Below are 57,671 nucleotides of genomic sequence, written 5' to 3'. Positions count from 1 at the left end.
AACCGAGAACACGAAATTTTAATGTTGATCGCAAAAGGGCGTAGTAATCAAGAAATTGCTGATGAGCTATTTATTACACTTAAAACAGTTAAGACCCATGTATCAAATATTTTAGCTAAGCTAGATGTAGAAGATCGTACACAAGCGGCTATTTATGCCTTTCAGCATGGTTTAGCAAAATAACTTAAGGAAGTTGAAACGAAAATGGATCGTTTCGAGAAATGAAAAAATTCACTAAACTCCATTTTCCGACTTCTGAAAGTATGATTCGATAGGGATATTCCCTAGCAATTTTTGGCGAAAAAAGCATAAAGATATACATATAAAGTAAAACGAACTTGTTGATTCTGTTCAATTATACTAGTGTTTGATATACTGGAATTAAATATAAATCTAGGAGAAATAAAAATGAAGCAAAATTTTGCAATTATCGGTCTCGGAAGATTTGGTGGAAGTATTTGCCAAACATTGATTGAATCAGGTCAAGAAGTTTTAGCAATAGATAGTAATGAAGATCGTGTAAATGAATACATGAATATAGCGACACATGCTGTCGTAGCGAATGCTCAGGATGAAACAACATTACGTTCTTTAGGCATCCGTAATTTTGATCACGTAGTTGTCGCTATTGGTGAGGATATTCAAGCAAGCATCCTAGTAACTTTAATGGTAAAAGAAATGGGTGTGCCAAATGTCTTAGCTAAAGCTGTTAATGAATATCATGCAAGAGTTTTGGATAAAATAGGCGCAGATTTGGTCGTCCACCCAGAACGAGATATGGGAATTAGAGTCGCACATAAATTAGTTTCTAGAAATATTTTAGATTATATTGAGTTGTCGAATGAGGTTTCTCTGGCAGAGGTACGGGTTACTAATCCAAAGTTTTATGGGAAAACATTGGGTGAGCTGAATTTTCGTCAACGTTTTGGTCTAACGGTTGTCGCAATCCGACGGTCAAAGTCAGAAGTTATTGCCTCACCAGCAGCGGAAGAAATTGTTAGAGAAAATGACAATTTATTAGTAGTCGGTGAGACAGACGATGTGGACTTATTAGACGAAAAGATGAATGATTAAAGGCACTTTATTCTCTGAAAATCAGACTTTGTGCTACAATGACAAGTGTGAATAGGGAGGGATTTTGACAATGAAATTAACGATTACGCCTCGTGCGCAGCAATGGTTTAAAGAAGAAGTGGGAGTTACATCAAAGAGCGGTATTCGTTTTTATGGGAAAATTTATGGCAAGACAGATGTCCATGAGGGATTTTCCATCGCCATGTCTGTAGAAACACCAGATCAACCATTAATTACAGAAGTAATAGATGGTATTACTTATTTTATTGAGGAAACCGACGATTGGTTTTTTAAAGGGTATGATCTACTAGTGGATTATGATGAAGAAAAAGATGAGCCAAAATACGTATTTGATGGAAATAAAGAAGATTTAAAACAATAATGTTATAGATTGATTGTCAGGATCTAAAATGAAGTACAGTGAAACGACTGTGTTTAATACCAATAAATAAACTAAGATTCATGAAAATTGTTCTTCACATTTTCGCGAATCTTAGTTTATTTTTTTAGATATTCAAATGTTAATTGCTCTGAGCGATTAACATTTGGTTACAGTGTTTTTTAGCTTCTGTTCATTTAAACAGCAAAAGAAGATAATTTTTCAGTATACCTTTTATGTAGCGTATCGATAAGATGGACTTGATAGTCTAGAGCAGGCGACAAAGGAATGATCTGAAAATTGTTATCTTGTTTAATTTTATTGGATAATAAAAGTTTAGATGTTGCTATGTAAAAGTCGCATGTTTCATCCGAGGTTGAAGCAACAAAAGAGACAGAAATAAAAGAAATTTGTTCTAGAAAATCAAAAAGAGACTGTAAAAAAATGGCATTGGGAGACAAAATAATCCCCACACGTAACTGATATTTTTTGTTACTTCTTTCATAATAGGGAAGAAGTAACAACGTACAAATATGAACAAGATCCTCTAAACATTTTTTTATCCAAACAAACTCTTGAATAGTCGTTACTTCATTTAAAAATGTTCTAACTTTACAAGATAAGGGTTCGTACAAAGGTTTTTGTTCTTTCATGTAAGATTCCATAAAGTTGATGGCTAAAGGCAAAGAGTTTTCCACAACAGAATGATTCAAACAGGTCGTAAAAATATTAATATTCAGCAATTTTCTTTCATCAGAAGTTAGTTTTTTTTCTGAAAATAATGGTGTATAAAACTGTTCGAAATGCTTAATCAGTTCTCCCAAGGGTTGGTATTGGCTGTCCATATACTCTTTTACATAAGGGATTCTAGGATCATTGGCATAAAAGTAAAGACTCCAATAAAACATCATATACGATAAAAAGGTAGATTCTCGTTCGACGATTGGTTTAGGTAATCTTAGTTGTTTCAACTGTTCAACGAAAGAACTATTTGTTTTAGGAAAAATTAGCTGTTTAAATGGCGGTTCGATCATAAAATGTTTTTTTCTAATTCTTAAGTGAGAAATTGTTTTTAGAAGATACCATTCTCGAGGTTCGGTGTAGGTCATCCATTGACGATCTTCTTGGTCAAATAAGTCAAAGCCTCTTTTGGTTTCGTCTAAAGCTATAAAAATATCTTCTCCATAGGATGCAAGCCAAAAAAAATTCAAATAGGCAATTCGGATGATATTTTCATCTCCATTAAGCTGAAGTTTTGAGCAATTCAATTGAATACCAAAATTTTTCAAGTAGTTGATTAAAGGTTGAAGTCTTCGGATAATAGATGCTCTACTGATAAAATGATCTCTGCAAAAATCTTCTATTGTATAGTTTTTTTCTAAAATTGTCGCAAGTAGAAATTTGTAAGGCAAACTTTTTCGAAATAAAAAATGTGAATAAGGAATATCACGTAATATGGACGTGTTAATCTGTACTTTTCCCTGAGAATTTAGAAGCTCAAGCCCTTGTTTTTCCAAAAGATCTTCATGTATATCAGAGAACAATGAATTTAATCTTGCATATGAAAAATCTGTAAACTGTTCAAAATAATGAATGCTATACGTACCATCAGCAGTCATTAGTAAATGCTTAAAAACACTGATTTTGCGTTGCGCAACATCATCTAGTAAAAGGTCTTCCAGCATATTTAGTCTCCCAACTATAATTAATCAATTTTTTTATATAAGTTATCTTTATCACAAAAAAGCGTAATATAAACAAAATATTTATTCCTTAAACTTATAATAACGATAAAATTAATGGAATTCAATTATAATTTAAAATAAAATATAAAATGTAATTATTATTTAAAGTTTTGGTAATAAAGATTAAAGGTTGATTAATCATGGGTGTATCTATCTGTTGTTGGACTTTTATTGAAAACAAATGTTATTTTTACTAGAGAGATTTTTTTGTTGAGAGATCTATTTTTTGTAGAAAATAAAAAAAATAGTGTATGATTTATGCACTATTTTTTTATTATTCTGTAACGGAAGTATGCTATAATCAAATAAGACTATTTTTGGAGGAAGTTTTTATGTTGTCGATTATTGTCCCTTGTTATAATGAGGAAGAATCAATTCCATTATTTTTTGAAGCGGTTGAAAAAGTAAGTGCTCAGTTTCAACATCCTGTTGAATACATTTTTATTAATGATGGATCAAAAGATTTTACGCTAGGCGCGTTACGAAAACTCTACAAAGAACATCCTGACAAAGTTCGCTACCTTTCATTTTCAAGAAATTTTGGAAAAGAAGCAGGCTTGTATGCAGGTCTCAAAGAAGCAAGAGGAGATTTAATTACGGTAATGGATGTTGATTTACAAGATCCACCTGAATTATTACCCCAAATGATTCAAATGCTTGAAGAAAATAAAGAACTAGATTGTATCGGTACAAGACGTGGTGATCGTGAAGGAGAACCTGCAATCCGTAGCTTTTTTGCACGAATGTTTTATCGACTAGTGAACAAAATAGGTGAAACAGAAATGGTTGATGGGGCGAGAGATTTTCGCTTAATGACTCGTCAAATGGTCGATGGCATTTTAGAATTAACAGAGTACAACCGTTTTTCAAAGGGAATTTTTAGCTGGGTTGGTTTTAATACTGAATACATTTCCTATGAGAATCGTGAACGTGTTGCAGGTGCAACATCATGGTCTTTTTGGAGTCTATTGAGTTATTCTATTGATGGTATTGTCAATTTTTCTGAAGTACCATTAAACCTTGCTTCTTATGTAGGAGCATTTTCATGTTTTGGTTCGGTAATAGCGATGATGATTATTTTCTTTAGAACAATCATTATAGGTGATCCAACAAGCGGTTGGCCATCAATGGTTTGTATTGTCTTATTTGTTGGCGGCTTACAGTTGCTTTGTCTAGGAATTATTGGGAAATACATAGGAAAAATTTTCCTAGAAACCAAAAAGAGACCAATTTATCTTGTAAAAGAAACTGAAAAAGATCATAAAGACTAGTGTGTATTTAATAAGATAGAAGCTAAGATTGGGGTTTGGAAAAAATGTTTACTCGTTTTCCAAACCCTAATCTTTTTAATATCCTTTTTTTAATGTGATTTCATTTTTTATTAAAGTACTATCTTTGATAAACTGTTGGAGATTTTGTAAGAATATAGTCAGTAATTTTGTTTTGAAATCTGATGTTAACCCAGAAATATGAGGTGTTATCAAGACGTTGTCCATTGTCCATAATGGACTATTATCAGGCAACGGTTCCTCTTCAAAAACATCTAAAGCAGCAAAGCTGATTTGTCCATTAGACAATGCTCCAATTAAGTCTTCTGTATTGACAGAAGAGCCACGTCCGACATTGATAAACACTGTTCCTGGTTTCATGGATAAAAACATTTGTGTATTATAAAGATGATAGGTTTTGTCTGTCAATGGCAAAATATTCACAACGATATCCATTTCTTTGACGATTCTGCTCATATTTTGTTGCGAATAGCATTCAATGAATCCGTTAGTAACATGTCCGCTTGTGTTCACACCATAAGCTTGAATCCCTAACCCGTGAGCAAAACTAGCTAATTGCTGGCCAATTTGTCCAGTTCCTACAATCAGCATTTTTTTAGTAGCTAATTGCTGATAGGAAATGTTTTCCCTTGTCCAGTGTTTGTTTGTCTGATTAGTGATACTTGTCCGAATTCCTCGAAACTCGGCGAATAACACACCTAGAACATGTTCTGAGATTGATATGCTATGGATACCGCTAGCATTCGATAATAAAATCTTTTTTTCGGCAAAACCCTTTAAATCAAATGTGTCCACACCTGCAGAAATTGATTGAACCCACTTTAAACGACTAGTATTAGAGCTTAGTAATTGTTGACCTAAAGTCGAATCCCAACCTAACATAATTTCGATAGCATCTTTTTCAATAGGTGAGTGATCTCTTGTAGAATCAAAAACAGTGTAACCTGATGCTGTTTGCTTGATAATTTCGATCTGTTCTTTTTTCATGTGTTCTTGAAGATAGATAATCGGTTTGTTCATGTTGATTCCTCCTTCGCCTGTTCATTGTAACAAAAAAACACTGCAAACTAAAAAAGATTGAACTTGTTGTTCGTTCAATCTTTTTTATGATTACAGTTATTTTTAAAGATAGTGACTATATTTCTTCTCCGCGCGCATAAGCTGCAGCAAGTAAGTCAACTTCTTTTTTCAATTCTTCGACCATAATTTCTTCTGGAACAGTTCGAATGATTTTTCCTTTTTTGAAAAGCATTCCTTTTCCGTTACCACCTGCGATACCGATGTCAGCTTCTCTTGCTTCACCAGGACCGTTTACTGCACACCCCAAAACAGCTACTTTGATGGGTGCTTTGATTTTTTCGATATATTCTTCGATTTCATTTGCGATAGGGATTAAATCAATTTCAATTCGTCCGCAAGTTGGGCAAGAAATCAAGGTTGCCGCATTACTGGCAAGACCAAAGGCTTTTAACACTTCTTTTGCTACCTTGATTTCTTCTACTGGATCAGCTGAAAGTGAGACACGACAAGTGTTTCCGATTCCGCGGGAAAGTAACGCACCAAGGCCTGCAGCAGATTTCATCCCACCAGAAAATTTAGTTCCCGCTTCTGTGATTCCTAAGTGTAGAGGATAATCAAATGTTTGTGCGGCTAAAGTATAAGCCTCAATCGCTAAATTGACATCACTAGCCTTTAAAGAAACAATGATATCGTAAAATTCTAAATCTTCGAGAATTTTGATATGCTCAACAGCACTTGCAACCATTGCTTCAGCTGTTGGGTAGCCGTATTGTTGTAGGAATTTTTTCTCCAATGAACCAGCATTCACGCCGATTCTAATAGGGATACCTTTCGCCTTGCAAGCTGTAACAACTTTTTCAACACGATCTTTGCGTCCGATGTTTCCAGGATTGATTCGAATTTTATCAACGCCTTGTTCAATGGCTTTAAGTGCTAATCGATAATCAAAATGAATATCAGCAACTAAAGGAATTGAAATTTGACGTTTAATATCACTTAATGCATTAGCAGCCGCTTCATCTGGGACTGCAACACGAACGATTTGACAACCTGCTTCTTCTAAACGTTTGATTTGAGCAACTGTTTCTTCAACATCATGTGTTTTGGTTGTACACATACTTTGTATAAACAATTCGTCGCTTCCGCCAATGGTTAAATCACCAATCTTAACTTGGCGTGTATTTTTACGATGGGTCAATTCTCCCATAATGAATTCTCTCCTTATTGCTGTGCTAGTTATTTTGTTGATAGTTACTCAACAAGTATAATTCATGCTCTATCTTAACACATAATTATAAAACTGAGAATGTAAGAAACTCTTAAGATTCTACCAAATATCTAAAGAAATCATTCTCACGTCTTGGGTTATACTAAGGGTGGTTCGTGACGTTCTTCTTTACTAGTTGTGAAGAAAAAGATCAATAAAGAAATGAAAACAATCAAAAAGCTGTCATCGAAAGACCAGTTGAAAAAATGGAGTAGGCTACTTAGGATAACGGGTAACGTTGCGCAATAGGTCACAACTTTCAAACAATCAATGAAGCGTAAGTTATATAAGCGAATCTTGCTATAAAGATTTGCTCCGACCGCAATTAAAAGTAAGTTAATAATCAAATTAATCAATGTTGGGTACAACGTAAAAATAAAAATAAGCAGTTTTATCCAAAAGGGAATACTCGCTGTATCTAAGCTCTTTTTGATAGTTTGACTACTTAATCCATCTAAAGAACCTTTGGTGTATGGAACTTCAAATTGATTGGCACCAAATAATGATTCTGCCATCCCAGAGTCTGGCAATCCGATGACGAATGAATCTTTCAATAACCCCAAACTTACTGCATTTCCAATCGAATCAGTAGAAATATCACTAACTGTTCGTTTTCCTTCAGGATCAAAAGTAAAGATAATTGAATTTGTCTGATAAATAAATCCTTCTGCATCTTTGCTTGTGTGTAAGTTCCCCTTATCAATTTTGAAATCTGGCAGTTTTTCGGCTATTTTTTGCCCATCATTCTTAATTTCCCTCATAACAGAAAACATTTGTTTGGTAATCGGAAGGGCTAAAATAACACTCAAAAAAACAAGATAAAAAATAACTTTCCAAAAAGGCATGTTTTTAGCTGCACGAAGATCAGAAAATCGAAAAAGAGACGATTTAAAAAGCGTAAATGAATTCATAGATGTTCTCCTAACTCGAAATAAGTATACAGGTCATTTTAAATGAGTTAACGAGTAAAAACAAGTTTTACTGAACTTTTGTAAGCAATTACTTTGAAGCTTGCCATAAAATCTGTTATGCTATGAACGTATGAAAATTTATACTTAATTAATGGAGGGATTTTTTATGACTTACACTTTACCAGATTTACCTTATGCTTATGACGCATTAGCACCTTATATTGATGTAGAAACTATGCACTTACACCATGATAAACACCACAACACATATGTGACGAACTTAAATGCAGCGATTGAAAAACATCCTGAACTAGGAACAAAATCAGTAGAAGAATTAATTTCTGATATGGACGCAATTCCTGAAGATATTCGTACAGCTGTGCGCAACAATGGTGGCGGACATGCAAACCATGCTTTCTTCTGGGAAATTATGGCGCCTAATGCTGGCGGCGCACCAACTGGTGAAATCAAAGAGGCAATTGATGCAACTTTTGGTAGCTTTGATAAACTAAAAGAAGAATTTAAAACAGCTGCTACTGGACGCTTTGGTTCAGGTTGGGCATGGTTAGTTTTAAATAATGGCAAATTGGAAGTTACTTCAACTGCCAACCAAGATTCACCTCTAATGGAAGGCAAAACACCTGTTTTAGGTTTAGACGTTTGGGAACATGCGTATTACTTAAACTACAAAAATGTACGTCCTGAATATATTGATGCATTTTGGAATGTTGTTAACTGGAATGAAGTAAATAAGCGTTTTTCAGCAGCTAAATAACCCGTAAAATAAAATTTTTATAAATTTTTTTGAGGAAAACAGTAAAATACACTGTTTTCCTCTTTTTGTTTGTGGCATACTAATAGTGAGGGAAGAAAAACAAGTGATATGGTAAAGGAGTTGTTACAATGAATATACACATGCAAAAAGTTCATGGCTCAGAAAATGATTTCTTTTTGATTGACGAGATGAATTTAGAACACACCTTTACGGAGCAAGAGATTGACCGTTTACGTATGTCATTGTGTAATCGTGAGACTGGTTTACTTGGTGGTGCTGACGGATTGTTACTTGTTGAAGGATCAGCAAAGAGTGATTCATTGGCTAAGATGCGTGTGATAAACAGTGATGGAAGCGAAGCGAGTATGTGCGGCAATGGTTTACGGACAGTTGCTCGTTACCTTGCTGAAAAATATAGTAAAGAATCTTTTTCAGTGGAGACGATGTTTGCGGATTTAAAAGTACGAAAAGCACCTAATCTGGCTGAAGGTGTAACGACCTATCAGGTAGAAATTTCACCAGTCCGCTTTGAAACAAAAGCAATTCCGATGAAGACGAAAAGAGAAACAATTATTGACGAAGTGATTCCTGAATTGTCTTCTACATTGAGGTTTTCAGTAGTGGCTGTTCCAAATCCCCATCTGATTACATTTGTTGATCATCAAACAATGTTTGGCAGTGAATTTGAACGCATTGCAAGGTATGTCAATGGTGAAAATCCAATTTTTCCAGATGGAATCAACGTAAGTTTTGTTGAAGTTTTAGAAAAAAACGAACTATTTGTACGTACATTTGAACGTGGCGTTGGTTTTACGAATGCTTGTGGTACAGCAATGTGTGCAAGTAGCTTAATGCATGTCTTGTTACATGACGGTGATTTTGGAGAACCTATCATTGTGAAAAATACTGGAGGTATGGTCAAAACGTTGGTACATGAAGAGGATGCAGAGGGGTATTGGATGGAATTAATCGGCAATGCGGCGATTACCTACATAATTTCAGGGGACTTATCTGATTTATCTGAAGGTCGATTTGATCAATTGAATATTAAAGAGACAACTGAACAAGAAGACTATCTTGCTTTTTTAAAGTTGATTTAAATAAATGGAAATCTAAAAAAAATCTGTGAAAAATGATAGAACGCAATAAATTGTTTGGAAAATGTTGGTATGTTCAAAAGGAGTGTAGTAGTGATAAAAAGTGGTTTGGTAGATCGTGGAAGTCTAAAAATAGTCATTTATTTGATTGTGATTATTTGTTCAATTACTGTATGTTTTTTAGGAATCAAAATAAATGCAAAACAAAAACACCAAAGAAAAATAGAGTATGCTGAAGCAACAATAAAAAACGAAACGGGTAAAATCAAGCAGCTAAACGAACAAGTACGTAATTTATATCAAGATCAGCAGGAAGAGTTTTTAATACAACCATTGGAAGACTCTTTAATCATAGAAATTGAAAGAAGTGTAATAGCATTAAAATCTAAGGCAGAAGATTTTGGTTTAAAAAAGAAAGAATTTTCTGTTGATACCTCTGAAACGGCTCAGAATAAAGATAAGCTCATTCTTAAGCTGAAAGATGTGAAGGTGAAAAAGAAGATTCAAAATCAAGTGACTGATTTACTTGTTCAAGAACCAGCAGACTGGAAAGTGAACGCAGATGCTGTTGTGATGAATGAACATGCAACGGATGAAAAAGTTCTAAAGATACGTAACAAAATTTCTGGACACACCAGTGTGTGGCATGATGCAATTATAGCTTTTTTGAATGAAATTGATGCTCAAATCAAGCAATATAGTGAGTCAAAACAATCCATTGATGCGATGATTGATGGAGAAAAATTAACAAGTAACGCCAATGCCGAAAACTTTATACTTACGTTTAATCAAGTTGCTCTGATTAAAAATGAAGGGTTGAGAAAAAGTTTGGTTGATAAGTTGGATTTTATTGATAAACAGCTAGAAAATCCAGCAAACATTGCAGTGCCAACGGATGGAGACGGCGGAACCCTACCTCCACCAAGTGAATAATGAGAGGCATTACAATAGATAGTTTTTACAATGTTTTATATCAGTTTGTCATTATAAACTTAAATTGCACTTGCGATTTTATAAAAAGACTTACGTTGATTTATCATAAATTCATACTTATTTACATGTAATTAATTGGAGGAAAAAATGGAAGAGACAATCAGTTTACAAGAATTAGTCGGAGTATTAAAAAAACGCATTGGGTTGATTATTGTTAGCATGTTTCTAGGCTTAGGAATAGCAGGAATATTGACTTACTTTGTGATCACACCTAAATATAGTTCACAAGCACAATTAATTGTCCGATTACCGCAAAACGAAACAACCAACGTAAATGACATCAATGGGAATTTACAAATGATTAATACGTACAAAGATTTAATCAAAAGTGACACTGTAATGGCAGAAGTGCAACAAAGAATGAAGACAGAGCATCAAAATGATTTATCTATAGAAGAGCTAGGAGCAAGCGTCTCTGTCAATCAATCGCAAAACTCACAGATGTTTTCAATTGTGTCTAAGGTTACAGATCCAGTTGTTGCTCAAAATATAGCAAACCAAACGGCTTTAGTCTTTCAAGAACAAGCAAAAGATATGTTGAACGTGGATAAAATTACAATTATTTCATCGGCGACAGCTAATGTTAATCCAGTTTCTCCGAATGATAAATTGAATTTGTTGATTGGTCTGGCCTTGGGAATAATGGCTGGAATTGCTTTGGCATTCATCTTAGAGTTATTCGATAAAACAATTAAAGATGATCGCTTTGTAGAAGAAGAACTTGGCTTTACCATCTTGGGAGTTGTTCCTAACATGACAGCGAAAGAACTTAGTGCAAAAGTTATTCGAACACCTTCTGCACCAAACGTTTCTGAGCCAAGACCGCAAATGACAGAGGCACCTAAGCCTCTACCAAAAGAAAATGTTAAATCTGATGAATCTATGCCGGCGCGTAGAAGTCGTCCACGAGTTTAAAGGAGTAAAAAATGACAAATAAAATAAGACAACAAAAGAAACAAAAAACAAGAGCGGTCAGTTTAATCACGCTGGCCGATAAATCATCACCGATTTCAGAGCAATATCGAACCATCCGAACAAATATTCAATATGCCATGGTTGATAGAGATTTAAAAACCTTAGTGATTACTTCCTCTGGTCCTAGTGAGGGGAAATCGACCACTTCGGCAAATCTAGCTGTTGTCTTTGCTAATTCAGGTAAACGTGTATTGTTGGTAGATGCAGATATGCGAAAACCGACTGTAGCAAAAACCTTTTCGTTGGATAATAGTCGTGGTCTTAGTACATTGTTGGGGAGTAGAGAGACTGTGCTTCATCAAGTGGTTCAGCCTTCAGGAATTGATAATTTATCTTTAATGACAAGTGGACCAAAACCGCCAAACCCGTCAGAATTACTTGATTCTAGACGAATGGGAGAACTTTTACGTGAATTAAAGCAGCAATATGATTTAGTTATTTTTGATATGCCGCCTGTTGTAGCGGTAACTGATGCCCAAATCGTGTCTTCAAAAACAGATGGAACGATTATGGTTGTTCGTGAAAATGTGTCTAAAAGAGACTCTCTTTTAAAGGCAAAAAATTTATTAGAAATGGTGGATGCTAATATTCTTGGTGTTGTGTACAATGGATCAAAAAACATAACAGATCAAGGATATTACTATGGTTCATAAAATTAGAAAGGAAAATACTAATGATTGATTTACATTGTCATATTTTGCCTGGGATTGATGATGGCGCACAATCAATCGAGCATTCACTTGAGTTGGCTAGGATGGCTGTTAAACAAGGAATCACTCATATCTTATGTACGCCGCATCATAATAATGGAAAGTACGATAATCCGGCTGCCAAAGTGATTTCTTGTGTTGCTGCTCTTCAAAGAGAGTTAGATTCTAGGCAGATTCCACTTACGTTATTTGAAGGGCAAGAAGTACGTATTGGAGGTGATCTGCTAACACAAATTCAAAATAATGACATCTTGTTTGCAGATCTTAATAATCGTTATATCTTGATAGAATTTCCTACTAATGAAATTCCATCATACGCAGAAACGATGTTTTTTGAATTATTGAAGACGAATCATATTCCGATTATTGTTCATCCGGAAAGAAATACGAAATTTATTGAAGACCCCAATATTCTATTGCCGTTTTTGGAAATGGGCGTCTTAACTCAATTAACGGCTCCAAGCTATGTTGGTGTGTTTGGAAATAAAATTGAGAAAACTGCAAAGCAAATGGTGGCTCATAACATGGTATATATGATGGCATCAGATGCTCACAATGTGGAAAAACGTGGTTTTTTTATGAAAAAAGCATATGATGCTATTGCTAAAGACCTGGGATCTGACCATGTTGAGGCGATGCAACAAATGGCTAAGGATATCTTAAATGGCGATGATGTCCGAAGACCAGAATTTGAGGAGATTAAAAAGAAAAAATTCGGCTTGTTTTAGAAAGAGTGGGTTAAAGGGATGACAAGAAGAACAAAGGTGTTGGTGTTACTGTTGGTAGATTCGTTAATTATACTATTAGCGAACATATTTTCATATTTTTACTTATTGCCATATGTGAAAATTACATACAGTTTTTTAATTAAGGCGACGATTGCACAGTTTTGCTTATATATAGTTTTTGGTTTTATTTTGAATGTTTTTACACGGATTAATCGATACACAAATGTTAGTGAAATGAGTGCTATTTTTGGTGCTACTAGTATGACGACTCTGATTAGCTATCTATTTTTAACGATCACAGACGATGTCTATAGTCGACGTTTTATCTTATTGACTTATTTAGTTGTTACTTTTTTCATCATTTCAAGTCGCTTGGCTTGGCGCTTGCTTATTGAACATCAAAATAAAAAATGTTCACCAAACAGTAATACAAAAAAAACGTTAATTATTGGTGCTGGTGAAGCTGGTAGAATATTATTGAATAGTTTGGTTAATTCAACAACGAATGGAGACATTGATGTTGTTGGTTTTATTGATGATGCAAAAGATAAATTGAATACATATCTTTCTGGCGTTCGAGTTCTTGGAACCACAAATCAAATTCCTGATATTGTGGAAAAATATAAAATACAAATGATTACTATAGCTATTCCTTCTTTGAAGCCAGAGGAGTTACAAAAAATTTTAGAAGTAATTACACCGTTGGGACTACCAATAAATTCTATGCCTGCTTTAGAAGAAGTTGCATCTGGAAATATTACCATTTCCAGATTGAAAAAAATTGATGTTGTTGATTTATTAGGTCGGGAAGAAGTTAAGTTAGATATGATTCAGTTGGCGGATCAGTTAACAGATAAAGTTATACTTGTTACAGGTGCTGGTGGGTCTATAGGATCTGAAATCTGTCGTCAATTAATGAAGTTTGCTCCCAAAAGATTGTTACTCTTAGGACATGGAGAAAATTCTATTTATCTTATTGAAAAAGAATTAAAACGTCTTTTTTGTGCGCAAAATACCGAAATTGTTCCTATTATTGCAGATATTCAAGATAGAAAAAGAATTTTTAAAATTATTGAACAATATCAACCGGATAATGTTTATCATGCAGCAGCGCATAAGCATGTTCCCTTAATGGAAACAAATCCGACAGAAGCTGTTAAAAATAATATTTTTGGGACAAAAAATGTTGCTGAAGCAGCCAAAAAATACGGTGTGGAAAATTTTGTGATGATTTCTACGGATAAGGCTGTGAATCCACCAAATGTTATGGGGGCAACCAAACGTATAGCCGAAATGATTGTTACTGGATTAAATGAAGTTGGAAAAACAAAGTTTTGTGCTGTTCGATTTGGTAATGTATTAGGCAGTCGTGGCAGCGTGATTCCTGTCTTTGAAGAACAAATCGAAGCAGGGGGTCCCCTTACCGTAACTGATTTTCGGATGACCCGCTATTTTATGACGATTCCTGAAGCGAGCCGTTTGGTTATACAAGCTGGTGCATTGGCAAATGGTGGAGAAATTTTTATTTTAGATATGGGTGAACCAGTAAAAATTTATGATTTGGCTAGGAATATGATTCGGTTAAGTGGATATCAAGATGGTCAGATTGACATTGTAGAAACTGGCATTAGGCCTGGTGAGAAGTTGTATGAAGAGTTGTTGGTGACTAAAGAAAAAAGTTCTGAACAGGTATTTGATAAGATATTTATAGGCAGTGTGAATGGTTTTAGTTTTTCTGAAGTGTTAAACTTTGTTTCTAATTTACCTGATGATAAAGAGAAACTTGTTGGAAATCTTATCGCATTTGCAAATAACTCAAGCAAATGAGGAGTTAAGAATGGAAAATATTGTAATTATAGGTGCCGGAGGACATGGGAAAGAGATTGCTTTTTTAATTAAAAGACTCTCTCAATATAACCTAGTTGGTTTTTATGATGATAGTAAAATTGGTCAAGTTGTTTGCAATGTTCCTGTTATTTCGAATATTGATCAACTTGAATTGGCTAACTCCCCAGTAAATGCTGTTTTAGGGATTGCAGAACCTAAAATTAAAGAGCAAATTATAAAAAGGTTAAGTCGAAATAGTAATATTCGTTTCCCAAATTTAATAGATCCAAAAGCAGAATTAGGAATAAATATAGAGCTTGGTATCGGCAATGTGGTAATGACTAATGCAACGTTTACGGCCGATATCAAAGTGGGAAATTTCAATATGTTCAATATTGGAAGCACTGTCGGTCACGATGTTGAAATAGGGTCGTATAATTCTATCTACCCATCCGTTAATTTATCTGGTGGCACTATTCTTTCTAATAAAGCAGAACTAGGGGTGGGGACTAAAGTTATTCAAGGAATTACTATAGGAGAAGGAGCGATAATTGGAGCAGGCAGCGTGGTTATAAATAATATTGACAAACATGAAAAAGTTGTTGGAGTGCCTGCTAAAAGAATAGGAGAAGTAAAAAATGAATCATAGGATTTTGTTGTCTTCCCCTCATATGAGTGAGGAAGGGTATGAAGAAAAATATGTAAAAGAAGCTTTTGATACTAACTGGATTGCTCCGTTGGGGAAGAATGTGGATAAATTTGAACAAGAATTGGCTGAGTATGTTAGCATCAAAAATGCTGCTGCTCTTTCTTCTGGAACTGCAGCAATACATTTAGCTTTAAAAGCCGCTGGTGTTGGTGAAGGTGATATTGTTATATGTCAATCATTAACATTTTCTGCAAGTGCTAACCCAATTATTTATCAAGGGGCTATTCCAGTATTTGTAGATAGTGATTATGATAGCTGGAATATGAACCCAGAAAATTTAAGAAGTGCTTTGGAAAAATATCCTCATGCAAAAGCTGTTATACTAGTTCATTTGTATGGTTTAGCTGCTCGCCTTGATGAAATAATTTCAATTTGTGAAGAATATAATGTTATTTTAATAGAAGATGCGGCAGAGTCTTTGGGAACAACATACAAAGGGAAAGCTACAGGAACTTTTGGGAAATATGGTATTTATTCATTTAATGGTAATAAAATCATAACTACTTCAAGTGGTGGGATGTTAGTGTCTAATGATGAGGAACGAATAAGAAAGGCTAGATTTTGGGCCACTCAATCTAGAGACGAAGCTATACATTATCAACATAGTGAACTAGGATTTAATTATCGCATGAGTAATGTTCTGGCTGGAATTGGTAGAGGTCAGCTGAAAGTATTGGATGACAGGATTCAGAAAAAGAGATATATCAATGCTTTCTATCGGAAAGAATTGTCGGAGTGTAGCGAAATTTCTTTTATGCCAGAAAATAATTGGAATCAGCCTAATTTTTGGTTGAGTGTAATTACATTAAAAGACTTTAGCTCTGGATATTTAATAAAAGAACTAGAAAAAAACAATATTGAGACCAGACCTATTTGGAAACCTATGCACTTACAACCATTTTTCAAAAAATATGATTACATCGGTGGAAAAGTTTCGGAAGAGCTTTTTAATACAGGGGTATGTTTACCTTCTGATTCAAAAATGACTGATGAAGATCTTTTTAAAGTAGTTAGAATCATAAAAAAGGTGATGACAGGTTGTGAGTAGGAAAATAAAATTATATGAGCGTTTTTTTAAAAGATTATTAGACATAGTTCTTTCTTTATTAAGTTTGATTGCGCTAGCACCTGTAATAGTTGTAGTAGCAATTTTAATCAAAATTAAAATTGGTGGTCCAGTTATATTTGCGCAAGCGCGTCCTGGATTGAATGAAAAGATTTTTTTAATGTATAAGTTTAAAACAATGACTAATGAAAAAGATGAATATGGAAATTTATTATCAGATGAATTAAGAGTAACAAAATTTGGAAATTTACTAAGATCTACAAGTTTGGACGAATTACCTGAGTTATGGAATGTTTTAAAAGGTGATATGTCCATAATTGGTCCACGACCACTACTTTGTGAGTATTTACCATTGTATAGTTTAGAACAAAGAAAGAGACACGATGTTCGCCCAGGTATATCTGGCTTAGCTCAAGTTAGCGGTAGAAATGCAATTAGTTGGGAAAAAAAGTTTCAATTAGATTGCTTATATATTGAAAAAATCACCTTTTGGAATGATTTAAAAATACTATTGTTTACAGTGAAAAAAGTTTTTCAACGTGAGGATATTTCTTCAAAATCTCATGTCACTATGGAAAAATTTGAAGGTAGTAAGAATCTATGAGCAGAAAGTCAGGTAATTAATGTGAATATTTTATTTCTTTCACTGTTAGATTTTAACGATTTAAATCAGAGTAGTATTTATACAGATTTGTTAAGAAAATTTGTTGACAATGGGCATAATGTTTCAATAATATCTCCGACTGAGCGAAGGAACAACCAACAAACGCATATGATTGAATTAAATAGTTGTAGTAGGATTTTAAAAGTAAGGATTGGCAATATTCAGAAAACAAATTTTATAGAAAAAGGCTTGTCTACAATTTTAATTGAACAACAATATATAAATGCAGTAAAAAAATATTTTTCATCAATGAAATTCGATTTAGTAATTTATGCTACCCCACCAGTTACTTTTGAAAAAGTGATTTCTTTTATAAAAAAAAGAGATGGAGCTGCTAGCTATTTGCTTTTAAAAGATATATTTCCTCAAAATGCTATCGATTTAGGGAAGTTATCTATTAAAAGTCCAGTATATAAGTTTTTCCGAAGTAAAGAAATCAAATTGTATAAGATTTCAGATTATATAGGGACTATGTCTAAAGGAAATTTGGAATATTTATTGGCACATAATCCATTTTTAAATGCTGAGAACATTGAAATTAATCCCAACTCAATTGAAGTAAAAAAAGAAGATAATCTGATACTTAGTTTAAAAGAAGTTTCAGATTTAAAGAGTGAATTGTCTATACCTCAAAATAAAATTCTTTTTCTGTATGGTGGTAATTTAGGACTTCCTCAAGGATTAGATTTTTTATTGGATATTTTAGTTCAAGTTGATCTAATGGATAATGTGTTTTTTTTAATTGTAGGTTCGGGTACAGAATTTAAAAAGATAGATAGGTTTATAAAACAGAAAAAACTATCTAATGTTAAAATTTTAAAAACATTGCCTAAAAAACAATATGAAAAGATAGAAAAAATTGCGGATGTTGGTTTAATATTTCTTGATTCACGTTTTACAATTCCAAACATACCATCGCGAATGTTAGGATATATGCATGAAAAAAAAGCAATATTAGCTGCTACAGATACTCATACTGATTTAAAAGAAATTATTAATGATGGTCATTTTGGACTTTGGTGTAAGAATGGTGATTTAGAAATGTTTTTAGAGCATATTCTTTCTCTAGAAAATGAAGATTTTAGAAATATATTAGGAGAGAATGGTTTTACGTATTTAGAAAAAAATTATGATGTTTTGTCTACATATGAAAAAATTATTTCTCATTTTTAATTAAGGAGTGAAAAAATGTTTAAAGAAAAGGTGTTATTGATAACTGGTGGTACAGGATCATTTGGAAATGCCGTTATGAAGAGATTTCTAGATTCTGATATTAAGGAAATTAGAATATTTTCACGTGATGAAAAGAAACAAGACGACATGCGTAAAAAATATAATAATGACAAAATTAAATTCTATATTGGAGATGTTCGTGATATCAATAGCGTGAAGCCGGCAATGTACGGTGTTGATTATGTTTTTCATGCGGCTGCATTAAAACAAGTACCTTCATGTGAATTTTTCCCAATTGAAGCTGTAAAAACAAATATTATTGGAACAGATAATGTTTTAACTGCTGCAATAGAAGTTGGTGTAGAAAAAGTAATTTGTTTATCCACAGACAAAGCTGCGTATCCAATAAATGCTATGGGCATATCTAAAGCAATGATGGAGAAAGTATTTGTTGCTAAATCTAGAAATATACCGTCAGAAAAAACACTGATTTGCGGAACACGTTATGGGAATGTCATGGCATCAAGGGGGTCGGTAATTCCTTTATTTATAGAGCAAATAAAGTCAGGGAAACCTTTGACAATAACTGATCCTACAATGACTAGATTTTTGATGAGCCTTGAGGAAGCTGTTGAGTTAGTTGTTTTTGCCTTTCAAAATGCAAAGGCAGGAGATATTATGGTACAGAAATCGCCAGCTTCTACTGTCGGGGATTTAGCACAGGCTATTAATGAACTATTTAATAGTCAAAATGAAATTAAGATTATTGGCACAAGACATGGGGAAAAGAAGTATGAAACATTGTTAACGAAAGAAGAATATTTAGTAGCAGAAGATATGGGAGACTTTTATAAAGTACCTGCAGATACTAGAGATTTGAACTATGATAAATATTTTGATGAAGGAAATAAAGAACTTTCTAATCAAAATGAGTATAATTCTGATAATACGCAGCGGCTAACTGTAGCAGAAATCAAGGAAAAACTTTTAGAATTAGAATATGTACGTAAAGAATTGGAAGCGTGGATTTAAGTATGAAAATTTTAGTTACAGGTTCAGGGGGATTTGTAGGAAAAAATCTAATTTCAGAACTCAAAAATCAAGGATACAGTGAAATTATGTCTTTTGATCGTGAAACAGAAATATCCTTATTAGATGAATATTGTAAGCAAGCTGAATTTGTTTTTCATTTGGCTGGAATCAATCGACCTAAAAATGACGAAGAATTTATGGAAGGAAATTTTGGGTTTACAACGCTTTTATTAAATAAATTAAAAGAGAATAACAATATGTGCCCAATCGTGATATCGTCTTCTATTCAAGCTAGCTTGGACAATAGCTATGGAAAAAGTAAAAAAGCTGGTGAGGATGCTTTGTTGCAATATAGTGAGGAAACAGGTGCCAAAGTTTATATCTATCGTTTTCCAAACTTATATGGTAAATGGTCTAAACCAAACTACAATACGGTTGTAGCTACTTTTTGTTATAAAATAGCTCGCAAACTACCAATACAGATAAATGATCCAAAAAGAATATTGGAATTAGTTTATATTGATGACGTTGTTGAGGAATTAATTAAATGTCTAGATAGAAAAGTTACAGGCGAAGATAATTTTTATTATGTACCTAAAGTGGATACAATTACATTAGGAAGTTTAGCAGAATTAATTACGTCATTTAGAGAAAGTCGTGACACCTTGGCAATTGCTAATATGGGTAGTAACCTTGAAAAAAACTTATATAGTACATATTTGAGTTTTTTACCTGAAGAAGATTTTTCTTACGAATTGAAAATGAATATAGATAATCGTGGTTCATTCACGGAAATATTGCGTACAAAAGAACGCGGACAAGTATCAGTTAATATTTCCAAACCTGGGATTATTAAAGGCAATCATTGGCACCATACAAAAAATGAAAAATTTCTTGTTGTTAGTGGTGAAGGTGTCATTCGTTTTAGAGATATTTATTCAACTGAAATCATCGAATATTTTGTTAAAGGTGAAAAATTAGAAGTTGTAGATATTCCTGTGGGTTATACACATAATATTGAAAATCTTGGAACAACGGACATGGTCACGTTAATGTGGGTTAATGAACCATTTGATCCTGAAAATCCAGATACGTATTTTATGGAGGTTTAAGATGAAAAAATTAAAAGTTATGACAGTTGTAGGAACACGACCTGAAATAATTCGACTTTCTGCTGTGATTAACAAATTAGACGATTCAGAAGCTATTGATCATGTTTTAGTTCATACTGGACAAAATTATGATTACGAATTAAATGAGGTTTTTTTCGAAGATTTCAAGTTAAAAAAGCCAGATTATTTTCTTAATGCAGCTGTTGGTACAGCTATTGAAACAGTGGGGAATATTTTAATAAAAATTGATCCAATTTTGGAAGAAGTAAAACCAGATGCATTTCTGGTACTAGGGGATACAAACAGTTGCTTGTGCGCAATTGCAGCTAAACGACGCCATATTCCAATTTTTCACATGGAAGCTGGGAATAGATGCTTTGATCAGCGTGTTCCAGAAGAAACCAACCGTAAAATTGTGGATCATACAGCAGATATTAATTTGACATATAGTGATATTGCTAGGGAATATTTGCTTAGAGAAGGTCTGCCGGCTGATCGAATTATTAAAACGGGAAGCCCTATGTTTGAAGTCTTGAATTCAAGAAAAACCGATATTGAGAAGTCTTCTATCTTGAAAAAACTGAACTTAAAAACGAATGGATTTTTTGTGGTTTCAGCTCATAGAGAAGAGAATGTTAACTCAGATAAAAATTTTACGAATTTAGTGGAAAGTTTAAATGCAATTGCTGAGATATATCAACTCCCTATCATTGTCAGCACTCATCCTAGAACGATGAAAAAAATTGAAGAAAAAGGTATAAAATTCCATAAGTTAGTGCAAACGATGAAACCAATGGGATTCAATGATTATAATAAGCTGCAAATTGAAGCTAAAGCTGTATTAAGCGATAGCGGTACAATCAGTGAAGAATCATCAATTTTAGGTTTTAAAGCATTAAATATACGGCAAGCACATGAAAGACCAGAAGCGATGGAGGAAGCATCAGTTATGATGGTTGGTTTAAAGAAAGAGCGCATTTTACAAGGATTATCAATTTTAGAAACACAAGAAACTAATACACTACATTGTGTGTCTGACTACAGTATGCCAAACGTTTCAGAAAAGGTGGTACGAATTATTTTATCGTATACAGACTATGTAAATTTTAAAATTTGGAATAAATAGAGGTATAAATAAATGTTTGTACTATTTGCTTGTTTATTAATTTCTTTTATGTCAGCTGTATCTGTAAAAACTGGAACTATTAGAAACTTAATAACTATATTTGGTGTTTTTTGGTTAATAATGATTGTGATTTCTAAATATTTGTCACCAATGTTATTTGATGTAACTAAAGAAACTTATATGTTAATTTATACATTTGTAACTATGGTAAGTGTTGGATTTTTATTAGTATCAAAAAGTAGCTTCAAGTATAAAATGAATGTGATGAAAGCCAAGAATATTTTAGAAATTTTAGATTTAGTAAAATTGTTTTAGTATTTCAAATACTTATATTGATTGTATTATTGTTTTACTTATTCAAATATAATCAAATTAAAAGTCAGATTCCAATATATCAATTAAGAATAGTGCGATACCAAGTTGGTTATTTGTTTAATTCTGGTTCTGAATTATTGTTTTATAATTATTTTATATCATCATTTGTTGAATTGATGGGATTATTGGCTATAGTAAAGGGTGTTATGACCTATAAAATAGATAAATACATTGTAATCTCGATAATATCATTACTCGTATTTTCACTTATTGGCTTAGGAAGATTTGGTTTATTCAATGCTGTATTTTTTGTGTTTAGTACATTTTTCTTTCTACCTTTAATCATCAAAAAGAGTTCCAAAAATAAAAAATCTAGAAAAAAAATTATATTTTCTTTAGTTTTGGTACTGATATTGTTATTGTTTATGGTATTAATAGGTTTTTCTCGAACATCATCGGAATTAAATAATGTAGATGATTTATTTTCTATTATCAATGAATCTTTTACTCAAGCAATGCTTTATTTTACAGCACCTTTTAGGGCATTAGATTATTTTATAAATAATAGATCTATATTTGTTAACAATTTTTTTGGACGTGCTTTCTTTTCTGGCATAGATGAATTCTTTAATTTTATCTTATCTTTTTTAGGTTTTTCAAGTGGTTCTTCTAATACAATTATTAGTGAACTCACGAAAGAACCTATTCTTGTGGGAAATGGCATTTACTTTAATGCATTTTACACAGGAGTATTTAATGGATATTTAGACGGCGGCGTATTAGGAGTAGTTATATGCGGTATACTACTGGGAGTTATTGCAGGAATTATATGGAATTTTCACATGAAAAATAGAAACTATTTTTCATTTTCTTTAATTGTTTATTTTGCGTTGATGCTTATATCAACAGAATATCGGTTTGAATTTCAGCAGTTTAAAAGTTTTGTTATAATAGGAGTTTTAATTATTTTAGCAAAAAAAATAAAAAATAAAAGGTGATTTTTTGAAGTTAACTATAGTAGTAATTGCTTATAATAGAGGGGAGTCTTTAGAGCGACTACTTTTTTCTTTATCTCAAGCTTATTATGATAGAGAAGCTAATTTAGTAATAAGTATTGATAAGAGTAATGATTCAAATGTAATAGACATAGCCAAAAAATTTAATTGGGGGTTTGGCAATAAAGAGATCATAGTTCATAAGAAAAACTTGGGTTTACGTGAACATGTTCTATTCTGCGGGCAATTGACAAGTAAATATGGAAATATTTGTGTTTTTGAGGATGATTTATTTGTATCAAAGAATTATTTTGAATATGCTATTCAAGTTATTGAAAAATATGGCGATAATGAGTTGATTGCTGGTTTTTCTTTATACTCTCATAAAAAAAACATAGAAAATAACTTACCGTTCATTCCGTTGAAAAATAATTCAGATGTTTATTTATTACAGTATGCTATGTCATGGGGGCAAATTTGGACGGAAAGACAGTGGAAAAATTTTTTTGAATGGTACTCTAAAAACAAGGATATTTCTTTTGAGAACAAAGTAATTCCTAAGCATTTATCAAAATGGCCCGACAGTTCATGGTTAAAATATCATATCTATTTTTGTATAATGGAAAAAAAATATTTTGTATATCCATATACATCTTTATCAACAAATTTTGGTGATTTAGGAACACATGCAAAGTTTAAGGATAGCAGCTTTCAAGTAGAACTAGAATTTTCAGATACTCCCAAAGTGTTTAAATTAAATGAAATTGGAATTTTACAAAGATATGATGCTTTTTTTGAGTCAGTAAATTTAAAATCGTATTTTAAACAAACAGAATATAGTGATATTGAGGTAGATTTGTATGGTGAAAAAAGAGAACATAGGTCAAGCTATCTTTTAAGTTCGAAAAAGTTGGATTATAAAATAATTAAATGTTATGGACTAGAGTTAAAACCGCATGAGTTAAATATCGAGTATGATGTAACAGGAAAATATTTAAAATTATATGATCTTAAAAATATACAAAAAAATAAAGAGAAAGAATATATGTTAACTTATCAAAAAGCAACTTATTATTTTGGGAAATTGAAATTTTCAATATTAAGAAATATGGTAATCCAAAAAGTCATAGATAAAATAAGACGGTGAAATGATGAAAATATCGAAAAAAATTATTCTATTTATTCAAAAAAGGAAATTGAAGAAAACTAAAAATATTTTAATCAAGAAAAATGTTGATTTTTGGACTGCAGCATTTGAAGGGTATAATTCTATTGGAATGAATACTTCTATTAGTTACTCAGAAATTGGAATTGCTAGTTATTGTGGTAATAATTGCATTCTTAACAGAGTAAAAGTTCAAAAATTCTGTTCTTTAGGAAATAATGTAGAAGTAATTTATGGCACACATCCAGTTAATACTTTTTTTTCGACGCATCCAGCTTTTTTTTCAGTAAAAAAACAATCTGGTATTACATTTGTGGATGAAAATCTTTTTTCAGAAAACAAACTTATTGAAAAAAAGTATAGTGTGGTTATTGAGAATGATGTTTGGATCGGTAGCCATGCAAAACTATTGGAAGGTGTGACAATAGGGACAGGAGCAATAATTGCTGCTGGAGCTCTAGTAACGAAAGATGTGTCCCCTTACTCAATAGTTGGAGGTGTTCCAGCAAGAGTAATCGGTTATCGATTTGATGATTCTACAATAAAGAAAATATTGGAAAGTAACTGGTGGGATAATAATTTGTCATGGTTCTACGAGCCAAAAAATTTAGCACAACTAAACAGAATAATTGAAAGGGATAGAAGTTCATGAGAAAGGCCCTAAGTAACTTATTTTATCAATTGATTTTTCAACTTGCCAAAATTGCTATTCCTGTAGTTACAGTTCCAATTGTTTCGAAAGCTTTAGGTCCTTCTGGAGTGGGCGTGTACAATTATACCAACTCTATTGCGCAATATGTAATAATAGCTTCTGGTCTTGGAATTACTTTATATGGAAATCGAGAAATTGCGCAAGCTAGAGATTCAATGATAGATAAGTCAAAGGTTTTTTGGGATTTGGTGTTATTAAAAGCAATTGTAACTATTTCATTACTTACAGCATATTTATATTTTTCGTCTTTTTCAAATGATAGATTACTTTATTATGCACAAGGTTTATCCATTTTATCTGTGTTATTCGATATATCTTGGTTTTTTATGGGGATAGAGGATTTTAAAAGGGTTACATTAATTAGTGTATTTTTTCAGATACTTACATTAGTGGCCATAGTAAAATTTATTAACTCGTCAGGTGATGTTTTGATTTATATCTTAATTCAAGCATCTGGATTGTTAATGTCTCAATATGCTGTTTGGTTTTTTATAATAAAGAAAGTTGTTTTTATCAAACCTAGCTTTTCAAGTATGTTATTTCATTTAAGAAGGTCGTTGGGATACTTTATACCTCAAGTAGCAGTATTGTTGTACACTAATCTTAACAAAACAATTCTAGGAATATTTACAGATAATGATAATGTGGCATTTTATTCTAATGCTCAAACAATAAATACTATGATTATTTTATTAATCACAACTCTTGATACAGTATTATTACCTAAAATGAGTTATCTTTCTGCGAAAGAGAATAAAAAACATATGCTAATTATAATAAAAAAAGCAATTCATATACAGTTATTTTTTTCAATTGCTGCGATGTTTGGTTTGATTTCTATTTGCCAAACATTGGTTCCTTGGTTTTTCGGTACTGATTTTATTTTTTTAAATAAATTAATACCCATTTTTTCTCCTTTAATTGTTGTAGTACCGTTAGGAATGGCTATATCACGACAGTATTTACTTCCAACAGGAAACATAAAAGAATATAATACCTCAGTTATAATAGGAGCTATGATAAGTGTATTGCTTAATGTTATCACAATTCATTCTTTGGGAATTTATTCAGCAGTGTTGGCTACAATATTATCTGAATTTTTTGTTACAGTTTCTAGATTATATTCGTTTGTAAAAAAAGAGTCTTTTACTTTTGAGTATTTGTTAATTTTTAAATATTTTTTTTGTGGCATGCTTATGATGCTCGGGATTGTTTTTTTGACTAGTTATTTGAATTTATCTAATTCAATGATGTCTAATATTATCCAAATTGGATTTGGTTTAAGCTTGTATTTTATTTTTACAGGTGTATTAAAAGTTAATCCAATAATAGAACTTGGGAAAGGTGTAGTTTATGAAAGAAAAAAATAGGGTTAAAGTTTCAGTTGTTATTCCATACTATGATCATCCAGAGTGGCTAGTAGAAGCGCTCTATAGTGTGAACCGTCAAACATTTAATGACTTTGAAGTGATTGTAGTGAATGATGGATCACAGGATGATATTGAAAAAATTTTGGCTGAAGAGGTATTTAAGTTTCCTTTGAAAATTATAAATAAAGAAAATGGAGGCCCTGCGTCAGCAAGGAACTATGGGATTAAGGCTTCTATTGGAGATTATATAGCATTTTTAGATTCAGATGATTTATGGACGGATGAAAAACTTACTATTCAATATTCGCACATGATTGAATCTGGTTTTAAATGGTCGCAACATTCTTATGTATATTTTTATGAAAACGGGGCAGAAAAACTTATTGATACATCAAACTATGCTTTGGATACATATATAGATACATTTATTTCATTTAAAGTTCAAACCTCTTGTGTCATGGTTAAAAGAGATGTTTTAATTGATGAAAAAAATAAACACATAATTTCTTTTCCAGAAAATCAACGATATGGTCAAGATAATTTTTTCTATAGAGAACTATCTAAAGAAAATCAGATGATGTCTATTCCTTTGGTTTTAACAAAATTTAGAATTAGAGGAAATAATGCTGGATTGAGACCGAGCGTTCAATTAATGAGCAAATCAAGAATTTTGGCTGCCCAAAAAAATGATGAAATGAAAAAGCATCCAGATTTACCCAAGATTGTTTATTTTGCATATAAATTATGTTCATTTAATTATGCTATTTGGCAAAAATTACCAAAGAAGATGGCAAACGAGTTTAGTGCGGGAATATTCTATGTTATGCCTTATCTGTTGCTAAAAATATCTTATCAGGTTAGGAAAATGAGATGAAAAAGCATATGGTATTTATAGTTAATGATTATCTTCCAAAGCCGACTGCTAATGGTGTGTGTGTTTCTAATGTAGTAGAAGTGTTAAAAAATAAGTATAATATTACAATTTTATGTCAAATGACTGACTGTAATCAAATTCAAATAGAGACAATACAAGAAGTTACAATCTTTAGATGCTTGACTGCAGAGAGACAGGAACGAATAAATTCAAAAAATAAAGTAAGGTTAAAGTATATCCAAACAAAAAAATATTTAAGAGACATTTTTTCTGTAGATTCTATTGATAAGAGGTTGACAAATGAATTTTTCAATAGCTTAAAGAAAATAAATGAGTTAAATAGAATTGATTATATTATACCTGTGTGTTTTCCATTTGAAAGTATTATTGCAGCAATTGAATTTTCAAAATTAGCAAATATTCAGGTTATTCCATTTTTATTTGATAAGTTTGCAGCTAGCAATACACGACATCGAAATAAAGTTAACAAGAAGTTTAAGTATAAAATTAATCAAAGATTAGAGCTGAGTTCTTTTAAATATTGTAACAGCGTCATATCATCGCTGGATTGGAAAAACTATTTTGATTCCATTGATAGTAGCTTATTTTCAAAGAATTATGTACAAGTCCCGACTTTAGTCCCTGTATTTGTTAAAATTAAAAGGAAAATACCTAAAAATGAACTGATATCTGTTATTTTTGCTGGAAATGTTAGTAGTAATATGAGGCCTATAGATGGGGTAGCACGAGTGTTAATGGCGTATAATAGTCAGTATTCTAATATAAAATTTAACTTTTATGGTAATGGCGATATGATATCTGCTTTAAAAAATATAAAAAAGAAATTTAGTGATAATATTCATGTATCAACTTCCATTCCATTAGAGGAGCTCAGACAACGATATGTGGATGCTGATATTTTGTGTTCAATAGGGAATATGGATATTAGCCAAACGCCAAGTAAAGTATTTGAATACATTAGTACAGGTAAGCCTATAGTCCATTTTTATAGAAAAAAAGAAGATCCTGTTATTGAAATATTATCTAAATATAAACAATCTATATGCATTAATCAAAATGCTGATTTGAAAGTACAAGTAAGACAACTTCATGAGTTTAGTATACGAAATTTCGATAGATTGAATTTTGATGAAATTAAGAAAATATACTACAATGCTACACCTCAATATACAGCAAAAGTGATTGAACAAATTATTTCAAAAGGAGAAAAAAAGGTATGAGAATTTCAGTTGTTGGTTTAGGTTATGTTGGTTTAGCAAATGCTTTATTGTTATCACAAAAAGAAGATGTCTTAGCATACGATATTGTTACTGAAAAAATTGATATGCTTAATAATCAAGTTTCACCTTTGGAAGATCAAGAAATTCATGATTTTCTAAAACGATCTGATCTAAGTCTTAAATTTACAAAAGATTTTAAAGATACTGTACTATTCGGTGACTACTTAATCATTGCAACACCAACAGATTACGATGTAAAGAAAAATTATTTTGACACGACAACTGTTGAATCAGTCATAGAAAAAGCATTAGCAATAAAGCCAGATGCTTGCTTTATAATCAAGTCAACGGTTCCTGTCGGGTATACAGAATCATTAAAGAAAAAATATAGCACGGAAAATATTATTTTTTCACCAGAGTTTCTTCGCGAAGGAAAAGCACTCTATGACAATCTTTATCCTTCTAGAATTGTTGTAGGAGAGTGTTCTGAAAGAGCGCAAGAAATTGCAAATATGTTTCTAGAAAATTCTGCTGAAAAAAATAGTCCTATTCTTTTGACTCATTCTACTGAAGCAGAGGCTATAAAACTATTTTCTAATACCTATTTAGCTTTAAGAGTCGCATATTTTAACGAATTAGATACATATGCTGAAGTACGAGGGTTGGACACTAAGCAGATTATTGAAGGAGTAGGTTTAGATCCACGAATTGGAGCGCATTATAATAATCCTTCATTTGGCTATGGAGGTTATTGTCTTCCAAAAGACACTAAACAACTAAGAGCAAATTATGATAAGGTCCCTAATAATATTATAGAGGCAATCGTAGATGCAAACACTACACGAAAAGATTTTATTGCAGAACAAATTTTAGCAAAAAGTCCTAAGGTTGTAGGTATTTTTAGGCTGACTATGAAAGCTAATTCTGATAATTTTAGATATTCATCTATTCAGGGAATAATGAAACGATTAAAAGCAAAAGGAATAGAGGTTATTGTATTTGAACCAACATTAGATGATGATACTTTTTATCATTCAAAAGTTATTAAGAGTCTTGCAGAGTTCAAGGAGATGTCTAATCTAATCATTTCAAATCGTTTTGAAGATGAATTGAGTGATGTTAAAGAAAAAGTTTATACAAGAGATTTATTTGGAAGAGATTAATATCACTTTTACTTCTACTATTTTACAAATACATTAAGATATCATGCCAATTCCTCAAAAATGTTGCGGCATGTTTCAAATTGTGAGAAAATAGACATCATGAATTATTCTTGCAAAAAATGAGGAAGTGTCTTATGAATCTATGGAAAAAAACAATATTAACCGTTTTAGGATTAGTTCTTGTTTCGGTTGCAGGGTTTTGTGCATACGGAATTAAAATGTATTCCGATGCAAGTTATACAGTAAAAGGTGTTTATGAGTCCATTGATCGGACATCTAAAAGAAGAGATAAAGTCGTAAATATCGATGCACAAGAGCCGTTCTCTGTTTTACTGATGGGGATTGATACAGGAGACTTAGGTCGTACAGAGCAAGGGCGTTCTGACACGACAATGGTTGTTACGATTAATCCGAAAGAAAAAAAATCGACTATGATTAGTTTAGATCGGGATATTTTAACGGAAATTGTCGATAATAATACAGAAGATAAACTGAATCACGCTTATGCATTCGGTGGAGCCAAAATGGCTATTGATACCGTTTCGGAATTATTGGATATTCCAATTGATAACTACGTATCGATCAATATGAAAGGTATGAAAGATTTGATTGATGCTGTTGGCGGTATTGAAGTGGATAATACGATTGGTGAGTTTACTTTAGATGGTATCGTTGTTCCAGCGGGTAAAATCAAGTTAGACGGCACAACTGGATTGGCCTACGCTCGTATGCGTAAAGAAGATCCAGAAGGTGATATTGGTCGTCAACGACGTCAAAGAGAAGTTGTTGAAAAAATTGTAAATAAAGTCATCAGTTTAGATGGCGTATCAAAATATAGAAAAATTCTAGATGCTGTAAAAGATAATGTGAAAACTGACTTAACTTGGGATAATATGGTCGACATTCAGAAGAAATATATGCCAGCTTTTAAAGATATTGATTCATTACAATTAGAAGGTGAAGGTACTGAAATCGGTGGTATCTACTATCAAATATTAGACCCAACGAAATTATACGATGTGCAGACCAAATTGCGTGCACAATTAGGCCTAGCCAAAAATGAAGAGATGCAAGCAAAAGATACAACAAACTATAACAATTATGTTGGTGCTAGTGATAATTATGGCTATGGTGAGACTTCTACAAGTTACGGGTATGATCAAAGTGTAGAGACGAATGGTGGTTACACTGATCCAAACGCTGTGACAAACGAAAATCAATATGCAAGTGATGGTTATTAAATTCAAAACTTCTATTCTTAATCAAGAATAGAAGTTTTTTTGATTTTCTGTCTATTTAGACTAGAAATCTTTTTTTTCTGGTGTTATAATTGGACTATACCAAATATGGACGTAAAGGAGCAATTTTCTAATGAAAATTATTAAAGTAGCTAACGCTGAAGAGGGCGGAAAAAAAGCATTTGAATTGATTAAAGAAGGTATGGACAATGGTGCCAAAGTTTTAGGTCTTGCTACAGGAAGTACACCAGAAACTTTATATAAAGAAATGACTGAAAGTGATTTAGATTTTACAGATATGACTTCTGTAAACTTGGATGAGTATGTTGGCTTAGGTGGAGATGATGATCAAAGTTACCGCTACTTTATGAATGACCAACTTTTCAATAAAAAACCATTTAAAGATACGTATGTACCTAATGGAAAAGCAGAAGATTTAGAAGCAGAATGCAAACACTATGAAAGTATTATCGATAGTCATCCAATTGATATTCAAATTTTAGGTATTGGTCAAAATGGACATATTGGTTTTAATGAACCAGGAACACCTTTAGATAGTTTAACCCATGTAGTTGAATTAACTGAATCTACAATCAATGCCAATAAACGTAATTTTGAAAAAGTAGAAGATGTTCCAACAAGAGCTGTTTCAATGGGAATTGGATCAATCATGAAAGGTAAAAAAATGATTTTATTGGCTTATGGTGAAGCGAAAGCAGATGCGATTAAAGGCATGATCGACGGACCTGTTTCAGTTGATTTACCAGCAAGTGCTCTACAAAATCATCCAGATGTTGTTGTCATTCTAGATGCAGCAGCTGCAAGTAAATTATAAAAAATATGATGGTTGTGATCGAAGTATTATACTTCGATCACACTTTTTTTATAGGAACCACTTGTGCAGTTTAGTGCTATAATAAAATAGAAAAGCGGGGGGAGGTAAGAGTATAATGGATTTAAATTTAACCATTCCTGAAATTATTATTCGATTGTGTTTGGCCATGTTGATTGGTGGAGTCATTGGTTTTGAACGGCAATACAAAAATCGTCCGGCAGGAATGCGGACGCATATTCTTGTTTGTATGGGGGCAACGATAATTGCGTTGATTCAAGTTGAAATTGCTGCAAATGCTTTGCAAGATGCAACAAATCATCCTGAGTTAGCTGGAGTCATTCGGTCGGATCAAGCTCGTTTAATCGCTCAAGTCGTTAGCGGCATTGGTTTTTTAGGAGCAGGAACGATTATTGTAACGAAACAGTCAGTTACAGGACTAACGACTGCAGCTTCACTTTGGGCTGTGGCAGGCTTAGGAATTGCTATTGGCATGGGGTATTATGCTATTGCGATTACTAGTTTTATTGGTGTATTTATTGCGTTGACATTAGTGCGAAAAGTTATTCATGTACCAACAACGAAAAAATTAGAAATTCGCTATATACACAAACAAGAGACGAAGGAATTTATTAATCGGTATTTTGAAGAGCATAAAATTGAAATTGACGATGTTAATTTTAATGTGATTGTGGTTGATGATGCACAAATCTATACAAATATCTATACAATTGATCTACCAAAAGGAATGACTTACGCTGAGGTAATTGAAGATTTATCGATATACAAAAATATCACTAAACTACGTTTGGTTAATGTGTAGATGTAAGATAAAAACAAGGACAAAAAGAAATCATTTGTTATTCAGAAAGTCTCACTATAATACTTAAAAATATAAGAAAGTTTATTGATATGAAGTTGGTAAAAAAATATTTATTTTGATTTTATGTGGCTTATAGAGTTACGCACCAGTCCTACTCTTTTATAAAATGTTATTAAAAATGAAAAAAGTGTTTTTTTATAAGAGTATAGAATGATAGAATAGAAGTATCATATCTGGGAGGTTTTTCATGGGTTCTCTTTTTAAGCAATCAAAGTTACTATTTTGGACAGTGGAAATTGTCCTTACAATTATTGGTGTATTCTTTTTATTGAAAATGCCTAATATCTTTAGTCCAGTTTTGGGAATGATCTCCGCGGTATTTATGCCGTTATTAATTGCTGGATTTTTGTATTATATGTTTGAACCGATTGTCGCTTTTATGGAAAAGCGTGGTGTACCAAGAATTGGTGGATTTCTGTTAACCTTTATTATTTTAGTGATTTTGATAACCTTAGTGATCATGAATGTTGTTCCACAACTAGTCAATCAATCGTTGGAACTCAGTCAGTCGATTCCCACGTATGCGGAAAAAATGAATAAATGGCTGAAAGAATTAGGGAACCTGGAAGAATTCAAGAGCTTCAATGTACAAGAGCAGCTTGATAAGGCGAATATTACTATTAGTAATATCTTGAATTTTGCAATTGTTGGTGTGACGAGTAGTCTTTCCAAAATTGTTGGTATTTTAATGAAATTTTTCATTTTACTTTTTACAGTACCGTTTATATTGTTCTTTATGTTTAAAGATGGACATAAGTTTTTAGATGCAGCATCCCATTTTTTCCCTAAAAGCGTACGTAGTGAACTGCGTGAGACGGTGAAAGAAATGAATCAAACATTATCCGCATACATTAGCAGTACGGTTTTAGATGCATTAATCATTGGTATTTTAAGTTTTATTGCGATGACGATTTTTAAACAACCTTATAGTTTATTGTTAGCTGTTTTTTGTGGCTTAACGAATATCATTCCTTATGCAGGGCCATTCATTGGTGCTGTTCCTGCGATTTTGGTTGGGTTGTTTATTTCACCTTGGCAAGCACTTTATATGGCGATTTCTATTTTAGTGATTCAACAATTAGATGGAAACTTGGTTAAGCCATTATTAATGGGGAAATCTATGAATATTCATCCGTTGACGATTATTTTAGTGTTGATTGCATCCGGTAGCGTCGCTGGGATTATTGGGATGTTGATTTGTATCCCTGTGTATGCAGTGGTTAAGATATTAGTCATTAATATCTCTAAAATCTTTGTCATGCGTAAAGAGCAAGATCAAAGTTCTGAGGTCTAAACGAGTATAAAAAAGAAAGAACAAGTCAGAAGTGAATCTGCATTGTTCTTTCTTTTTTTGATTAAAGGAGTATGTTAGTCCATCCCGATCAAATAATCATCATCTTTCATTGCTTCTACAGTTCCTAATAGATAACCATTACCAACTTGTGAGAAGAAATCATGATTACTTGTGCCAGTGGAAATACCATTCATAACGATTGGGTTTACATCGTTAGCTGTATCTGCAAATAATGGATCCATTCCCAAATTCATCAAAGCTTTATTTGCATTGTAACGTAAGAAGGTTTTCACTTCTTCTGTCCAGCCTAATTCATCATATAATTCCTCTGTGTAACGTTCTTCATTTTCATATAATTCATAAAGAAGGTTATACATCCAATCTTTCATTTCATTTTGCTCTGCTTCAGGCAATTCATTGTACCCTAATTGGAACTTGTAACCAATGTATGTTCCATGAACAGACTCATCACGAATAATTAATTTAATGATTTCCGCTACATTGGCTAGTTTGTTATTGCCTAAATAGTAAAGAGGGGTATAAAAACCTGAGTAGAATAAAAATGTTTCTAAGAACACACTGGCAACTTTCTTTTCTAAAGGAGAGCCATTTTTGTAAATTTCATTGATCTTTTCTGCTTTTGTTTGTAGATAGACATTGGTATTTGTCCATTCGAAAATATCATCAATTTCTTTTTTTGTATTTAATGTACTGAAAATAGATGAATAGCTCTTTGCGTGAACGGATTCCATAAATTGGATATTATTTAAAACAGCTTCTTCATGTGGCGTTCTAACGTCATTTCTTAGTTGTTCCATACCGCTTTCGGATTGAACGGTGTCCAGTAATGTCAAACCACCAAAAACGTAACCTACAGTTGTTTTTTCTAGGTCTGAAAGAGTTCTCCAGTCATCTAAATCATTAGATAAAGGAATACGAGTATCTAGCCAAAATTGCTCTGTTAGCTTTTCCCACGTTGATTTATCAATCACATCTTCAATGGCGTTCCAGTTGATTGCCTCATAATATGTTGCCATGTATTTTCCTCCTTGGTACCTTCGCATTAGAATACAGTAAATAATAGAGAAGTTGTTTTTTCTTGTTGTTCAACTATTCTAGATTACACAACTTTCACATTGGTTACTACCAATTTCTTCTGCATCATCTGTAAATGTTCTTACATAGTAAATTGATTTAACACCTTTATGGAAAGCGTAGTGACGTAAAATGTTTAAATCACGTGTTGTTTGTTTTGGTGAATCTTTCCATTCATATAAACCTTCTGGAATTTCAGAACGCATAAACAATGTTAAACTCATGCCTTGATCGATATGTTGTTGTGCAGTTGCGTAAACATCGATGACTTTACGCATATCCATATCATACGCAGAAGTGTAGTATGGAATCGTATCATTTGCTAGATAAGGAGCAGGGTAATAAATTTTACCGATTTTTTTCTCTTGGCGTTCTTCAATCATACGAGTAATTGGATGAATGCTGGCACTTGTATCATTGATATAAGAAATTGAACCATTAGGAGCTACAGCTAAACGATTTTGATGATATAAGCCATCTTTTTTCACAGCATCACGCAAGTTAGCCCAGTCTTCAGCAGTCGGCACAAAGATATCTTTAAAGATTTCTTTGACCTTATCGGATTTTGGAGAGAAATCCCCATCAATATATTTATCAAAATATGAACCATTCGCATAATCTGATTTTTCAAAATTATGGAAGGATTTATTGTATTCTCTAGCAATGTTGTTGCTTTCTACTAATGTCCAGTAGTTCAATAATGTAAAGTAGACATTTGTAAAGTCTAAGGAATCTTTAGAGCCGTATTCCATGTGATTTTTAGCAAAGAAGGTGTGTAATCCCATCGCACCAAGTCCAATGGTATGACTTAATCTATTTCCGTTTTGAATAGAAGGAACTACATCAATATCTGAAGCGTCAGTTACAAAAGTCAACGCACGTGTCATTGCACGAACAGATTTACCAAAATCAGGGCTGTCCATCAAATTAACAATATTTGTTGAACCTAAGTTACAACTGATATCTGTACCAAGTGTTTCATATTCTTGTTTGCCATTTAAAACAGACGGAGTCTGAACTTGTAAGATTTCTGAACATAAATTACTCATGATAATTTTGCCATAAGCAGGATTGCTTCTATTTGCGGTGTCGATATTAATGATATATGGGTAACCAGATTCTTGTTGTAATTTAGAAATTTCATTTTCTAAATCGCGGGCTTTGATTTTACGTTTGCGAATTTTTGGATTCGCAACTAGATTATCATACTCTTTTGTGATATCAACGTAAGAGAATGGCACACCATATTCACGTTCTACACTATAAGGACTGAATAAGTACATATCTTCATTTTTACGAGCTAATTCATAAAATTTATCAGGAACAACGATACCTAAAGAAAGAGTCTTCACACGAACTTTTTCATCCGCATTTTCCTTTTTTGTTGAAAGGAACATTTCGATATCTGGATGGAAAACGTTTAGGTAAACAACTCCAGCACCCTGACGTTGACCCAATTGATTAGAATAGCTAAAGCTATCTTCGAATAATTTCATAACAGGAACCACGCCACTAGCAGCGCCTTCGTATCCTTTGATAGGTGCGCCTGCCTCACGTAAGTTTGCTAATGTGATACCCACACCGCCGCCAATACGTGATAATTGTAAAGCCGAGTTGATCGAACGACCAATGCTGTTCATATCGTCTGTTACTTGGATCAAGAAACAAGAAACAAGTTCACCACGGCGTTTACGTCCTGCATTTAAGAAAGAAGGAGTGGCTGGTTGATAGCGTTGATGAATCATTTCGTCTGCTAAAATCATTGCAAGTTCTTCATTACCATCAGCAAAATATAATGCGTTAAATGCAACACGATCTTCATAGCTTTCTAAGTATTCAGTTCCTGCATTATTTTTAAGTGCATATTGTGAATAAAACTTGTAAGCTGCCATAAATGATTTAAATTCAAAATGCTGTTCATCAAGAAATGTATATAATTGTTCAATAAAAGCCATAGAATATTTTTCAATAAATGCTGTTTCTAAATAATCATTGTCGATCAAGTAATTGATTTTTTCTTCTATAGTATTAAACGTGCGCGTATTTGGAAGAACATTTTCTTTGAAAAATGCTTCTAGCGCTTCTTTGTCTTTATGCAAAGGGATTTGTCCATCCACAGGACGATTGATCTCATTATTCAGTTTAAAATAGCTAACATCTTTAATTTCTTTTAGACTCAAGTTCATTCACTACTTTCTTAAAGGATTCTACATCTTCATCCGTACCGCTAAACTCAAAAGCAAAAAGCATAGGGACACTGTAATCACGTGCAATATCTTTGGCTGTATATACAAATAATTCCGCAAAGTTGCGATTGCCACCGCCTGCAACACCTTGAAGGTGCTCACGATTGCTTTTATAATCAAGAAAATCGTTCACTACTTCAGTTATTTCCTGGTCGTAAGTAGGAACGATGAGGACAAAGGGCTCATTTATCTCAAAAAAAGGATTCGCAGGCTCAATTTCGTAAGCTGCCAAATCCAATTTTTTAATGAAGCGTCTGGTTTGTCCAGTGACTGTAAAATAGACAAGTTTCATCTTAGCTAGCCAATTGTTTTAATTGATCAGGACGGAAGCCTACAACTGTTGTAGCATCAGAAGTGATAACCGGAACACTTTGGAATCCTTGTTCTTTTAACCAATCGATTGCGTCTGGTTGGATATCGATATTTACTTCTTCAAATGCTATATTATTCTCGCTTAAAAAGCGTTTTGCCATTTTACATTGGATACAATTATTTTTAGAAAAGATTTTTACGTTCATTTTTTATTCCCCCTCAATTAGTTTACTTCACTAGTATAAATCTATCAGAGAAAAAGTCAACACTTAGGCACTATATATTGTGGTTGTTTTTTGTTCGAATACCATGTTTTGTGTTTTTGAAAGAAATATGAAAGCACGTATTCTCTAGATTTGAGCGACTTTTATTGCCATTTTTGTGTTTAAAAAAGAAATTTATTAAATTTTAGGTTGGAATTTTTAATCCATAAAACACAAGATATAGTGTTCGATTATAAAAGAACACACTAGAAAAAGTTCCTAATTATAAGTCAAATTATTTTCTTACTATAGGTAGAAAGAACGTTGATTTAAGTAGCATAAAAGGGTATACTAAATGAGAACGATTATCAATATCATTTCTGGGATGAATGAAACTTTTTCACAAAATATATATTATTTATAATTATCAAAAAAAGAATAAAAAGTAGGAGGATAACATATGTTGACATTGGCACAAGCAAAGTTAAACAAGGTTTATACGATTGAAGAGATCCAGGCAGAAGGTTTTGCGAAGAAACATTTAAATAATCTTGGTCTTGTGCCAGGAGGAAACGTTGTGTTGCTCAATTATTCCAGTGAGAACGGTATTGTACTTTTACATAATAGTAGAATCGCAATTAATCGATCTGTACTGAATCAAATTACAATAGTAGAAAAAAGTATAAATGAAGAAAATTGGTTGTCTTTAGATCAATTAACAGTAGGCGAAAAAGCGCGTGTTGTTGGCATTCATGGACAAGGAGCGGTCAAAAGACGTTTGATGGATATGGGCTTAACAAAAGGGGTGGATCTTTTTGTTAGGAAAATGGCGCCTTTAGGTGATCCAATTGAGATTAATCTCCGTGGGTATGAATTGACGTTGAGAAAGAATGAAGCGGAACTAGTTTTGGTACAGAAAGAAGGATAAGGATGAAAGAACAGCATATTGCTCTGACAGGAAATCCAAATAGTGGGAAAACAACGGCATTCAATGCACTGACGGGTGCAAATCAATATGTAGGAAATTGGCCGGGAGTCACTGTTGAACGAAAAGAAGGAAAGCTGAAAACAAACAAACAATTGACGATTCAAGATTTACCAGGCATTTATTCTCTTTCACCATACACACCAGAAGAAGTTGTTGCGAGAGATTATCTGCTTAGCGGTAGCCCAGATGTCATCGTAAATATTGTTGATGCGACAAATTTAGAACGAAATCTGTATTTAACTACTCAATTAATGGAAACAGGGATTCCTGTTGTCATTGGCTTGAACATGATGGATATTTTAGATAAAACGGGCAAGAAAATCAATATTGATAAACTTTCTTATGGCTTAGGTGTGGATGTATTAGGCATAAGTGCTTTGAAAAATCGAGGGTTGGATGAATTGGTCAAAAAAGCTGTGAATGCACCAGAAGTGTTTCCGCCAGAGTTTAACTATCCAACCTATGATAATCGATTAGAAGCGGCACTGAATGAAATCATCGATGTTCTAGGGAATAGTGTACTTGAAAAGCAAGCGCGCTGGTATAGTATCAAATTATTTGAACGGGATACTAGAGTTCAAGAAGAACTGAAACTAAGCACATTACAAGAAAAAGAGATTGAAGAAATTATTAATATCACGGAGAAAATTTTTGACGATGATAGTGAAGCGATTGTAATTAATGAACGGTATGAGTTTATTACGCGCTTAACAGCTCTTTGTGCTATTGAAAAAAATGAAATCACCTTTAGTACGAGTGATAAAATCGATCGAGTTGTTACAAATCGTTGGCTGGCTCTGCCGATTTTTGCGATGATTATGTGGTTTGTTTATTATTTAGCGATTCAAACTGTCGGTACGATGGGGACAGACTGGATTAATGATGAACTATTCGGTGATATTGTACCGACGACAGTTGCAAGTTTGCTTGAGAGTTGGTGGGTGGCACCTTGGATGCAAAGTTTAATCTTAGATGGCATCATTGCGGGTGTTGGAGCTGTATTAGGTTTTTTACCTCAATTGGCCGTGTTGTTCTTGTGTTTAGGATTTCTAGAGGATTGCGGTTATATGGCAAGAATTGCTTTTGTGATGGACCGCTTATTTAGAAAATTCGGCTTATCAGGAAAATCCTTTATTCCAATGTTGATTGCAACAGGTTGTGAAGTACCTGGCGTGATGGCCAGTCGTACGATTGAAAATGAAAAAGACCGTAAGATGACAATTATGGTTACCACATTTATGCCTTGTTCGGCTAAATTACCGATTATTGCTTTAATTGCAGGAGCCTTCTTTCCGCAAAGTAGTTGGGTTTCACCTTCCGCTTATTTTATCGGGATTGCAGCGATTGTGCTATCAGGGATTGCATTAAAGAAGACACGTTCATTTTCAGGAGATCCAGCCCCCTTTATTATGGAGTTGCCAGCTTATCATATGCCGCAATTACGTGGTGTTGTCCGTCATGCGTATGATCGTAGTAAGTCCTTTGTAAAAAAAGCAGGAACAATTATTTTTGTGATGAGCATTATTATTTGGTTTACATCCACGTATACCTTTACCTTGCAAGAAGCAGAAGCAGATCAGAGTATACTTGCCTTTTTAGGAAAAGGAATCGCTCCCTTATTTGCTCCACTTGGTTGGGGAACATGGCAAGGCGCGGTTGCAACAATCACTGGGCTAGTTGCGAAAGAAAATGTGATTGGTACATTTGGCATTTTATTTGGGCATCTAGGCGAGGTATCTGAAGATGGCGTAGAAGTTTGGTCAGCTTTACAAGGTGCGTTTACACCTGTTGCTGCGTATTCATTTTTAGTTTTTAATTTATTATGTGCTCCATGCTTTGCAGCGATTGGTGCGATTCGTAGAGAGATGGGGGATTGGAAATGGACATGGGGAGCAATTGGCTATCAGTGCGGCTTAGCGTATGTGGTTAGTTTTATTATCTACCAATTTGGACATGTTATTTTTGAGAATGGTCAAGTCGGTGTAGGGGTATTTATTGCAGCGTTCTTCGTCATTTTCTTGGGTTATTACTTAGTTAGGAAACCAAAAGTACCAGAAGAACCCGTTGTTACGATGGCAACGCTAGAAAGAGGGTAAGTACATGATGACAATCATTTTAGCAGTGTTGATTTTTGGAAGTGCTGGGTATGTTGTGTATTCTCAAGTTAAAAAGGGGAAAAGTTGTGACGATTGTCATACTACATGCCCTGTCAAAAAGGAATCTGGGAATAAATAATAGAAGAGTTGTAACGAGATAAATGATTGCTTGATTTATTTCGTTGCAACTTTTCTTAGCTCTTGAATAATCAACTTTCTAGTGCTACAATATTTATGTAGTAAGTATTTGGGTCGTTAGCTCAGTTGGTAGAGCAGCTGACTCTTAATCAGCGGGTCATGGGTTCGAGCCCCTTACGACCCATTGGGTGCCAAACCCACGAGAATGGTATTACATCGGCGTTTTAGGACGTTTCGAAGATGTGGTGCGCATTCTCTTTTTTTTGTATTCTAAAAATGTCTACTTACTAAAAACTGGTAAATATGGAAATTTAAAAAAAATGTTATTTAACATATTACTCATAGCTTTTTGTTTGATCGCGTGTAAGTGTCTCTAAGTATCTATATTATAATGGCGAGAAAAAATTTCGTATAGATACCTTTGGTGGGTTGATAGATAATTATTCCAACTAAGATATAAAAATTTGTGAAAAATGATAAAAAAATAGAACGTAAAAACATATAAATTGTTATAATTAGATAGTAAGTAAGACAATAAGTCTATTTATAAAACTAAGGAGGAATAAAAGAATGGGTGTTAAAAGTAGTACAACTGTTGCTGGTAGTATATCTGCTTCATTCAGCAAATCAGCCAGTGCATTAAATAGTATCAATGCCTCTACGAGTGTGGCATCAAGAACCAATGTTGCTGGAAATGAAATAGCAAAAACGTCCACAGTTAATTATGGAAAAGGATTAAAACAGCTATCTACAAGTATTGTTTCAGCTGGTAACGCTATTCATTCTGTTGCAAAGGACTTTGACACGATTGACCAACAAGCTTCTCAACAGTTTCAATCTAATTCATTAGGAAGTTGGTTTAAATAATGGAGATAGATTATCAATCTAAAATTCGTCAAGTACAAGCTGAACAAGATATGCTGAGGCAAGAGATTTGTTCTGTTGAACAGCAACAACAAGAGTTTTTCTACCTACAACAAGAAGAAAAAAGACTTTATGAAGAAATAGTGGAAACAAGCCCACCAGAAGAACGTCAATATTTTAAAAGTAGAGGAGAAGAAAGTTTCTCTTTAGCAAAGAAAGCACAACGGCAATTGGAAGAACAAGAAGATGAACTGAAAAATACTAGAAAACAACTGATTGATAAAGAGGAAGAATTATATATTCAACAAAGAAAAGAGCGAATGGAAAAAAAGGAGAAATAGGATGGGGTTAAAATTTTATGTAGGAGAGATACAGCAACAAGGAAATGAAGCTTCCAGAATGAATAGTCAAGCAAAACAAGCTATTTCTTCTTTGCAAAGCAGTACTTCACAATTTTTATCTGCGCCACTTTCTGGAAAAGCCTATGATTCAGCTAAACTTTATTTTAGTACAGTGTACACGCCGCTTTGCCAATCTGCGATTTTAACAGGGGAAGCTCTCGAGCGGGCGCACAAACGTTTGTTAAGCGAATATCAAGGCATGGTCAGCAGCATAGACACAGATGAAGACCAAATTCAAAGCCAGATAGAGCGATTTGAGCAGTTAAAACGAGAGTTAGAAAGACAAATGCACACAGCTAAAACAATGCGACCGGATTTAGAACGTCGATATATGAATGCCTGTGATGTTATTTCCAAAAAAAGGGAGCAGCTTGAGAAATTCCATGCGTATAATGCTCGTTCAGCCAATATTTTCGCAGAATATGAAGCCTGTCAGCAAGAGTTTAATAATGGATTAGCTCAAGTTAAAGATTGTAAGGCATGGAATGCCGCTTCAGGAACCTTTGACATTGGTCGATTAAATATGACATGGGCAAGTCCTATTAATGCACGCTGGCAACAACGAGAAAAAATGCAACAAGAAAAGAAAAATCGATTAGCGAAACAAGCTATTTCAAGCTTAGATGGCTATACGATTATTTGTAGTGCTCTGGGAACCAAAAAAATATGGTATCTGATGAAAGATGGTAAAATTATTTCGCCAAAAGCTCATCCTAATCTCTATAATCAACTAGAAAAATGCAAAGATTATCTAGGCAAAGACCAATATAAAGTTGAAGAAGTAAAAGTAATGAGAAATGAAATGCCCTTTTCACCTGCTTTGGGAGGGATATTAGGAAACATTGGCAAAGTAGGTAAAGGTATTGATATAATTAGAAAAGGAATTGGAACAGTAAAAGTCGGTAAATCTGCTGTAGAAGCAATAAATTCTGCTAGAAATGTTCAGGCAAGTAAACGTGTAAGAGCGGTTAATCCGGAAGATTTATTACCACAACAAGGATTAGTTACAGGTGAAGTCGAAGGTGCTCCTCCAGTTGATGCTGGTAAACAAGGGAAACATCAAGAAGGCCATAGAAATAATGAACAGTCAACAGAAGATAAATCAACATGGATTGATGGAGAAAATGGTGTAGCGGATACTCAAGAAGCTTGGGAAAAAGGAGATTGGGTAAGGGGGAGAGAGGGAACTGTTAAAGAATATGAGTCAGATAAAGTAGTTGGTAGTGATGGAGTCACAACTGAAATTGTAGTCCATATAGACGGAAAAGGTAATATACATGGCTATCCTAAAATACCTAAAGAAGTAAGGAGGAAACTTAATGGAGGCGAATGAAAGAGCGATTAATTTTGTAAATAGAAGTTTGAAAGAAGGGGACTATGGATATGTCCTAAGAAAATATATGTATAGTGATGAATGGGATGAACACTTATTAAATAATATGGAGGGAATTATATTCAAATCTATGACAAGTTTTGAATATAGCCGGTGCTTTTCTTACTATTTTATGGAAGATATCCAATTATCAAAACCATTTTTTACATTAGAGGCAAAGAATGAAGTTATGAAACGTGGTTATATAGAGTTCATAAATTTACAAATCTCAGCAATAAGTCCATTTTTTATAATTGAAAAAGCACAGTATCAAAACCCTAAAGAAGGTATAACGCTAGATATAATCGATTTAACAGAATTTAAAAATAAGAAGTTAGAAAAAAAGTATACAGAACTAATAGAGGTTTTAACAGAACAAAAATTAATTTTAGTTGACAGAGAAGAATTAAAAAAGATACCTTTAGATATTCCTTTGGAAAACTATGAACCAGAAGAAGTAAATTATGCGAGTTACCTGTTTGAATAATAACAAATTGAAGTAGGAATTGTAGAAAATTCCTACTTCTTTTTTTATGTTTCACATTTAAAGTCGGACAATCTATTTTGGATAAAATAAACAATGCACCTACCATCAATGCGATAGATGAGACAGCTGAATTAGATAAAAGTTGTGAAAAATGAGAACCTGCTAAAAAACATAAAATCTTTGGCTCGGAGAAAAGAAATTTGGATAAAGAGGGCGAACCAAACTCATCCGCGGACTTATTAAATGATGATGGTTCAGTAAAACAAAGAAGGTACTATGGACCAGATGGTTTACCGATTGAAGATATAGACTACAATCACCCTGACGATGGAACGCATGAATTCCCCCATAGACATAAATGGGATTGGAATAAAAAAATACCAAGACAAAAAGGAGAATGGTAATAATGAATATGGTACATGACTATGAAATAAAAAGCTATTTTGTGAATTTTGAAAATAAGGATATAGTTATTAATATATCTGATGATGAGAAAGAAAAACAAATTATATTCCATAACTTTATATGTTACAAATTTTATGATGAAATGCCTTATAGTATTATTTTAGACCTAGAAGAAAGAGCTTTAGATAAATTTTTTATTGAAAATAAAGAATTATTGATTCAAGGGAAAAAAAATGTATGGCCAATGAGATATAATTCATTAGAAGAGTTAGAAAAAGAAATAAGAAAAAAACACATGACCTATCAAGTATTATCTTCTTCTTATGGATTGAATGGATGGGTGTTAGCGGAAAGAGTAGAGATTAAAGAAATGAATTGATTAAGCTTTCTGTTTGAATAATGGTAGTTTTATGATTAAGAAGTAAATATTAATAGTATATGTTTTGAAAAAGAGCAGATAACAATTAATAAAATCCACCCTAAATGTATAACAAATTAAATAATTTGAGAACTTATAAAATTATAAACTATTAGCTAAGAGGGACAATTGTAGTGATTGTTCTCTTTTTTTATACTCTTTTTATGAACAACTATAGTAGATGATTTATGATGACAAAAATCAAAAACATTTATTTGTAGTGCTCTGGGAACCAAAAAAACATGGTACCTGATGAAAGATGGTAAAATTGTTTCGCCAAATGATCACTCTAATCTCTATAATCAACTAGAAAAATGCAAAGATTATCTAGGTAAAGATCAATATAAAGTTGAAGAAGTAAAAGTAATGAGAAATGAAATACCCTTTTCACCTGCTTTGGGAGGGATATTAGGAAACATTGGCAAAGTAGGTAAAGGTATTGATATAATTAGAAAAGGGATTGGAACAGTAAAAGTCGGTAAATCTGCTGTAGAAGCAATAAATTCTGCGAGAAATGTTCAGGCAAGTAAACGTGTAAGAGCGGTTAATCCGGAAGATTTATTACCACAACAAGGATTAGTTACTGGAGAAGTTGAAGGTGCTCCTCCAGTAGATGCAGGTAAACAAGGAAAACATCAAGAAGGCCATAGAAACAATAAACAATCAAAAGAAGATAAATCAACTTGGATTGATGGTGGAAATGGTGTAGCAGATACGCAAGAAGCTTGGCAAAAAGGAAGATGGGTACCCAATAGAGAGGTAACGGTTAAAGAATATGATTCAGATGAAGTAGTTGGTAGCGATGGTGAGACTAAAAAAATAAAGGTTCATATTGATGAAAAAGGAAATATACATGGCTATCCTGACATACCTATAGAAGTAAGGAGGAAATTTAATGAACGCAAATGATGAAGCTATTAATTTTGTAAGTAGGAGTCTGAACGAAGGAGATTATGGCTACGTTCTAAGAAAATATGTATATAGCGACGAATGGGATGAACACTTATTAAAAAACATGGAAGGAATTGTGTTCGAGCCATCAGGTGGTTTTGATTATACTAGATGTTTTTCATATATGTTTATGGAAGATATTGAATTAAAAAATTCATTCTTTTCAGATAAATCGACTAAAGAAATAATGGAACGTGGCTATATAGAATTTATTAGTTTACAAATATCGGCAATAAGTCCATTTTTTACCATTAAAAAAGCTCAGTACCAAAACCCTAAAGAAGGTATAACTTTTGATATAGTCGATTTAACAGAATTTAAAAATAAAAAGTTAGAAAAAAAATATACAGAACTAATAGAAGTATTAACAGAACAAAAACTGATTTTGGTTGACAGAGAAGAATTAAAAAAGATACCTTTAGATATTCCTTTAGAAAACTATGAACCAGAAGAAGTAAATTATGCGAGTTACCTGTTTGAGTAATAACGACTTAAGGTAGGAAGTGTAAAAACTTTCTACCTCTTCTTTATGTTTTTATTAACCTCTCATAGAGGCTCTCTAAGATGTTTTAAAGAGTTAGAGATAAATATTGAATTAAGCTTTGAAATTTTGAAAAAATAAATAAAAGGATGATGAAATGAATAATGCAGAACGGGCAATTAATTTTGTAAATAGAAGTTTGAAAGAAGGGGAGTATGGATATGTCCTTAGAAAATATGTGTATAGTGATGAATGGGATGAACACTTATTAAATAATATGGAGGGAATTGTGTTTAAACCGTCAGGCAGTTTTGATTATACTCGGTGCTTTTCTTATATGTTTATGGAAGACATTAAATTGTCAAAACCTTTTTTTACACTAGAAGCAAAGAATGAAGTTATGAAACGTGGTTATATAGAATATATTGGGTTAAAGATATCAGCAATAAGTCCATTTTTTACGATTAGAAAAGCACAATATCAAAGACCAGAAGAAGGTATAACACTAGATATAGTCGATTTAACAGAATTTAAAAATAAGACGTTGGAAAAAAAGTATACAGAACTAATAGAGGTTTTAACAGAACAAAAATTAATTTTAGTTGACAGAGAAGAATTAAAAAAGATACCTTTAGACATTCCTTTGGAAAACTATGAACCAGAAGAAGTAAATTATGCGAGCTACCTGTTTGAGTAATAACGATTTAAGGTGTATGGGAATTAACTCTGCAAGTTATATCTCGTACACCCAAAATCCGAAGGAGATGAACACTTTTGTCTCGTTCTCCTCTTTTTTTATAATTTTCCCTTCATAAAACGAACACGTATTTTACTAAATTTCATTGTAAATAAGTACTCTCTAACAAGAACGCAAGAGACTTGATTAACTAGCTATGCGGAAAAGATCATATAAAGTGAGTATTCTCTTATTTGATGATAAACTGAAAGAGTAGAATGATACTGGAGGGGAAAAAGATGAAAAAGAAACTGATCTATTCATTAGTACTGTTAACAGGACTATTTTTAGTCGCTTGTGGGGGAAGTGGGAAAACAGAAAAACAAACAGATTCGACTAAGGAATCCGCTAAAAGTAGCCAAACCAAAGATTCAACAAGTGAAAGTAAGACAAAATCAAGCGCTACTTCTAGTTCGATAAAAGCATCCTCATCATCAGAAACCAAAACGAGTCAAAGCCAAACAGCCGTAAAATCGGAGAACAACTCACCAGCCAATCAAGCAGAGATGGTTTTAAATGAACTGAATGCAGCTTTTCCAAATGATAGATTGCCGCAAGCAATATTGACCAGTCAAACGGCTGAATACTTAAGTGCAGCAACTACGAGGACAGCTGATCAAGAGAATTTCAGAATTTTATATTATGCTGAAAATGGTCCGATTTCTGTCAACGACAATGCGGTAAATAACTTACAGCCAATTGCCTCTTTTGAGAAAAAAACATACAGTTCGAATGAAGCTGCAGCAAATGCAGTAGGGCAAATTATTGATAATGGTGGAAGTAAAATCGATCTAGGTTATGGAATCACAGGTTATCAACAAGGAGCAGCAGGGTCCAGCTATTTATCTTGGCAAGAAGGAAATTGGAGTCTAGTTGTTCGCGCCTCTAATATCGAAGGAGAAAAAGCTGAACCTTTAGCTAAAGAGGTTGTGGCTTATTTAGAACAAGCAATGTTGCCAGCACCAAAAAATGTGGGACAAATTACATTGACGACAACTCCTAGTAATAGCTATCAAAACAATTCAGTACTTTGGCAAAAAGGATCAGCGGTTTACACTATTCAGCATTTTGATGCATTACAAGCAGTGAAAATGACTGTTTCGACAAACAGATGATCCATTTACTGACTTGATTAAGGAATTTACAACAAATATTATTGAGATAATATTTATTTCTAATAATAAAAAAATAACGAATAACTAGTTGTATTCATTATTATTAGTAGGAATTGGAGAGAAAATACTGATTTTTGATGAAAAAATAAAGAATAATCATCATTGACGAACCATCGATTCTTCTTGTACAATGAGTACATGATAGAAGTGAAAATAATAAAATAAAAAGGCACTTCACAGTTTGGTGGCCGCCAAACTACGAAGCCCTGATAAGTCAGCAGACACTGACCAATCAAGTTGCCCTCGTCAATGTAAAAGCACTGACATGATTCATTGTACTCAATTTTTAGGAAAATATCTACCCCTAAAAATACACGGGATAATGAACATGCCAGCGTTTGCTTATTGAATGATACAACGGTATTGGAAGGAATTCTGGTACCGTTTTTTTATTTTTTTACTTCTATCTCTTGTTTTAAGTATCCTTTGGTATTTTAGGGGATTTGAATAAAGCTCACCACTATAGGTCCTTGATTTATTTATTGGGGAAGAAAATCACAACTGAAAAAATATGCTCATTATTATCAGAAAAAAACTCTTGTTACCTATAGTGGTAGCTTTAAACACAAGTATCGATTTTGTCGTATACTTTAAACTTATTATAATAGAAGAATTACTATTGAAGCAATTGAAAAGCTATGAAAAATAAAAAGAAGAGCAAGAATCTGTGTATTTTCCCTTTAAAGGTAGGTAGGTAACAGCACATTGCTCTTTTTTTATTTTATTGTGTAATAGTACTTTTATCAGGCTGTGAATGAGCTAAGCGACTAGCTGCAGCAGCGGCAATTGCTCCGACGATGTCATCTAAAAAAGTATGAACTTGGGGTCCGTCATGGGAATTTAGTTTAGCTAGAATACCTGGTTTTACTTTATCGATATACCCATAATTTGTAAAACCAATTGATCCATATACATTAACGATCGATAGTGCTAGAATTTCATCGATTCCATAAAGACCTTCATCTTCTTCTAAAATCTCCTGTAACGGATGGAGCAATTTTTTTTCCTCAGCCAGAATATCTAATTGGATTCCAGTGATGATTGTATTGTGTACTTCACGTTTAGACAAGACACTGTCAATATTTTCGATACACACTGCCATATCCAAATCAGCAATATAGGGTTTTTGTAAAAATAAAACCAACTCAGCTAAATCCTCTATTTCAACGCCTCGTTCTTTTAGTAATTGACGCGCCTTATTTTCTAATGTTTCTCCTTGAATGACCAAATTAAAAACCTCCAATGCATCATTTTTAAACTTCGATTACATCAATGGTATACTATTTTCAGAGTAAAAAGCAAGGAGAAGGATAAATGAATCCACTAATAGAATGTTGTGAACAAAATCTAGCTAAAGGTGGCGAGAGCTTACTGAATGACTCATTTATTGATGAAAACAGCGATGTAGTCACCTATTCATGTATGAATGAGTGTGTTCTTTGTGCACAAACATTTTTTGTTCTTTTTGAAGGAGAGAGAATTACTGGTGACACACCAGAAGAATTAGTAAAAAATATAAAGAAAGCTATTTTACTTTGGCAAGAAGAAATGGGTTTATAGTAGATAATAATCTACATTGCTACATCATTTTTCGTATTGATTGAATTAAAAACCGCACAATCCGTTGTGCGGTTTTTAATTCAATATCGTAGCTCACTTTTTTCCTGGTTACCTACGGAGATGTAGGTGAAGTACAGTATCTATTTAATTATATGTTTTATCTTAAAGCATTTTTGCTTCTTTACCTTCAAACAAACTTGTACTGTGCATTGGCTGTGTTCTTGTATCAGGTTTGATAAAATGCAGTGCATTATTTACAGCAGTAGGTGCTTCACCGAATCCAGTAGCAATCAATTTTACTTTTCCATCATAGTTACAAATATCGCCTACAGCATAAACACCTGGAATGTTTGTCGACATATCTGAATTTACTTCAATTGCATTGCGGCTAACATTTAAACCCCAATCTTTTAAGTGACCTAAAGATGAAGTAAAGCCGTAGTTGATGATTAAAGAGTCTAAGTCAAGTTGCTCAAAGTTATCCGCTTTAGTTTCTTTTAATTGAATTCCTTTAAAAGAATCGTCTTCTACTAGCAATTGATCAATAACATAAGGTGTATAGATTGAAACCTCAGATTTTTTTAAGTTATCCACACTATGTTCGTGACCACGGAATTCTGGACGACGATGAATGATTGATACTTGTTCTGCAATCGGCTCTAACATCAAAGCCCAATCAATCGCAGAATCTCCTCCGCCGGCAATGGCCACTTTTTTTCCAGAAAATTTGTTCATATCTGTAACATAATAATGAACATGGTTTCCTTCAAGCTCAGCTGCTCCATCGATTGTTAAACGTCTAGGCTGGAAAGAACCATTCCCAATGGCAAAGATAACCGCTTTAGAATAATGAACCCCTTTTGAAGTTTCAATTCTCAAGTAGCCATCTTCTTGAACTAGATTTCTGACTTCTTCTTCTAAGCATGTGTCATGAGCAAAAGGAGCGATTTGTTTTTCTAAATTTTCAATCAGTTCACTGGCTTTAATTGCTGGAAATCCAGGAACATCATAAATATATTTTTCAGGATAAAGCGTAGACAATTGTCCACCTAATTGCGGCAAACTATCAATGATTTTTGTTTTAGCCTTACGAATTCCTGCATAAAAAGCGGCGAAAAGACCAACAGGACCTGCGCCAACGATTGTTAGATCATAAATATTTTTTGAATCGGACATCAAAAACTCCTCCAGTTTCTATTATAAAAAGTGTTCATCAGTTAGGATGAACTGAAAAAATTAGTATATCGTTTTTCACAAAATATCACTTGTAACGAAAAAAAGCAAGTGGAACTTTGTGAATAAAAGGTTCTCTTAAAAGATTATCAAAGATAATGGAATTTTCAAGTAAAGTTCGTTATGATATGATAAGTAAGTAATAATAATGTAGGAGGAAATAAATATGTCAGAGTTTCCACAATTAGATTTAGCAAATGTTAAAGGACCAAAAGCTGTTATAAAAACGAATCGAGGAGATATTACGGTTCAACTTTTCCCAGAGCAAGCACCGAAAACGGTTGAAAACTTCGTTCAATTAGCGAAAAAAGGCTACTATGATGGGGTGATTTTTCACCGTGTAATCCCAGATTTCATGATTCAAGGTGGAGACCCAACTGGAACAGGGATGGGTGGAGAAAGTATTTACGGAGAAAAGTTTGAAGATGAATTTTCTAAAGACGTTTTCAATTTGCGTGGTGCTTTATCTATGGCCAATGCTGGACCTAATACAAATGGCAGTCAATTCTTTATTGTCAATAATCAAAATGTGCCAGCCAACATGATGGGGCAATTAGAAGGAGCTGGATTCCCGGCTGAAGTGATTGAAGCATATAAAGCAGGAGGAACACCTTGGTTAGATTTCCGTCACACTGTTTTTGGTCATGTTGTAGAAGGCATGGATGTAGTTGATGAAATCGGCGGAGTTCAAAGAGATTCGCAAGACCGTCCGACTTTTGATGTTGTAATCGATAAAGTAGAAATTAACGAGTAAAATAGTAAAGAAAATAAAAAAGTGAAGCATAACCCTAAATGGTCGATGCTTCACTTTTTAATTACTCAAAAGTCCGCTTTATTCTATTTAGCCCCTCCAGCAGAGTTTCTTTTGGACAAGCAACGTTTAAGCGCATATGTTGTGTACCATGAGGACCAAACGTAATTCCAGCATTTAGTACAACTTTTCCTTTATGGACAAGTTGATCTTGCAATTGCTCATCTGTTAGTCCATAAGCAGAAAAGTCTAGCCAAATTAGGTATGTTCCTTCTGGACGCATCATTTTGACTTGAGGCATTTCTGTTTTTAAAAAAGCAGAAACTAGGTCAATATTTTCTTTCAAGTAAGCTAACAATTCTTTTAGCCACTCATCCCCATGCTTATAGGCAGCTTCTGTTCCGACGTAGCCGAATATATTGATTTCATTTTGGGCGTTGCGCTCTTGAACTTCGACAAATTTTTTACGTAAGTCAGGATTTTCTATAAAGATCATTGAATTTTTGATTCCAGCTAAGTTAAACGTCTTTGTAGCTGCTGTTAAAGTAATTGAAAAATCACTAAAACTTGGGTCTACATTAGTAAATGTAGTAAAAACGTGTGGAGCAAAAATTAAATCTTGGTGGATTTCATCGCTAATAACAAGTACATCATGTTTGGCACACAAATTGCCCAAAGCGTTTAATTCATCCTTAGTCCATACACGTCCACCAGGATTATGAGGATTACATAATATAAATAAACGGACATTTTCATTAATGATTTGCTTTTCCATTTCATCCAAATCCATCACAAAATGATCTTGTTCAATCAATAAAGCACTACGAATTAATTTTCGATGGTTTTGTTCGACAACTTTTGAAAATGGATAATACACTGGATCGTGAATTAAAATAGCGTCACCTGGTTCAGTATAAGCTTGGATAGCGATCGAAAGGCTTGGAACAACACCACTATTAAAAAGAATGGAATCCTTACTAATGGAAAAATTGTGCTGGCGCTTTTGCCATTCTTGAATAGCTTCATATAATGAAGCAGGAGCTGGTGAATACCCCAAAATTCCTTGATCTACTACGTTTTTTAATGCTTCTATTACAGCTGGATTTGCTTTGAAATCCATGTCAGCTATCCATAGAGGCAATAGATCATCCTCTCCATAAGTATCTTTTATGGCATCCCATTTTACGCAATTTGTATCGCGTCGATTATGAACTGTATCAAATTCTACCATGAAACTCTTCCTTTCTTCTAAAAATCATTTTTTCGTTAATTTTCGATGTATCTATAGTATAATAGAGTTTCAACAAAATATGAATACAAAGCGCTAATAATATTATAGTAGAAATAAAGTCATGCACAATTGAATAGAACATGATATCATTTTAAATGAGATAATCAACTGATGATAATTGTGATAGGAGATAGTAATATGGAATACAAAATAGGAATGGTGCTTGAAGGAACAATTACGGGTTTACAACCTTATGGAGCATTTGTTTCTTTGAGTGAGACTGTTCAAGGGCTGATTCATGTGTCAGAAGTACAAGCCGGATATACAAAAAACATTCATAGCTTGCTAACTGTTGGACAAAAAGTGAGTGTTCAAATCATTGATATTGACGAATACTCAAAAAAAATTAGTTTATCTTTGAGAACATTAGAAAGCCAAGTACAACAGCCAAACCATCGACGAAAAAAATATTTCACGAATAAAAATAAGAAAATTGGGTTTGAGAGCTTAGCAAAAGAGTTACCAATTTGGACTGAAGAAGCAATGGATAAATTGCTTGAGAAATAATTCTGTTTTTTTTCAGAAAATATGGTACAATTTTCCTAGTTTATGAAAACAAAAATTAATTGAGGTGGATGTTTTGTCTAACAAAAAAGTCGCTGGTACTATTATGTTGAATCTAAATGATGGTTCAAAGAAGTTTCTTGTCCGTCCAATGGGTGATTCAATGGGATTTGTCACAACCAAAGTTTCTGAAGAGATGACAGGCTTAGCAAGTATGCTGCAACTTTTCAAAGAAGAAGTTCAATTGGATGTTACTTCAATTAGTTTAGTCGAATTAACAAACGCACATACGGTCGCTGAAAATATGCCTTTGTTTGTATTTGAAATGAACGAGGAAGATGTAGTTCCTACTATAAATAATGAATATGTATGGGAAAAACCATCTGAATTAAAAAACTTATTAGCTTCTTATGAAATTGAAGGCGTACCGATGTTTTAAAAAAAGTAAGATACATACGGAAGAAGTAAGAGATTTTTCTCTTGCTTTTTTTATATAATCAAGAGTAGGAGAATGATTATGTTATTAAGAAAAGCTACAATAGAAGAAACTCAAACGGCTATGACATTACTAAAAGAAACCGCAGAATGGTTAAACAGCATTGGTAGCTCACAATGGTCAGATGTCTTAGATGGAGAAGATAAATATGAAATAGCCAAGGCTGTAAAAAATGGAGAAGTATTTTTCTTCTATAATAGTAATGAATTGATCGGAATGGCAGCTGCTTGGAGAAAACCAACTGCATGGGATGAACGATTATGGAAAGATCAAGAGTTTAACGAAAGTGTTTACTATCTTCATCGTGTCATTATCCATCCTAGGTATAGAGGAAAAGGGTATGGCAAAGAATTACTAAATGCATTAAAAAGTGAGTTTACAGAAGCAGTATCTGAGTTACGACTGGACTGTTTGGCTAGTAATTCTAAGTTAGTACAGTTTTATAGAGATAATAATTTTACACATGTCGGAAATGGAAAAAGTTTTGACGGGATTAAATTCGAACTTTTTTCATATTATCAATAGAATCGATCGGAATTATAAGGTTATTCGGACAAATAATAGATAGATAATCTTTAGTAGACGATAAAAGCGAAAGATCGTTAGTAGGGAGAAAAAAGCATGAAAAAAGAATTAAATTTTTTTCAAGAAAACAGTTGACCAATGAGAAAAAAATTGTTATATTATATCTTGTCGCAAGGCACTGATGAAATACGCCAAACGACGAAAATAGAATAACATTTCAACTTTCGAAAAAAGTTGAAAAATCAGGAAGAAAGTTGTTGACAAATAACAAACAACCTGATAAACTAATGAAGTTGTCGCTGAAACAAACGATAACGGCAAGCAGAAAAAACTTTGAAACTTTTTTAAAAAAGTGTTGACATCGAATCTCAGATTTGATATGATATAAAAGTTGCTGCGAGGTAACACAGTAGACCTTTGAAAACTGAACAAAGTAAGACGAACCAAATGTGTAGGTTGTTTTTACAACGGTAAAAACAAACAACAATTTTTAACAAGCGAAGCAATATGCTAGCAAACAAATGAGCTTAACGATCGCAAGATCGTGTTCAACTTTTATTATGAGAGTTTGATCCTGGCTCAGGACGAACGCTGGCGGCGTGCCTAATACATGCAAGTCGAACGCTTCTTTTCTACCGAGTGCTTGCACTCATTTGAAAAGAGGAGTGGCGGACGGGTGAGTAACACGTGGGTAACCTACCCATCAGCGGGGGATAACACTTGGAAACAGGTGCTAATACCGCATAATAGTCGACACCGCATGGTGTTGATTTGAAAGACGCTTTCGGGTGTCACTGATGGATGGACCCGCGGTGCATTAGCTAGTTGGTGAGGTAACGGCTCACCAAGGCCATGATGCATAGCCGACCTGAGAGGGTGATCGGCCACACTGGGACTGAGACACGGCCCAGACTCCTACGGGAGGCAGCAGTAGGGAATCTTCGGCAATGGACGGAAGTCTGACCGAGCAACGCCGCGTGAGTGAAGAAGGTTTTCGGATCGTAAAACTCTGTTGTTAGAGAAGAACAAGTAGGAGAGTAACTGCTCTTACCTTGACGGTATCTAACCAGAAAGCCACGGCTAACTACGTGCCAGCAGCCGCGGTAATACGTAGGTGGCAAGCGTTGTCCGGATTTATTGGGCGTAAAGCGAGCGCAGGCGGTTTCTTAAGTCTGATGTGAAAGCCCCCGGCTCAACCGGGGAGGGTCATTGGAAACTGGGAGACTTGAGTGCAGAAGAGGAGAGTGGAATTCCATGTGTAGCGGTGAAATGCGTAGATATATGGAGGAACACCAGTGGCGAAGGCGACTCTCTGGTCTGTAACTGACGCTGAGGCTCGAAAGCGTGGGGAGCAAACAGGATTAGATACCCTGGTAGTCCACGCCGTAAACGATGAGTGCTAAGTGTTGGAGGGTTTCCGCCCTTCAGTGCTGCAGCTAACGCATTAAGCACTCCGCCTGGGGAGTACGACCGCAAGGTTGAAACTCAAAGGAATTGACGGGGGCCCGCACAAGCGGTGGAGCATGTGGTTTAATTCGAAGCAACGCGAAGAACCTTACCAGGTCTTGACATCCTTTGACCACTCTAGAGATAGAGCTTTCCCTTCGGGGACAAAGTGACAGGTGGTGCATGGTTGTCGTCAGCTCGTGTCGTGAGATGTTGGGTTAAGTCCCGCAACGAGCGCAACCCTTATTGTTAGTTGCCATCATTCAGTTGGGCACTCTAGCGAGACTGCCGGTGACAAACCGGAGGAAGGTGGGGATGACGTCAAATCATCATGCCCCTTATGACCTGGGCTACACACGTGCTACAATGGGAAGTACAACGAGTCGCTAGGCCGCGAGGTCATGCAAATCTCTTAAAGCTTCTCTCAGTTCGGATTGTAGGCTGCAACTCGCCTACATGAAGCCGGAATCGCTAGTAATCGCGGATCAGCACGCCGCGGTGAATACGTTCCCGGGCCTTGTACACACCGCCCGTCACACCACGAAAGTTTGTAACACCCGAAGTCGGTGAGGTAACCCTTGTGGAGCCAGCCGCCTAAGGTGGGATAGATGATTGGGGTGAAGTCGTAACAAGGTAGCCGTATCGGAAGGTGCGGCTGGATCACCTCCTTTCTAAGGAATATTACGGAAACCTACACATTCGTTAACACTTTGTTCAGTTTTGAGAGGTTTACTCTCAAATTAATAAGTACCACGGGGCCTTAGCTCAGCTGGGAGAGCGCCTGCTTTGCACGCAGGAGGTCAGCGGTTCGATCCCGCTAGGCTCCATTAGTAATCTTTGGATTACTAAGTATTGTTCATTGAAAACTGGATATTGAAGTAAAAAAGTAATCAAAACAAACCGAGAACACCGCGTTGAATGAGTTTTTTAATTAAAATTGTTCGAAGCTTATTTTATTGGTCACGCCTCTATCGCTAGAGAAACGAACCAAACAAAACCGATCGTAAGATCGTAAGGTTAAGTGAATAAGGGCGCACGGTGGATGCCTTGGCATTAGGAGCCGATGAAGGACGGGACTAACACCGATATGCTTTGGGGAGCTGTAAGTGAGCTATGATCCAGAGATTTCCGAATGGGGAAACCCAGCATCTTTTATAGGATGTTACTTTCCAGTGAATACATAGCTGGTTAGAGGTAGACGCAGAGAACTGAAACATCTAAGTACCTGCAGGAAGAGAAAGAAAATTCGATTCCCTGAGTAGCGGCGAGCGAAACGGGAAGAGCCCAAACCAACAAGCTTGCTTGTTGGGGTTGTAGGACTCCGTTGTGGTAGTCTGTCAAGATAGTCGAAGGACTTGGAAAGGTCCGCCAAAGTGGGTAATAGCCCCGTAGACGAAATGTTGACAACACCTAGGAGGATCCTGAGTACGGCGGAACACGAGAAATTCCGTCGGAATCCGCGGGGACCATCCCGCAAGGCTAAATACTCCCTAATGACCGATAGTGAACCAGTACCGTGAGGGAAAGGTGAAAAGCACCCCGGAAGGGGAGTGAAATAGATCCTGAAACCGTGTGCCTACAACAAGTCAAAGCCCGTTAATGGGTGATGGCGTGCCTTTTGTAGAATGAACCGGCGAGTTACGATTGCATGCGAGGTTAAGTTGAAGAGACGGAGCCGCAGCGAAAGCGAGTCTGAATAGGGCGATTGAGTATGTAGTCGTAGACCCGAAACCATGTGATCTA

59 protein-coding genes, 2 tRNA genes and 2 rRNA genes (2 of these 63 running past the window's edge) are annotated in these 57,671 nt (G+C 33.9%); 52 read left to right on the top strand and 11 right to left on the bottom strand.

Annotated features, from left to right (window positions below; translation table 11 throughout):
• From A5880_RS04650 to A5880_RS04640, 3 genes are all read left to right on the top strand, one after another.
• On the top strand, positions 1-183 hold the 3' portion of the coding sequence (locus tag A5880_RS04650; protein ID WP_086331372.1) for a response regulator. The gene continues 450 nt to the left of window position 1, outside the view; only the last 183 of its 633 coding nucleotides appear in the window; its start codon lies beyond the left edge, outside the window; its stop codon occupies positions 181-183.
• A 225-nt stretch (positions 184-408) separates the two neighbouring features.
• On the top strand, positions 409-1,074 hold the full coding sequence (locus A5880_RS04645) for a potassium channel family protein (protein ID WP_086331373.1): 666 nt from the start codon (positions 409-411) through the stop codon (positions 1,072-1,074).
• Between the two features lie 70 nt (positions 1,075-1,144).
• The gene (locus A5880_RS04640; protein WP_086331374.1) at positions 1,145-1,456 is read left to right on the top strand and encodes a HesB/YadR/YfhF family protein; all 312 of its coding nucleotides are present in this window, start codon (positions 1,145-1,147) and stop codon (positions 1,454-1,456) included.
• Between the two features lie 194 nt (positions 1,457-1,650).
• Here A5880_RS04640 and A5880_RS04635 read toward each other — a convergent pair whose 3' ends face one another.
• Entirely contained in the window at positions 1,651-3,138 is a 1,488-nt protein-coding gene (locus A5880_RS04635) for a helix-turn-helix domain-containing protein (protein ID WP_086331375.1), read from the bottom strand.
• A gap of 392 nt (positions 3,139-3,530) precedes the next feature.
• Between A5880_RS04635 and A5880_RS04630 the strand changes: the two genes are divergently transcribed.
• Positions 3,531-4,469, top strand: coding sequence for a glycosyltransferase family 2 protein (locus A5880_RS04630; RefSeq protein ID WP_086331376.1), 939 nt, complete (start codon positions 3,531-3,533; stop codon positions 4,467-4,469).
• A gap of 75 nt (positions 4,470-4,544) precedes the next feature.
• On the opposite strand, the gene A5880_RS04625 is transcribed toward A5880_RS04630, so the two are convergent.
• The 3 genes from A5880_RS04625 to A5880_RS04615 form a co-directional block, all read right to left on the bottom strand.
• Positions 4,545-5,507 carry a phosphoglycerate dehydrogenase gene (locus A5880_RS04625; protein ID WP_086331377.1) on the bottom strand — a complete coding sequence of 321 codons (963 nt, stop codon included), beginning with the start codon at positions 5,505-5,507 and terminating at the stop codon, positions 4,545-4,547.
• 115 nt (positions 5,508-5,622) lie between these two features.
• Positions 5,623-6,714: a flavodoxin-dependent (E)-4-hydroxy-3-methylbut-2-enyl-diphosphate synthase gene (gene ispG, locus A5880_RS04620; RefSeq protein ID WP_086331378.1), complete on the bottom strand. Its 1,092-nt coding sequence runs from the start codon at positions 6,712-6,714 to the stop codon at positions 5,623-5,625.
• 158 nt (positions 6,715-6,872) lie between these two features.
• A complete protein-coding gene (locus A5880_RS04615) occupies positions 6,873-7,685 on the bottom strand; it encodes a DUF1189 domain-containing protein (RefSeq protein WP_086331379.1) in 813 nt (270 codons plus the stop codon).
• Positions 7,686-7,851: 166 nt separating this feature from the next.
• Here A5880_RS04615 and A5880_RS04610 point away from each other — a divergent pair, with 166 nt between their 5' ends.
• The 26 genes from A5880_RS04610 to A5880_RS04485 all read left to right on the top strand — a co-directional run bounded on the left by A5880_RS04610 (position 7,852) and on the right by A5880_RS04485 (position 33,754).
• A complete protein-coding gene (locus A5880_RS04610; protein ID WP_086331380.1) occupies positions 7,852-8,460 on the top strand; it encodes a superoxide dismutase in 609 nt (202 codons plus the stop codon).
• A gap of 128 nt (positions 8,461-8,588) precedes the next feature.
• A complete protein-coding gene (dapF, locus tag A5880_RS04605; RefSeq protein WP_086331381.1) occupies positions 8,589-9,560 on the top strand; it encodes a diaminopimelate epimerase in 972 nt (323 codons plus the stop codon).
• A 90-nt stretch (positions 9,561-9,650) separates the two neighbouring features.
• Positions 9,651-10,490: a hypothetical protein gene (locus A5880_RS04600; protein ID WP_086331382.1), complete on the top strand. Its 840-nt coding sequence runs from the start codon at positions 9,651-9,653 to the stop codon at positions 10,488-10,490.
• 147 nt (positions 10,491-10,637) lie between these two features.
• Positions 10,638-11,465 (top strand): YveK family protein, encoded by an 828-nt coding sequence (locus tag A5880_RS04595; RefSeq protein WP_086331383.1) that lies wholly within the window; start codon positions 10,638-10,640, stop codon positions 11,463-11,465.
• A gap of 11 nt (positions 11,466-11,476) precedes the next feature.
• Complete coding sequence (locus A5880_RS04590; RefSeq protein ID WP_086331384.1) at positions 11,477-12,178, top strand: CpsD/CapB family tyrosine-protein kinase; 702 nt, start codon at positions 11,477-11,479, stop codon at positions 12,176-12,178.
• A gap of 20 nt (positions 12,179-12,198) precedes the next feature.
• On the top strand, positions 12,199-12,963 hold the full coding sequence (locus A5880_RS04585; protein WP_086331385.1) for a tyrosine-protein phosphatase: 765 nt from the start codon (positions 12,199-12,201) through the stop codon (positions 12,961-12,963).
• 18 nt (positions 12,964-12,981) lie between these two features.
• Positions 12,982-14,790 (top strand): polysaccharide biosynthesis protein, encoded by a 1,809-nt coding sequence (locus A5880_RS04580; protein WP_086331386.1) that lies wholly within the window; start codon positions 12,982-12,984, stop codon positions 14,788-14,790.
• Between the two features lie 10 nt (positions 14,791-14,800).
• Positions 14,801-15,439 carry an acetyltransferase gene (locus A5880_RS04575; RefSeq protein WP_086331387.1) on the top strand — a complete coding sequence of 213 codons (639 nt, stop codon included), beginning with the start codon at positions 14,801-14,803 and terminating at the stop codon, positions 15,437-15,439.
• The gene (locus tag A5880_RS04570; RefSeq protein ID WP_143353660.1) at positions 15,429-16,547 is read left to right on the top strand and encodes a DegT/DnrJ/EryC1/StrS family aminotransferase; all 1,119 of its coding nucleotides are present in this window, start codon (positions 15,429-15,431) and stop codon (positions 16,545-16,547) included. Before A5880_RS04575 ends, A5880_RS04570 begins: the two co-directional genes overlap by 11 nt.
• Complete coding sequence (locus A5880_RS04565) at positions 16,540-17,169, top strand: sugar transferase (RefSeq protein WP_086331388.1); 630 nt, start codon at positions 16,540-16,542, stop codon at positions 17,167-17,169. The genes A5880_RS04570 and A5880_RS04565 overlap by 8 nt, the downstream gene beginning before the upstream one ends.
• Positions 17,170-17,190: 21 nt before the next feature.
• Entirely contained in the window at positions 17,191-18,402 is a 1,212-nt protein-coding gene (locus tag A5880_RS04560) for a glycosyltransferase family 4 protein (protein WP_086331389.1), read from the top strand.
• Between the two features lie 15 nt (positions 18,403-18,417).
• Complete coding sequence (locus tag A5880_RS04555; protein WP_086331390.1) at positions 18,418-19,434, top strand: polysaccharide biosynthesis protein; 1,017 nt, start codon at positions 18,418-18,420, stop codon at positions 19,432-19,434.
• Between the two features lie 2 nt (positions 19,435-19,436).
• Positions 19,437-20,546 (top strand): capsular polysaccharide biosynthesis protein CapF, encoded by a 1,110-nt coding sequence (locus A5880_RS04550; protein ID WP_086331391.1) that lies wholly within the window; start codon positions 19,437-19,439, stop codon positions 20,544-20,546.
• Between the two features lies 1 nt (position 20,547).
• Positions 20,548-21,672 carry a non-hydrolyzing UDP-N-acetylglucosamine 2-epimerase gene (gene wecB / locus A5880_RS04545; protein WP_336576988.1) on the top strand — a complete coding sequence of 375 codons (1,125 nt, stop codon included), beginning with the start codon at positions 20,548-20,550 and terminating at the stop codon, positions 21,670-21,672.
• Positions 21,673-21,684: 12 nt separating this feature from the next.
• Positions 21,685-21,987: a hypothetical protein gene (locus A5880_RS04540; protein ID WP_336576987.1), complete on the top strand. Its 303-nt coding sequence runs from the start codon at positions 21,685-21,687 to the stop codon at positions 21,985-21,987.
• Between the two features lie 17 nt (positions 21,988-22,004).
• The gene (locus tag A5880_RS04535; RefSeq protein WP_336576986.1) at positions 22,005-22,985 is read left to right on the top strand and encodes an O-antigen polymerase; all 981 of its coding nucleotides are present in this window, start codon (positions 22,005-22,007) and stop codon (positions 22,983-22,985) included.
• Positions 22,986-22,989: 4 nt separating this feature from the next.
• Entirely contained in the window at positions 22,990-24,129 is a 1,140-nt protein-coding gene (locus A5880_RS04530) for a glycosyltransferase (protein ID WP_336576985.1), read from the top strand.
• A 4-nt stretch (positions 24,130-24,133) separates the two neighbouring features.
• Positions 24,134-24,799: a CatB-related O-acetyltransferase gene (locus A5880_RS04525; protein ID WP_336576984.1), complete on the top strand. Its 666-nt coding sequence runs from the start codon at positions 24,134-24,136 to the stop codon at positions 24,797-24,799.
• Positions 24,796-26,229 (top strand): oligosaccharide flippase family protein, encoded by a 1,434-nt coding sequence (locus tag A5880_RS04520; RefSeq protein WP_336576983.1) that lies wholly within the window; start codon positions 24,796-24,798, stop codon positions 26,227-26,229. The genes A5880_RS04525 and A5880_RS04520 overlap by 4 nt, the downstream gene beginning before the upstream one ends.
• Positions 26,213-27,103: a glycosyltransferase family 2 protein gene (locus A5880_RS04515; protein WP_086331395.1), complete on the top strand. Its 891-nt coding sequence runs from the start codon at positions 26,213-26,215 to the stop codon at positions 27,101-27,103. Before A5880_RS04520 ends, A5880_RS04515 begins: the two co-directional genes overlap by 17 nt.
• On the top strand, positions 27,100-28,344 hold the full coding sequence (locus tag A5880_RS04510) for a glycosyltransferase family protein (RefSeq protein ID WP_336576982.1): 1,245 nt from the start codon (positions 27,100-27,102) through the stop codon (positions 28,342-28,344). The genes A5880_RS04515 and A5880_RS04510 overlap by 4 nt, the downstream gene beginning before the upstream one ends.
• Complete coding sequence (locus tag A5880_RS04505) at positions 28,341-29,507, top strand: nucleotide sugar dehydrogenase (protein WP_086331397.1); 1,167 nt, start codon at positions 28,341-28,343, stop codon at positions 29,505-29,507. Before A5880_RS04510 ends, A5880_RS04505 begins: the two co-directional genes overlap by 4 nt.
• A 134-nt stretch (positions 29,508-29,641) precedes the next feature.
• Entirely contained in the window at positions 29,642-30,748 is a 1,107-nt protein-coding gene (locus A5880_RS04500; protein ID WP_086331398.1) for an LCP family glycopolymer transferase, read from the top strand.
• A gap of 130 nt (positions 30,749-30,878) precedes the next feature.
• Positions 30,879-31,580 carry a glucosamine-6-phosphate deaminase gene (nagB, locus tag A5880_RS04495; RefSeq protein WP_086331399.1) on the top strand — a complete coding sequence of 234 codons (702 nt, stop codon included), beginning with the start codon at positions 30,879-30,881 and terminating at the stop codon, positions 31,578-31,580.
• A 112-nt stretch (positions 31,581-31,692) separates the two neighbouring features.
• Positions 31,693-32,400, top strand: coding sequence for an MgtC/SapB family protein (locus tag A5880_RS04490; RefSeq protein ID WP_179190476.1), 708 nt, complete (start codon positions 31,693-31,695; stop codon positions 32,398-32,400).
• A 247-nt stretch (positions 32,401-32,647) separates the two neighbouring features.
• Positions 32,648-33,754 carry an AI-2E family transporter gene (locus tag A5880_RS04485; RefSeq protein ID WP_086331401.1) on the top strand — a complete coding sequence of 369 codons (1,107 nt, stop codon included), beginning with the start codon at positions 32,648-32,650 and terminating at the stop codon, positions 33,752-33,754.
• 74 nt (positions 33,755-33,828) lie between these two features.
• Here the strand turns inward: A5880_RS04485 and nrdF are convergent, their stop codons facing one another.
• From nrdF to nrdH, 4 genes are all read right to left on the bottom strand, one after another.
• The gene (gene nrdF, locus A5880_RS04480; protein WP_086331402.1) at positions 33,829-34,791 is read right to left on the bottom strand and encodes a class 1b ribonucleoside-diphosphate reductase subunit beta; all 963 of its coding nucleotides are present in this window, start codon (positions 34,789-34,791) and stop codon (positions 33,829-33,831) included.
• A 78-nt stretch (positions 34,792-34,869) separates the two neighbouring features.
• On the bottom strand, positions 34,870-37,029 hold the full coding sequence (nrdE, locus tag A5880_RS04475; RefSeq protein ID WP_086331439.1) for a class 1b ribonucleoside-diphosphate reductase subunit alpha: 2,160 nt from the start codon (positions 37,027-37,029) through the stop codon (positions 34,870-34,872).
• On the bottom strand, positions 37,010-37,387 hold the full coding sequence (nrdI, locus tag A5880_RS04470; protein WP_086331403.1) for a class Ib ribonucleoside-diphosphate reductase assembly flavoprotein NrdI: 378 nt from the start codon (positions 37,385-37,387) through the stop codon (positions 37,010-37,012). The genes nrdE and nrdI overlap by 20 nt, the downstream gene beginning before the upstream one ends.
• Position 37,388: 1 nt before the next feature.
• Positions 37,389-37,613, bottom strand: a complete 225-nt coding sequence (nrdH, locus tag A5880_RS04465) for a glutaredoxin-like protein NrdH (RefSeq protein ID WP_010760423.1) — start codon at positions 37,611-37,613, stop codon at positions 37,389-37,391.
• Between the two features lie 457 nt (positions 37,614-38,070).
• On the opposite strand from nrdH, the gene A5880_RS04460 reads away from it, so the two are divergent.
• From A5880_RS04460 to A5880_RS04395, 14 genes are all read left to right on the top strand, one after another.
• Positions 38,071-38,538 (top strand): FeoA family protein, encoded by a 468-nt coding sequence (locus A5880_RS04460; protein ID WP_086331404.1) that lies wholly within the window; start codon positions 38,071-38,073, stop codon positions 38,536-38,538.
• Between the two features lie 2 nt (positions 38,539-38,540).
• A complete protein-coding gene (gene feoB / locus A5880_RS04455; RefSeq protein ID WP_086331405.1) occupies positions 38,541-40,694 on the top strand; it encodes a ferrous iron transport protein B in 2,154 nt (717 codons plus the stop codon).
• Between the two features lie 4 nt (positions 40,695-40,698).
• Complete coding sequence (locus tag A5880_RS04450) at positions 40,699-40,833, top strand: FeoB-associated Cys-rich membrane protein (protein WP_086331406.1); 135 nt, start codon at positions 40,699-40,701, stop codon at positions 40,831-40,833.
• A gap of 110 nt (positions 40,834-40,943) precedes the next feature.
• Positions 40,944-41,016, top strand: a tRNA-Lys gene (locus A5880_RS04445).
• A 386-nt stretch (positions 41,017-41,402) separates the two neighbouring features.
• Entirely contained in the window at positions 41,403-41,699 is a 297-nt protein-coding gene (locus tag A5880_RS04440; protein ID WP_086331407.1) for a TIGR04197 family type VII secretion effector, read from the top strand.
• Complete coding sequence (locus A5880_RS04435; protein ID WP_086331408.1) at positions 41,699-42,037, top strand: DUF3958 family protein; 339 nt, start codon at positions 41,699-41,701, stop codon at positions 42,035-42,037. Before A5880_RS04440 ends, A5880_RS04435 begins: the two co-directional genes overlap by 1 nt.
• Before the next feature lies 1 nt (position 42,038).
• The gene (locus A5880_RS04430; protein WP_336576981.1) at positions 42,039-43,430 is read left to right on the top strand and encodes a T7SS effector LXG polymorphic toxin; all 1,392 of its coding nucleotides are present in this window, start codon (positions 42,039-42,041) and stop codon (positions 43,428-43,430) included.
• Positions 43,417-43,956, top strand: a complete 540-nt coding sequence (locus A5880_RS04425) for a hypothetical protein (protein ID WP_086331410.1) — start codon at positions 43,417-43,419, stop codon at positions 43,954-43,956. Before A5880_RS04430 ends, A5880_RS04425 begins: the two co-directional genes overlap by 14 nt.
• 200 nt (positions 43,957-44,156) lie before the next feature.
• Entirely contained in the window at positions 44,157-44,360 is a 204-nt protein-coding gene (locus A5880_RS04420; protein WP_086331411.1) for a hypothetical protein, read from the top strand.
• Positions 44,361-44,362: 2 nt separating this feature from the next.
• Positions 44,363-44,740, top strand: a complete 378-nt coding sequence (locus tag A5880_RS04415; RefSeq protein WP_086331412.1) for a hypothetical protein — start codon at positions 44,363-44,365, stop codon at positions 44,738-44,740.
• A gap of 291 nt (positions 44,741-45,031) precedes the next feature.
• Complete coding sequence (locus tag A5880_RS04410; RefSeq protein ID WP_086331413.1) at positions 45,032-45,688, top strand: hypothetical protein; 657 nt, start codon at positions 45,032-45,034, stop codon at positions 45,686-45,688.
• On the top strand, positions 45,675-46,214 hold the full coding sequence (locus A5880_RS04405) for a hypothetical protein (protein ID WP_086331414.1): 540 nt from the start codon (positions 45,675-45,677) through the stop codon (positions 46,212-46,214). Before A5880_RS04410 ends, A5880_RS04405 begins: the two co-directional genes overlap by 14 nt.
• 154 nt (positions 46,215-46,368) lie before the next feature.
• Positions 46,369-46,908: a hypothetical protein gene (locus A5880_RS04400; protein ID WP_336576980.1), complete on the top strand. Its 540-nt coding sequence runs from the start codon at positions 46,369-46,371 to the stop codon at positions 46,906-46,908.
• A gap of 278 nt (positions 46,909-47,186) precedes the next feature.
• The gene (locus tag A5880_RS04395; RefSeq protein WP_086331415.1) at positions 47,187-48,062 is read left to right on the top strand and encodes a hypothetical protein; all 876 of its coding nucleotides are present in this window, start codon (positions 47,187-47,189) and stop codon (positions 48,060-48,062) included.
• Between the two features lie 781 nt (positions 48,063-48,843).
• On the opposite strand, the gene A5880_RS04390 is transcribed toward A5880_RS04395, so the two are convergent.
• Positions 48,844-49,350 carry a phosphatidylglycerophosphatase A family protein gene (locus A5880_RS04390; protein ID WP_086331416.1) on the bottom strand — a complete coding sequence of 169 codons (507 nt, stop codon included), beginning with the start codon at positions 49,348-49,350 and terminating at the stop codon, positions 48,844-48,846.
• 86 nt (positions 49,351-49,436) lie between these two features.
• Between A5880_RS04390 and A5880_RS04385 the strand changes: the two genes are divergently transcribed.
• Positions 49,437-49,682, top strand: a complete 246-nt coding sequence (locus tag A5880_RS04385) for a DUF1450 domain-containing protein (RefSeq protein ID WP_086331417.1) — start codon at positions 49,437-49,439, stop codon at positions 49,680-49,682.
• 162 nt (positions 49,683-49,844) lie between these two features.
• Here A5880_RS04385 and A5880_RS04380 read toward each other — a convergent pair whose 3' ends face one another.
• Entirely contained in the window at positions 49,845-50,858 is a 1,014-nt protein-coding gene (locus A5880_RS04380) for an NAD(P)/FAD-dependent oxidoreductase (protein WP_086331418.1), read from the bottom strand.
• 223 nt (positions 50,859-51,081) lie between these two features.
• On the opposite strand from A5880_RS04380, the gene A5880_RS04375 reads away from it, so the two are divergent.
• The gene (locus A5880_RS04375) at positions 51,082-51,669 is read left to right on the top strand and encodes a peptidylprolyl isomerase (RefSeq protein WP_086331419.1); all 588 of its coding nucleotides are present in this window, start codon (positions 51,082-51,084) and stop codon (positions 51,667-51,669) included.
• A gap of 61 nt (positions 51,670-51,730) precedes the next feature.
• On the opposite strand, the gene A5880_RS04370 is transcribed toward A5880_RS04375, so the two are convergent.
• Positions 51,731-52,897, bottom strand: coding sequence for a MalY/PatB family protein (locus A5880_RS04370; RefSeq protein WP_086331420.1), 1,167 nt, complete (start codon positions 52,895-52,897; stop codon positions 51,731-51,733).
• A 198-nt stretch (positions 52,898-53,095) separates the two neighbouring features.
• Here A5880_RS04370 and A5880_RS04365 point away from each other — a divergent pair, with 198 nt between their 5' ends.
• The 6 genes from A5880_RS04365 to A5880_RS04340 all read left to right on the top strand — a co-directional run.
• Complete coding sequence (locus A5880_RS04365) at positions 53,096-53,464, top strand: CvfD/Ygs/GSP13 family RNA-binding post-transcriptional regulator (RefSeq protein WP_086331421.1); 369 nt, start codon at positions 53,096-53,098, stop codon at positions 53,462-53,464.
• A gap of 73 nt (positions 53,465-53,537) precedes the next feature.
• Positions 53,538-53,900 (top strand): hypothetical protein, encoded by a 363-nt coding sequence (locus A5880_RS04360; protein WP_086331422.1) that lies wholly within the window; start codon positions 53,538-53,540, stop codon positions 53,898-53,900.
• 78 nt (positions 53,901-53,978) lie between these two features.
• Positions 53,979-54,482, top strand: a complete 504-nt coding sequence (locus A5880_RS04355; protein ID WP_179190473.1) for a GNAT family N-acetyltransferase — start codon at positions 53,979-53,981, stop codon at positions 54,480-54,482.
• A 556-nt stretch (positions 54,483-55,038) separates the two neighbouring features.
• Positions 55,039-56,599 (top strand): 16S ribosomal RNA (locus tag A5880_RS04350).
• Between the two features lie 83 nt (positions 56,600-56,682).
• Positions 56,683-56,755, top strand: a tRNA-Ala gene (locus A5880_RS04345).
• 188 nt (positions 56,756-56,943) lie between these two features.
• A 23S ribosomal RNA gene (locus tag A5880_RS04340) occupies positions 56,944-57,671 on the top strand; it runs 2,184 nt beyond the window's last position.
• Together the 16S and 23S rRNA genes with 1 tRNA gene alongside form the textbook arrangement of a ribosomal RNA operon.

This window comes from Enterococcus sp. 4G2_DIV0659, from assembly GCF_002140715.2.
GTDB classification, from domain to species: domain Bacteria; phylum Bacillota; class Bacilli; order Lactobacillales; family Enterococcaceae; genus Enterococcus_L; species Enterococcus_L mansonii.
This window is presented reverse-complemented; position numbering and strand designations above follow the sequence as displayed.

What these genes read in the sequence shown, in the direction of transcription:
- A5880_RS04645 (WP_086331373.1), top strand. Translation starts at nt 409, where the DNA reads ATGAAGCAAAATTTTGCAATTATCGGTCTCGGAAGATTTGGTGGAAGT.
- A5880_RS04640 (WP_086331374.1), top strand. Translation starts at nt 1,145, where the DNA reads ATGAAATTAACGATTACGCCTCGTGCGCAGCAATGGTTTAAAGAAGAA.
- A5880_RS04635 (WP_086331375.1), bottom strand. Translation starts at nt 3,138, where the DNA reads ATGCTGGAAGACCTTTTACTAGATGATGTTGCGCAACGCAAAATCAGT.
- A5880_RS04630 (WP_086331376.1), top strand. Translation starts at nt 3,531, where the DNA reads ATGTTGTCGATTATTGTCCCTTGTTATAATGAGGAAGAATCAATTCCA.
- A5880_RS04625 (WP_086331377.1), bottom strand. Translation starts at nt 5,507, where the DNA reads ATGAACAAACCGATTATCTATCTTCAAGAACACATGAAAAAAGAACAG.
- ispG (WP_086331378.1), bottom strand. Translation starts at nt 6,714, where the DNA reads ATGGGAGAATTGACCCATCGTAAAAATACACGCCAAGTTAAGATTGGT.
- A5880_RS04615 (WP_086331379.1), bottom strand. Translation starts at nt 7,685, where the DNA reads ATGAATTCATTTACGCTTTTTAAATCGTCTCTTTTTCGATTTTCTGAT.
- A5880_RS04610 (WP_086331380.1), top strand. Translation starts at nt 7,852, where the DNA reads ATGACTTACACTTTACCAGATTTACCTTATGCTTATGACGCATTAGCA.
- dapF (WP_086331381.1), top strand. Translation starts at nt 8,589, where the DNA reads ATGAATATACACATGCAAAAAGTTCATGGCTCAGAAAATGATTTCTTT.
- A5880_RS04595 (WP_086331383.1), top strand. Translation starts at nt 10,638, where the DNA reads ATGGAAGAGACAATCAGTTTACAAGAATTAGTCGGAGTATTAAAAAAA.
- A5880_RS04590 (WP_086331384.1), top strand. Translation starts at nt 11,477, where the DNA reads ATGACAAATAAAATAAGACAACAAAAGAAACAAAAAACAAGAGCGGTC.
- A5880_RS04585 (WP_086331385.1), top strand. Translation starts at nt 12,199, where the DNA reads ATGATTGATTTACATTGTCATATTTTGCCTGGGATTGATGATGGCGCA.
- A5880_RS04580 (WP_086331386.1), top strand. Translation starts at nt 12,982, where the DNA reads ATGACAAGAAGAACAAAGGTGTTGGTGTTACTGTTGGTAGATTCGTTA.
- A5880_RS04575 (WP_086331387.1), top strand. Translation starts at nt 14,801, where the DNA reads ATGGAAAATATTGTAATTATAGGTGCCGGAGGACATGGGAAAGAGATT.
- A5880_RS04570 (WP_143353660.1), top strand. Translation starts at nt 15,429, where the DNA reads ATGAATCATAGGATTTTGTTGTCTTCCCCTCATATGAGTGAGGAAGGG.
- A5880_RS04555 (WP_086331390.1), top strand. Translation starts at nt 18,418, where the DNA reads ATGTTTAAAGAAAAGGTGTTATTGATAACTGGTGGTACAGGATCATTT.
- A5880_RS04550 (WP_086331391.1), top strand. Translation starts at nt 19,437, where the DNA reads ATGAAAATTTTAGTTACAGGTTCAGGGGGATTTGTAGGAAAAAATCTA.
- wecB (WP_336576988.1), top strand. Translation starts at nt 20,548, where the DNA reads ATGAAAAAATTAAAAGTTATGACAGTTGTAGGAACACGACCTGAAATA.
- A5880_RS04540 (WP_336576987.1), top strand. Translation starts at nt 21,685, where the DNA reads ATGTTTGTACTATTTGCTTGTTTATTAATTTCTTTTATGTCAGCTGTA.
- A5880_RS04525 (WP_336576984.1), top strand. Translation starts at nt 24,134, where the DNA reads ATGAAAATATCGAAAAAAATTATTCTATTTATTCAAAAAAGGAAATTG.
- A5880_RS04520 (WP_336576983.1), top strand. Translation starts at nt 24,796, where the DNA reads ATGAGAAAGGCCCTAAGTAACTTATTTTATCAATTGATTTTTCAACTT.
- A5880_RS04515 (WP_086331395.1), top strand. Translation starts at nt 26,213, where the DNA reads ATGAAAGAAAAAAATAGGGTTAAAGTTTCAGTTGTTATTCCATACTAT.
- A5880_RS04510 (WP_336576982.1), top strand. Translation starts at nt 27,100, where the DNA reads ATGAAAAAGCATATGGTATTTATAGTTAATGATTATCTTCCAAAGCCG.
- A5880_RS04505 (WP_086331397.1), top strand. Translation starts at nt 28,341, where the DNA reads ATGAGAATTTCAGTTGTTGGTTTAGGTTATGTTGGTTTAGCAAATGCT.
- A5880_RS04500 (WP_086331398.1), top strand. Translation starts at nt 29,642, where the DNA reads ATGAATCTATGGAAAAAAACAATATTAACCGTTTTAGGATTAGTTCTT.
- nagB (WP_086331399.1), top strand. Translation starts at nt 30,879, where the DNA reads ATGAAAATTATTAAAGTAGCTAACGCTGAAGAGGGCGGAAAAAAAGCA.
- A5880_RS04485 (WP_086331401.1), top strand. Translation starts at nt 32,648, where the DNA reads ATGGGTTCTCTTTTTAAGCAATCAAAGTTACTATTTTGGACAGTGGAA.
- nrdF (WP_086331402.1), bottom strand. Translation starts at nt 34,791, where the DNA reads ATGGCAACATATTATGAGGCAATCAACTGGAACGCCATTGAAGATGTG.
- nrdI (WP_086331403.1), bottom strand. Translation starts at nt 37,387, where the DNA reads ATGAAACTTGTCTATTTTACAGTCACTGGACAAACCAGACGCTTCATT.
- nrdH (WP_010760423.1), bottom strand. Translation starts at nt 37,613, where the DNA reads ATGAACGTAAAAATCTTTTCTAAAAATAATTGTATCCAATGTAAAATG.
- A5880_RS04460 (WP_086331404.1), top strand. Translation starts at nt 38,071, where the DNA reads ATGTTGACATTGGCACAAGCAAAGTTAAACAAGGTTTATACGATTGAA.
- feoB (WP_086331405.1), top strand. Translation starts at nt 38,541, where the DNA reads ATGAAAGAACAGCATATTGCTCTGACAGGAAATCCAAATAGTGGGAAA.
- A5880_RS04450 (WP_086331406.1), top strand. Translation starts at nt 40,699, where the DNA reads ATGATGACAATCATTTTAGCAGTGTTGATTTTTGGAAGTGCTGGGTAT.
- A5880_RS04440 (WP_086331407.1), top strand. Translation starts at nt 41,403, where the DNA reads ATGGGTGTTAAAAGTAGTACAACTGTTGCTGGTAGTATATCTGCTTCA.
- A5880_RS04435 (WP_086331408.1), top strand. Translation starts at nt 41,699, where the DNA reads ATGGAGATAGATTATCAATCTAAAATTCGTCAAGTACAAGCTGAACAA.
- A5880_RS04430 (WP_336576981.1), top strand. Translation starts at nt 42,039, where the DNA reads ATGGGGTTAAAATTTTATGTAGGAGAGATACAGCAACAAGGAAATGAA.
- A5880_RS04425 (WP_086331410.1), top strand. Translation starts at nt 43,417, where the DNA reads ATGGAGGCGAATGAAAGAGCGATTAATTTTGTAAATAGAAGTTTGAAA.
- A5880_RS04415 (WP_086331412.1), top strand. Translation starts at nt 44,363, where the DNA reads ATGAATATGGTACATGACTATGAAATAAAAAGCTATTTTGTGAATTTT.
- A5880_RS04410 (WP_086331413.1), top strand. Translation starts at nt 45,032, where the DNA reads ATGAAAGATGGTAAAATTGTTTCGCCAAATGATCACTCTAATCTCTAT.
- A5880_RS04405 (WP_086331414.1), top strand. Translation starts at nt 45,675, where the DNA reads ATGAACGCAAATGATGAAGCTATTAATTTTGTAAGTAGGAGTCTGAAC.
- A5880_RS04400 (WP_336576980.1), top strand. Translation starts at nt 46,369, where the DNA reads ATGAATAATGCAGAACGGGCAATTAATTTTGTAAATAGAAGTTTGAAA.
- A5880_RS04395 (WP_086331415.1), top strand. Translation starts at nt 47,187, where the DNA reads ATGAAAAAGAAACTGATCTATTCATTAGTACTGTTAACAGGACTATTT.
- A5880_RS04385 (WP_086331417.1), top strand. Translation starts at nt 49,437, where the DNA reads ATGAATCCACTAATAGAATGTTGTGAACAAAATCTAGCTAAAGGTGGC.
- A5880_RS04380 (WP_086331418.1), bottom strand. Translation starts at nt 50,858, where the DNA reads ATGTCCGATTCAAAAAATATTTATGATCTAACAATCGTTGGCGCAGGT.
- A5880_RS04375 (WP_086331419.1), top strand. Translation starts at nt 51,082, where the DNA reads ATGTCAGAGTTTCCACAATTAGATTTAGCAAATGTTAAAGGACCAAAA.
- A5880_RS04370 (WP_086331420.1), bottom strand. Translation starts at nt 52,897, where the DNA reads ATGGTAGAATTTGATACAGTTCATAATCGACGCGATACAAATTGCGTA.
- A5880_RS04365 (WP_086331421.1), top strand. Translation starts at nt 53,096, where the DNA reads ATGGAATACAAAATAGGAATGGTGCTTGAAGGAACAATTACGGGTTTA.
- A5880_RS04355 (WP_179190473.1), top strand. Translation starts at nt 53,979, where the DNA reads ATGTTATTAAGAAAAGCTACAATAGAAGAAACTCAAACGGCTATGACA.